General features: G+C 65.9%; 63 protein-coding genes (2 of these 63 cut by a window edge). 28 read left to right on the forward strand and 35 right to left on the reverse strand.

Annotated features, from left to right (window positions below):
- From pheT to ACQY80_RS07750, 10 genes are all read right to left on the reverse strand, one after another.
- A protein-coding gene (gene pheT, locus ACQY80_RS07705; protein WP_428685236.1) for a phenylalanine--tRNA ligase subunit beta crosses the window boundary here: on the reverse strand, positions 1-2,310 show its 5' portion. 72 nt of this gene lie to the left of the window's left edge; the window shows 2,310 of its 2,382 coding nt (coding positions 1-2,310); its start codon is at positions 2,308-2,310; its stop codon lies beyond the left edge, outside the window.
- Positions 2,307-3,401, reverse strand: a complete 1,095-nt coding sequence (gene pheS, locus ACQY80_RS07710; RefSeq protein ID WP_428685238.1) for a phenylalanine--tRNA ligase subunit alpha — start codon at positions 3,399-3,401, stop codon at positions 2,307-2,309. The genes pheT and pheS overlap by 4 nt, the downstream gene beginning before the upstream one ends.
- Positions 3,402-3,543: 142 nt before the next feature.
- The gene (locus tag ACQY80_RS07715) at positions 3,544-4,446 is read right to left on the reverse strand and encodes a helix-turn-helix domain-containing protein (protein ID WP_428685240.1); all 903 of its coding nucleotides are present in this window, start codon (positions 4,444-4,446) and stop codon (positions 3,544-3,546) included.
- A 301-nt stretch (positions 4,447-4,747) separates the two neighbouring features.
- Positions 4,748-5,113, reverse strand: coding sequence for a 50S ribosomal protein L20 (gene rplT / locus ACQY80_RS07720; protein ID WP_093509889.1), 366 nt, complete (start codon positions 5,111-5,113; stop codon positions 4,748-4,750).
- A gap of 13 nt (positions 5,114-5,126) precedes the next feature.
- A complete protein-coding gene (gene rpmI / locus ACQY80_RS07725; protein WP_037555449.1) occupies positions 5,127-5,330 on the reverse strand; it encodes a 50S ribosomal protein L35 in 204 nt (67 codons plus the stop codon).
- Positions 5,331-5,409: 79 nt separating this feature from the next.
- Positions 5,410-5,832 (reverse strand): DUF2809 domain-containing protein, encoded by a 423-nt coding sequence (locus ACQY80_RS07730; protein ID WP_428685242.1) that lies wholly within the window; start codon positions 5,830-5,832, stop codon positions 5,410-5,412.
- An 11-nt stretch (positions 5,833-5,843) separates the two neighbouring features.
- Positions 5,844-6,626 carry a histidinol-phosphatase gene (hisN, locus tag ACQY80_RS07735; RefSeq protein ID WP_428685244.1) on the reverse strand — a complete coding sequence of 261 codons (783 nt, stop codon included), beginning with the start codon at positions 6,624-6,626 and terminating at the stop codon, positions 5,844-5,846.
- 1 nt (position 6,627) lies between these two features.
- Entirely contained in the window at positions 6,628-7,563 is a 936-nt protein-coding gene (locus ACQY80_RS07740) for a ribose-phosphate pyrophosphokinase (protein ID WP_428685246.1), read from the reverse strand.
- Between the two features lie 112 nt (positions 7,564-7,675).
- Positions 7,676-7,984: a hypothetical protein gene (locus ACQY80_RS07745; protein ID WP_428685248.1), complete on the reverse strand. Its 309-nt coding sequence runs from the start codon at positions 7,982-7,984 to the stop codon at positions 7,676-7,678.
- A 45-nt stretch (positions 7,985-8,029) separates the two neighbouring features.
- Entirely contained in the window at positions 8,030-8,809 is a 780-nt protein-coding gene (locus ACQY80_RS07750; protein ID WP_428685250.1) for a LytTR family DNA-binding domain-containing protein, read from the reverse strand.
- A 160-nt stretch (positions 8,810-8,969) separates the two neighbouring features.
- Here ACQY80_RS07750 and ACQY80_RS07755 point away from each other — a divergent pair, with 160 nt between their 5' ends.
- The 6 genes from ACQY80_RS07755 (at position 8,970) to rpmG (ending at position 14,215) form a co-directional block, all read left to right on the forward strand.
- The gene (locus ACQY80_RS07755) at positions 8,970-9,482 is read left to right on the forward strand and encodes a DUF2306 domain-containing protein (RefSeq protein WP_428685252.1); all 513 of its coding nucleotides are present in this window, start codon (positions 8,970-8,972) and stop codon (positions 9,480-9,482) included.
- A gap of 32 nt (positions 9,483-9,514) precedes the next feature.
- Positions 9,515-11,173, forward strand: a complete 1,659-nt coding sequence (locus ACQY80_RS07760) for an NAD+ synthase (RefSeq protein ID WP_428685254.1) — start codon at positions 9,515-9,517, stop codon at positions 11,171-11,173.
- A 12-nt stretch (positions 11,174-11,185) separates the two neighbouring features.
- Complete coding sequence (locus tag ACQY80_RS07765; RefSeq protein ID WP_428685256.1) at positions 11,186-11,602, forward strand: DoxX family protein; 417 nt, start codon at positions 11,186-11,188, stop codon at positions 11,600-11,602.
- Between the two features lie 39 nt (positions 11,603-11,641).
- Complete coding sequence (gene gltX, locus ACQY80_RS07770; RefSeq protein WP_428685258.1) at positions 11,642-12,952, forward strand: glutamate--tRNA ligase; 1,311 nt, start codon at positions 11,642-11,644, stop codon at positions 12,950-12,952.
- 142 nt (positions 12,953-13,094) lie between these two features.
- Positions 13,095-13,829: a TonB family protein gene (locus ACQY80_RS07775; RefSeq protein ID WP_428685260.1), complete on the forward strand. Its 735-nt coding sequence runs from the start codon at positions 13,095-13,097 to the stop codon at positions 13,827-13,829.
- Between the two features lie 218 nt (positions 13,830-14,047).
- Positions 14,048-14,215, forward strand: a complete 168-nt coding sequence (rpmG, locus tag ACQY80_RS07780; protein WP_058818055.1) for a 50S ribosomal protein L33 — start codon at positions 14,048-14,050, stop codon at positions 14,213-14,215.
- A 172-nt stretch (positions 14,216-14,387) separates the two neighbouring features.
- On the opposite strand, the gene ACQY80_RS07785 is transcribed toward rpmG, so the two are convergent.
- On the reverse strand, positions 14,388-14,864 hold the full coding sequence (locus ACQY80_RS07785; protein WP_428685262.1) for an Lrp/AsnC family transcriptional regulator: 477 nt from the start codon (positions 14,862-14,864) through the stop codon (positions 14,388-14,390).
- Between the two features lie 150 nt (positions 14,865-15,014).
- On the opposite strand from ACQY80_RS07785, the gene ACQY80_RS07790 reads away from it, so the two are divergent.
- Entirely contained in the window at positions 15,015-15,137 is a 123-nt protein-coding gene (locus tag ACQY80_RS07790; RefSeq protein ID WP_428685264.1) for a hypothetical protein, read from the forward strand.
- Between the two features lie 26 nt (positions 15,138-15,163).
- Here the strand turns inward: ACQY80_RS07790 and ACQY80_RS07795 are convergent, their stop codons facing one another.
- On the reverse strand, positions 15,164-15,526 hold the full coding sequence (locus ACQY80_RS07795) for a response regulator (RefSeq protein ID WP_428685266.1): 363 nt from the start codon (positions 15,524-15,526) through the stop codon (positions 15,164-15,166).
- A gap of 88 nt (positions 15,527-15,614) precedes the next feature.
- Here ACQY80_RS07795 and ACQY80_RS07800 point away from each other — a divergent pair, with 88 nt between their 5' ends.
- Genes ACQY80_RS07800 through ACQY80_RS07815 form a run of 4 tightly spaced genes read left to right on the forward strand, consistent with a single transcriptional unit; the run spans position 15,615 to position 18,171 of the window.
- Positions 15,615-15,887 (forward strand): DUF3572 domain-containing protein, encoded by a 273-nt coding sequence (locus ACQY80_RS07800; RefSeq protein ID WP_428685268.1) that lies wholly within the window; start codon positions 15,615-15,617, stop codon positions 15,885-15,887.
- Positions 15,884-16,537, forward strand: a complete 654-nt coding sequence (locus tag ACQY80_RS07805) for an HAD family hydrolase (protein ID WP_428685270.1) — start codon at positions 15,884-15,886, stop codon at positions 16,535-16,537. Before ACQY80_RS07800 ends, ACQY80_RS07805 begins: the two co-directional genes overlap by 4 nt.
- A gap of 10 nt (positions 16,538-16,547) precedes the next feature.
- Entirely contained in the window at positions 16,548-17,015 is a 468-nt protein-coding gene (locus ACQY80_RS07810) for a RidA family protein (RefSeq protein WP_428685272.1), read from the forward strand.
- 7 nt (positions 17,016-17,022) lie between these two features.
- Positions 17,023-18,171: a GNAT family N-acetyltransferase gene (locus ACQY80_RS07815; RefSeq protein ID WP_428685274.1), complete on the forward strand. Its 1,149-nt coding sequence runs from the start codon at positions 17,023-17,025 to the stop codon at positions 18,169-18,171.
- Here the strand turns inward: ACQY80_RS07815 and ACQY80_RS07820 are convergent.
- A complete protein-coding gene (locus ACQY80_RS07820; RefSeq protein WP_054589726.1) occupies positions 18,168-18,482 on the reverse strand; it encodes a sel1 repeat family protein in 315 nt (104 codons plus the stop codon). The genes ACQY80_RS07815 and ACQY80_RS07820 overlap by 4 nt on opposite strands.
- 141 nt (positions 18,483-18,623) lie before the next feature.
- A complete protein-coding gene (panC, locus tag ACQY80_RS07825; protein WP_428685277.1) occupies positions 18,624-19,463 on the reverse strand; it encodes a pantoate--beta-alanine ligase in 840 nt (279 codons plus the stop codon).
- 84 nt (positions 19,464-19,547) lie between these two features.
- On the opposite strand from panC, the gene ACQY80_RS07830 reads away from it, so the two are divergent.
- The 6 genes from ACQY80_RS07830 to ACQY80_RS07855 all read left to right on the forward strand — a co-directional run bounded on the left by ACQY80_RS07830 (position 19,548) and on the right by ACQY80_RS07855 (position 25,121).
- Complete coding sequence (locus ACQY80_RS07830; protein ID WP_428685279.1) at positions 19,548-20,357, forward strand: division plane positioning ATPase MipZ; 810 nt, start codon at positions 19,548-19,550, stop codon at positions 20,355-20,357.
- Between the two features lie 34 nt (positions 20,358-20,391).
- Positions 20,392-21,774, forward strand: coding sequence for a phosphoglucomutase/phosphomannomutase PgmG (gene pgmG / locus ACQY80_RS07835; protein WP_428685280.1), 1,383 nt, complete (start codon positions 20,392-20,394; stop codon positions 21,772-21,774).
- A 108-nt stretch (positions 21,775-21,882) separates the two neighbouring features.
- Positions 21,883-22,695 carry an LPS export ABC transporter ATP-binding protein gene (lptB, locus tag ACQY80_RS07840; protein ID WP_428685282.1) on the forward strand — a complete coding sequence of 271 codons (813 nt, stop codon included), beginning with the start codon at positions 21,883-21,885 and terminating at the stop codon, positions 22,693-22,695.
- A gap of 14 nt (positions 22,696-22,709) precedes the next feature.
- Positions 22,710-24,182: an RNA polymerase factor sigma-54 gene (gene rpoN, locus ACQY80_RS07845; RefSeq protein WP_428685284.1), complete on the forward strand. Its 1,473-nt coding sequence runs from the start codon at positions 22,710-22,712 to the stop codon at positions 24,180-24,182.
- 89 nt (positions 24,183-24,271) lie between these two features.
- A complete protein-coding gene (ykgO, locus tag ACQY80_RS07850) occupies positions 24,272-24,397 on the forward strand; it encodes a type B 50S ribosomal protein L36 (RefSeq protein WP_003046794.1) in 126 nt (41 codons plus the stop codon).
- A 94-nt stretch (positions 24,398-24,491) separates the two neighbouring features.
- The gene (locus tag ACQY80_RS07855) at positions 24,492-25,121 is read left to right on the forward strand and encodes an HAD family hydrolase (protein WP_428685286.1); all 630 of its coding nucleotides are present in this window, start codon (positions 24,492-24,494) and stop codon (positions 25,119-25,121) included.
- On the opposite strand, the gene ACQY80_RS07860 is transcribed toward ACQY80_RS07855, so the two are convergent.
- Together ACQY80_RS07860 and ACQY80_RS07865 are read right to left on the reverse strand one after the other, a co-directional pair.
- Positions 25,118-25,525, reverse strand: a complete 408-nt coding sequence (locus ACQY80_RS07860) for a hypothetical protein (protein WP_428685288.1) — start codon at positions 25,523-25,525, stop codon at positions 25,118-25,120. The genes ACQY80_RS07855 and ACQY80_RS07860 overlap by 4 nt on opposite strands.
- A gap of 4 nt (positions 25,526-25,529) precedes the next feature.
- On the reverse strand, positions 25,530-27,692 hold the full coding sequence (locus ACQY80_RS07865) for a S9 family peptidase (protein ID WP_428685290.1): 2,163 nt from the start codon (positions 27,690-27,692) through the stop codon (positions 25,530-25,532).
- A gap of 67 nt (positions 27,693-27,759) precedes the next feature.
- Here ACQY80_RS07865 and ACQY80_RS07870 point away from each other — a divergent pair, with 67 nt between their 5' ends.
- From ACQY80_RS07870 to ACQY80_RS07890, 5 genes are all read left to right on the forward strand, one after another.
- Positions 27,760-29,586, forward strand: coding sequence for an aminopeptidase P family protein (locus tag ACQY80_RS07870; protein ID WP_428685292.1), 1,827 nt, complete (start codon positions 27,760-27,762; stop codon positions 29,584-29,586).
- A gap of 67 nt (positions 29,587-29,653) precedes the next feature.
- On the forward strand, positions 29,654-30,055 hold the full coding sequence (locus tag ACQY80_RS07875; RefSeq protein WP_428685294.1) for an acyl-CoA thioesterase: 402 nt from the start codon (positions 29,654-29,656) through the stop codon (positions 30,053-30,055).
- A 297-nt stretch (positions 30,056-30,352) separates the two neighbouring features.
- Positions 30,353-30,826 carry a hypothetical protein gene (locus tag ACQY80_RS07880; RefSeq protein ID WP_428685296.1) on the forward strand — a complete coding sequence of 158 codons (474 nt, stop codon included), beginning with the start codon at positions 30,353-30,355 and terminating at the stop codon, positions 30,824-30,826.
- Positions 30,827-30,855: 29 nt separating this feature from the next.
- Positions 30,856-31,800: a bifunctional diaminohydroxyphosphoribosylaminopyrimidine deaminase/5-amino-6-(5-phosphoribosylamino)uracil reductase RibD gene (ribD, locus tag ACQY80_RS07885; RefSeq protein WP_428685788.1), complete on the forward strand. Its 945-nt coding sequence runs from the start codon at positions 30,856-30,858 to the stop codon at positions 31,798-31,800.
- Between the two features lie 8 nt (positions 31,801-31,808).
- Positions 31,809-32,426 carry a riboflavin synthase gene (locus tag ACQY80_RS07890; protein WP_428685298.1) on the forward strand — a complete coding sequence of 206 codons (618 nt, stop codon included), beginning with the start codon at positions 31,809-31,811 and terminating at the stop codon, positions 32,424-32,426.
- 25 nt (positions 32,427-32,451) lie between these two features.
- Here ACQY80_RS07890 and ACQY80_RS07895 read toward each other — a convergent pair whose 3' ends face one another.
- The 6 genes from ACQY80_RS07895 to ACQY80_RS07920 form a co-directional block, all read right to left on the reverse strand.
- Positions 32,452-32,922, reverse strand: a complete 471-nt coding sequence (locus ACQY80_RS07895; protein WP_428685300.1) for an MmcB family DNA repair protein — start codon at positions 32,920-32,922, stop codon at positions 32,452-32,454.
- A gap of 29 nt (positions 32,923-32,951) precedes the next feature.
- Positions 32,952-33,512 (reverse strand): single-stranded DNA-binding protein, encoded by a 561-nt coding sequence (gene ssb / locus ACQY80_RS07900; protein WP_428685302.1) that lies wholly within the window; start codon positions 33,510-33,512, stop codon positions 32,952-32,954.
- Positions 33,513-33,544: 32 nt separating this feature from the next.
- The gene (gene feoB / locus ACQY80_RS07905) at positions 33,545-35,404 is read right to left on the reverse strand and encodes a ferrous iron transporter B (RefSeq protein ID WP_428685304.1); all 1,860 of its coding nucleotides are present in this window, start codon (positions 35,402-35,404) and stop codon (positions 33,545-33,547) included.
- Positions 35,401-35,652, reverse strand: coding sequence for a FeoA family protein (locus ACQY80_RS07910; protein WP_428685306.1), 252 nt, complete (start codon positions 35,650-35,652; stop codon positions 35,401-35,403). Before ACQY80_RS07910 ends, feoB begins: the two co-directional genes overlap by 4 nt.
- 66 nt (positions 35,653-35,718) lie before the next feature.
- Entirely contained in the window at positions 35,719-36,390 is a 672-nt protein-coding gene (locus ACQY80_RS07915) for a COQ9 family protein (protein WP_428685308.1), read from the reverse strand.
- Positions 36,390-37,301 carry a DMT family transporter gene (locus ACQY80_RS07920; RefSeq protein WP_428685310.1) on the reverse strand — a complete coding sequence of 304 codons (912 nt, stop codon included), beginning with the start codon at positions 37,299-37,301 and terminating at the stop codon, positions 36,390-36,392. The genes ACQY80_RS07915 and ACQY80_RS07920 overlap by 1 nt, the downstream gene beginning before the upstream one ends.
- Before the next feature lie 113 nt (positions 37,302-37,414).
- Between ACQY80_RS07920 and ACQY80_RS07925 the strand changes: the two genes are divergently transcribed.
- Positions 37,415-38,500 (forward strand): alkene reductase, encoded by a 1,086-nt coding sequence (locus ACQY80_RS07925; protein ID WP_428685312.1) that lies wholly within the window; start codon positions 37,415-37,417, stop codon positions 38,498-38,500.
- Between the two features lie 32 nt (positions 38,501-38,532).
- Here ACQY80_RS07925 and ACQY80_RS07930 read toward each other — a convergent pair whose 3' ends face one another.
- Genes ACQY80_RS07930 through ACQY80_RS07945 form a run of 4 tightly spaced genes read right to left on the reverse strand, consistent with a single transcriptional unit; the run spans position 38,533 to position 41,536 of the window.
- The gene (locus ACQY80_RS07930) at positions 38,533-39,162 is read right to left on the reverse strand and encodes a hypothetical protein (RefSeq protein WP_428685314.1); all 630 of its coding nucleotides are present in this window, start codon (positions 39,160-39,162) and stop codon (positions 38,533-38,535) included.
- A complete protein-coding gene (ribH, locus tag ACQY80_RS07935; RefSeq protein ID WP_428685316.1) occupies positions 39,155-39,580 on the reverse strand; it encodes a 6,7-dimethyl-8-ribityllumazine synthase in 426 nt (141 codons plus the stop codon). The genes ACQY80_RS07930 and ribH overlap by 8 nt, the downstream gene beginning before the upstream one ends.
- Positions 39,580-40,857 (reverse strand): 3,4-dihydroxy-2-butanone-4-phosphate synthase, encoded by a 1,278-nt coding sequence (gene ribB, locus ACQY80_RS07940; protein WP_428685318.1) that lies wholly within the window; start codon positions 40,855-40,857, stop codon positions 39,580-39,582. The genes ribH and ribB overlap by 1 nt, the downstream gene beginning before the upstream one ends.
- 55 nt (positions 40,858-40,912) lie before the next feature.
- A complete protein-coding gene (locus ACQY80_RS07945; RefSeq protein ID WP_428685320.1) occupies positions 40,913-41,536 on the reverse strand; it encodes an ankyrin repeat domain-containing protein in 624 nt (207 codons plus the stop codon).
- Positions 41,537-41,615: 79 nt separating this feature from the next.
- Here ACQY80_RS07945 and ACQY80_RS07950 point away from each other — a divergent pair, with 79 nt between their 5' ends.
- Genes ACQY80_RS07950 through ACQY80_RS07960 form a run of 3 tightly spaced genes read left to right on the forward strand, consistent with a single transcriptional unit; the run spans position 41,616 to position 43,421 of the window.
- Positions 41,616-42,275 carry an SCO family protein gene (locus ACQY80_RS07950; RefSeq protein ID WP_428685322.1) on the forward strand — a complete coding sequence of 220 codons (660 nt, stop codon included), beginning with the start codon at positions 41,616-41,618 and terminating at the stop codon, positions 42,273-42,275.
- Complete coding sequence (locus ACQY80_RS07955) at positions 42,263-42,715, forward strand: YcgN family cysteine cluster protein (RefSeq protein WP_428685324.1); 453 nt, start codon at positions 42,263-42,265, stop codon at positions 42,713-42,715. Before ACQY80_RS07950 ends, ACQY80_RS07955 begins: the two co-directional genes overlap by 13 nt.
- A complete protein-coding gene (locus ACQY80_RS07960; RefSeq protein ID WP_428685325.1) occupies positions 42,696-43,421 on the forward strand; it encodes a M48 family metallopeptidase in 726 nt (241 codons plus the stop codon). Before ACQY80_RS07955 ends, ACQY80_RS07960 begins: the two co-directional genes overlap by 20 nt.
- Here the strand turns inward: ACQY80_RS07960 and ACQY80_RS07965 are convergent.
- From ACQY80_RS07965 to ACQY80_RS07985, 5 genes are all read right to left on the reverse strand, one after another.
- Entirely contained in the window at positions 43,418-45,523 is a 2,106-nt protein-coding gene (locus tag ACQY80_RS07965) for a transglycosylase domain-containing protein (protein WP_428685790.1), read from the reverse strand. The two genes, ACQY80_RS07960 and ACQY80_RS07965, sit on opposite strands and share 4 nt — an antisense overlap.
- Positions 45,524-45,691: 168 nt before the next feature.
- The gene (gene msrB, locus ACQY80_RS07970) at positions 45,692-46,099 is read right to left on the reverse strand and encodes a peptide-methionine (R)-S-oxide reductase MsrB (RefSeq protein ID WP_428685327.1); all 408 of its coding nucleotides are present in this window, start codon (positions 46,097-46,099) and stop codon (positions 45,692-45,694) included.
- An 87-nt stretch (positions 46,100-46,186) separates the two neighbouring features.
- On the reverse strand, positions 46,187-47,290 hold the full coding sequence (locus ACQY80_RS07975; protein WP_428685329.1) for an NAD(P)/FAD-dependent oxidoreductase: 1,104 nt from the start codon (positions 47,288-47,290) through the stop codon (positions 46,187-46,189).
- 7 nt (positions 47,291-47,297) lie between these two features.
- Positions 47,298-48,011, reverse strand: a complete 714-nt coding sequence (locus ACQY80_RS07980; protein WP_428685331.1) for a methyltransferase domain-containing protein — start codon at positions 48,009-48,011, stop codon at positions 47,298-47,300.
- On the reverse strand, positions 48,008-49,075 hold the full coding sequence (locus tag ACQY80_RS07985) for a type III polyketide synthase (RefSeq protein ID WP_428685333.1): 1,068 nt from the start codon (positions 49,073-49,075) through the stop codon (positions 48,008-48,010). Before ACQY80_RS07985 ends, ACQY80_RS07980 begins: the two co-directional genes overlap by 4 nt.
- A gap of 102 nt (positions 49,076-49,177) precedes the next feature.
- Between ACQY80_RS07985 and ACQY80_RS07990 the strand changes: the two genes are divergently transcribed.
- Positions 49,178-49,687, forward strand: coding sequence for a DUF4402 domain-containing protein (locus ACQY80_RS07990; RefSeq protein WP_428685792.1), 510 nt, complete (start codon positions 49,178-49,180; stop codon positions 49,685-49,687).
- Between the two features lie 171 nt (positions 49,688-49,858).
- Here the strand turns inward: ACQY80_RS07990 and ACQY80_RS07995 are convergent, their stop codons facing one another.
- From ACQY80_RS07995 to glpX, 3 genes are all read right to left on the reverse strand, one after another.
- Positions 49,859-50,428 carry a Slp family lipoprotein gene (locus ACQY80_RS07995; RefSeq protein ID WP_428685335.1) on the reverse strand — a complete coding sequence of 190 codons (570 nt, stop codon included), beginning with the start codon at positions 50,426-50,428 and terminating at the stop codon, positions 49,859-49,861.
- Between the two features lie 4 nt (positions 50,429-50,432).
- Positions 50,433-51,548 carry a TIR domain-containing protein gene (locus tag ACQY80_RS08000; protein ID WP_428685337.1) on the reverse strand — a complete coding sequence of 372 codons (1,116 nt, stop codon included), beginning with the start codon at positions 51,546-51,548 and terminating at the stop codon, positions 50,433-50,435.
- A gap of 63 nt (positions 51,549-51,611) precedes the next feature.
- On the reverse strand, positions 51,612-52,586 hold the full coding sequence (glpX, locus tag ACQY80_RS08005) for a class II fructose-bisphosphatase (protein WP_428685339.1): 975 nt from the start codon (positions 52,584-52,586) through the stop codon (positions 51,612-51,614).
- 129 nt (positions 52,587-52,715) lie between these two features.
- On the opposite strand from glpX, the gene ACQY80_RS08010 reads away from it, so the two are divergent.
- Positions 52,716-53,123 carry a hypothetical protein gene (locus ACQY80_RS08010; RefSeq protein ID WP_428685341.1) on the forward strand — a complete coding sequence of 136 codons (408 nt, stop codon included), beginning with the start codon at positions 52,716-52,718 and terminating at the stop codon, positions 53,121-53,123.
- On the opposite strand, the gene ACQY80_RS08015 is transcribed toward ACQY80_RS08010, so the two are convergent.
- Positions 53,120-53,662, reverse strand: partial view of a hypothetical protein gene (locus tag ACQY80_RS08015; RefSeq protein ID WP_428685343.1) — the 3' portion only. 294 nt of this gene lie beyond the right edge of the window; 543 of the gene's 837 nt are visible here — the last part of the coding sequence; its start codon lies beyond the right edge, outside the window; the stop codon is at positions 53,120-53,122. The two genes, ACQY80_RS08010 and ACQY80_RS08015, sit on opposite strands and share 4 nt — an antisense overlap.

Genomic DNA, 53,662 nt, shown 5'->3' on the forward strand with positions numbered 1-53,662 from the left:
TTCGGCAAAACTCTTCTCCAGCGGCTGCAGCTCGACCTCGACCGCCAGGCTCACCTGACCTTCGGGGACGCCCTGTCCGGCAAAGCGGTCGAACAGCCGGGCGTCGACGATCGCCGCCTTGTCGGCACCGCGGATCGCGCGAACGAGATCGCCTGCCGCCAGACCCTCGGGCGCGAGGAAGGCGAAGTCGCGGCGCACCGACTGCAGCGCGGGTGGCGTAAAGGCCGCTCGCGCCGGGCCGCTCGCGCGCTTCGCCGGGATCGCGTCGAGGAAGATCTGCACCGCCATTACCGGGCCGTCGACGTCGAAATGCTTCGTCAGCGCCGGATGTAGCGCGCCGAACTCGGCAAGGACGGCCTTGGGGCCGAGGCGCAGTGTGGCCGACTGGCCGGGGTGCCAGATGCCCGCATCGGCGACCGCTTCCATGACCTGTAGCCGGTCGGCGGGCGCGCCCGCGGCGTCCAGCAGCGCGAGCGCCGCCGCCTTGGCGTCGAACGCATCGAAGGGCGCGGCCTTGCCCGCCTGCCAGCCGCGCGCGGTCTTTGCCCCGGCCATCAGCACGCCCAGCGTCGGGTGCTCGGCCGCGCCGATATAGCGGCGGCCGATCTCGAACAGGCGGATGCTGTCGGCGCCGCGATTCTGGTTGCGTGCGGCGGCCGCGAGCAGACCGGGTAGCAGCGACGGGCGCATGACCTTCAGATCTTCGCTGATCGGGTTCGCAAGGCTCCATGTGCCGCCGCCAAAGGGCGCCGCCTCGCGCTCGCTGATGAATGACCAGGTCACCGCCTCGTGGAAGCCCGCCGCCGCCGCAGCGCGGCGCGCGCGGCGTTCGATAAGCTGCTCGGCGGTTGCGGTCGGCTTTGCGACGCCATCGGTGCGCGGCAAGGGCGTCGATCCGATCGCGTCGAAACCGGTGATGCGTGTGACTTCCTCGACGATGTCGGGCGCCGCATCGACGTCGCGGCGCCAGCTCGGTACCGCGATGCGCCACGGATTGTCCTCGGTCACACCGAAGCCCAGCGCCTCCAGGATCGCGCGCTGCTTCGCGGGTTCGATCGCGATGCCGCCGAGCGTTGCCGACAGCGACGGGTCGTAATCGATGATCTTGTCCGCCACGGGCGGCGAGCCTGCACGTGTTACTGCAGACGGGGTGCCGCCGCAGATATCGAGCACATAGTGCGTCACGATCGCGGTGCCTTCGTCGAGGAAGGCCGGATCGACCCCGCGCTCGAACCGGCTCCGCGCGTCGCTGGTCAGCGCCAGTGCCTGTCCGGTGAGCGCGATGCGTTCGGGAGTGAAATAGGCGATTTCGATCAGGACGTCGGTCGTCGTCTCGCTGCAGCCTGAATGCTCGCCGCCCATGATACCGGCGATGTCGTGAACCTCGCGTTCGTCGGCAATCACGGTCATCGTGTCGGTGAGGCTATATTCCTTGCCGTTGAGCGCGACCGCGGTCTCGCCCTCTTTCGCACGCCGCGCGACGAGCGTACCGTGAATTGTGGAGCGATCATAGATATGGCTCGGGCGGCCGAGGTCGAACATTACATAATTGCTGATGTCGACGAGCGCCGAGATCGAGCGCTGGCCAATCGCTTCGAGGCGGCGGCGCATCCATTCGGGGGTCGGAACCCGGTTGTCGACGCCGGCGATAGTCCGGCCGTAGAAGGCGGGGCAGGCATCGGGGGCTTCGGTGCGGATCTCGGTCGCGGGGGCGCCTTCGCCGTCGATCGCCGGGATGGCCAGCGGCTTCAGCGTGCCGAGCCCGGCGGCGGCGAGGTCGCGCGCAATGCCGCGCACGCCCATGCAATCCTGCCGGTTCGGGGTGATCGAAATGTCGATCACCGGATCGCCCGCGCCCGAATAATCGGCGAAGCTGGCGCCGATCGGGGCGTCGGCGGGCAATTCGATGATGCCGTCATGGTCGTCGCCCAGCTCGAGTTCGCGCGTCGAGCACATCATGCCGTTCGATTCGACCCCGCGCACCGCGGCGACCTTCAGCTCCATGCCGTTCACCGGCACCACCGCGCCGGGCAGGCCGAGTACGCCGACCAGCCCCCCGCGCGCGTTCGGGGCGCCGCACACGACCTGCAGCACGGCCTCGCCGGTATCGACGGTCAGCACCTGCAGCTTGTCGGCCTGCGGGTGCTTTTCGGCGGTCAGCACCTTTGCGACGCGAAAACCTGCGAGCTTTTCGGCCGGATTTTCGACGCCTTCGACCTCATGGCCGATGCGGTTGAGCGTCGCGACGACGTCATCGACGCCATAGGCGCCGTCCAGATGCTCTTTCAGCCAGTCGAGGGTGATCTTCATGCCGAAATCCCCCCGCTCAGCGTCGGCACAGTCAGCGCGCCGAACCCGTAATGCGACAACCAGCGCAGATCGCCGTCAAAGAAGGCGCGGAGGTCATCCATGCCATATTTGAGCATCGCGATGCGATCGATCCCGATGCCGAAGGCAAAGCCTTGCCACTCGTCAGGATCAAGCCCGCAATTGGCGATCACGCGGCGATTCACCATGCCGCTGCCGAGCAGTTCCATCCACGCATGGCCTTCGTCGTCGCCGTTGCCACCGACGATTCGGCGACCCTTTTCCTGCTTGTAGCCGACATCGACCTCAGCCGAGGGCTCGGTGAAGGGGAAATAGCTGGGGCGCAGACGGAGCACGATGTCATCCCGCTCGAAAAAGGCCTTGAGGAAGGTTTCGAGCGTCCATTTGAGATGGCCCATGTGGATGCCGCGGTCGATGACGAGGCCTTCGACCTGATGGAACATCGGCGTGTGCGTCGCGTCGCTGTCGCTGCGATAGACGCGGCCCGGCGCGATGATGCGGATCGGCGGTTCCTGCGACATCATCGTGCGGATCTGCACCGGCGAGGTGTGCGTGCGCAGCAGCATCGCGCGGCCTTCCTCGTTCTTGTCCGGGAAATAGAAGGTGTCGTGCATCGCGCGCGCGGGGTGCGTCTCGGGAATATTGAGCGCGGTGAAATTGCGCCAGTCGTCCTCGATCTCGGGACCGGTAGCGACTGCGAAGCCCATGTCGGCGAAGATCTCGGCCAGTTCGTCCATCACCTGGCTCACCGGATGGACGCTGCCCGTGGGCGCTGCGGCGGCGGGAAGTGTCATGTCGAGCCGCTCGCCCGCCAGCCTGGCATCGAGCGCTGCGCCTTCGAGCGCAGCCTTGCGTGTGGCAATCGCCGCAGTGACCGCTTCACGCAGCGTGTGGATTTTCGGACCCTCGACCTGCCGCTCTTCGGGGGTCATGCCGCCCAGCGTTTTCAGAAGGCCGGTGATACTGCCCGCCTTGCCGAGCGACGCGACGCGCAGCGCCTCGACCGCGTCCAGATCGGCAGCCGCTTCGATTTCGCCCACCAGCTTTGCCTGCAGGGCCTGTGTCTCGCTCATCGTCGTTCGTCCTGTTCCGGCGGCTTCGCGCTGCCGGCCTGCGTTTCTTTGTCTTTATGGATACGGCGGCGGACCGCACGTCTTCGCCGCCGCTTGCACCGAACGCGCCGCGCGGGTCAAGTCTGTTGGCGGAAAAGCGCGGCTATCCAGCGGGTTTGTGGAGGCCTTGGACCGCTTCGCCGATCGCTGCGGCGCGGCCGCGGGCCGCGGCGGCGAGGATCGGCTTCGGCCGCGCGGCATAGGCGCGCGGGCTCATCCCCATGAAGCGTTTGAAATCGCGCGTGAACTGCGCTTGGTCATAATAATGATAATCGAGCGTCTCGATCCAGCTCATCGACGGGTCGAGCATGAACCGCGCAAGGCTGCGCAGGAAGCGCTGGCGACGCAGCAGCAATTTCGGCGGGAAACCAAAGGCACGCCGCGACAATCGCTCGACCGACCGTTCGGATATTCCGAGCGTTCCCGAGAGGTCGGATACGCTGGTCAGATCATCGTCGACAAGCGCGGCATGTGCCGCGAAGATTGCCGGATCGTCGCGCGGCGCGTCGGCGATCAGGCCGGCGAAATGCTCGTCGAGCAGCCGCGCTGCGGCTTCGACGTCATTCGCTTCGCGCAACCGGCGCGCTAGCGGGGCATGCGCAGCGAACGCCGGATGCGCGGCGCCATCGACGAAGCGGTCGGCGAAATCCTCGGCCGGGACCGCGAAGAATTTGGCCCAGCCGGCAGGCAGGAAGCCGATGCCCCAGGCGCGCATCGGGCCGACTTCGAAATAGGTCGCCTTGCTCGTCGGGCCGACGACGATGAAAGACGGCGTCGCTTCGGGGGCTTCCCCGCCCACCCCGGCGCGCGACGGCTCGCCGTCGATAAAGCGCAGATTCGCCCATTCGGGATGCAGATAATCGTCGATCCATGTGCCCGGCGGTGCATCGACTTCGGTCAGGTAGATGATGCTGCAATAGGGGGCGAGTGCGGCGGACACGGGAAAGAAGCGCGTTGCCACACGCACGCCGTTCGCCGGCCCGCTTGCAGATTCTCCCACGGTCATGACGTCATTCCATGCGGAGGTGCGCGTAAAAAAACAACAGCCTAGGGGTGTCCCGTGTCGGGTTTTTACAATTTTTGCCGCTCCGGCGACGGCATATGTCGCGTCATAGGGACACTTCCGCCGGCCGTAAGCTTTCTGCGACCCACGGCTATCCGGTTCGGAGGGAGGGGGGCGATGGTTTTCCAATGAACCATTGTCGGAACGGCGCGAAGGGAGACCTTCGCGCCGTTCCTGTTTTGCGGACACGAAAAAGGGCGGCCCCGTCGGGACCGCCCTTTTGCTTTAGCGATAGCCGTAAGGCTCAGGCTGCCTTGGGCAGCGCTGCCTTCGCCTGCGCGATGATCGCGGTGAAGACACCGCCTTCGTTCATCGCGAGGTCGGCCATGACCTTCCGGTCGAGTTCGATCCCGGCGAGCTTCACCCCGTGCATGAACTGCGAATAGGTGAGGCCTTCGGCGCGAACTGCGGCGTTGATGCGCTGGATCCACAGGCCGCGGAAGCTCCGCTTCTTAACCTTGCGATCGCGATAGGCATATTGGCCGGCCTTTTCGACGGCCTGCTTGGCGACACGGATGGTATTCTTGCGACGGCCATAATAGCCCTTCGCCTGCTCCAAAACCCGCTTGTGCTTGGCGCGCGTGGTTACGCCGCGTTTGATGCGTGACATGGTCTAGCGCTCCTTACTTCAGGCCGTAGGGCGCCCAGAGGCGCACATGGGCCGCGTCCGAATCGCTGAGCACGCTGGTGCCGCGGTTGGTGCGGATATATTTCGAGTTATGCGAAATCAGGCGGTGGCGCTTGCCGGCGACGCCGTGCTTCACCTTGCCCGAGGCGGTGAATTTGAAGCGTTTCTTCACACCGCTCTTGGTCTTCATTTTGGGCATTTTGGTCTCCTCTTGAAGTCCGTTTGCGTATCGGCCTGGCAGCCCTTTCAGCCAGCCGGTACAATCGGAAGCGGCGCGCTTAGGGGGATTCGCGCGGAAATGCAAGCGATTCGGGCGCGGGAACTTGCCCTTTGTGTGGGCGATCGACCAGCACCGCAATCGCGGCGCCCGCTGCGTAGCAGACGATATCCCCGATGCTGAAGACGGTTCCGAACAGGATGCGCGCGGCGTCATGGTCGCCAAGGCCGAGCAGATGCAGTAAATTCGCCGCTTGGCCAAACTCGACAAGGACGCCTGCGAAAAAGGCGATGATCGCGGCCGGTACGACACGCAAGGCCGTCACCGCGCGCAATGCCAGATAGACGAGGATTACCGCGAGTATGTCGCCCACATAAGGGCGGACGATGCGATCGCGAACCCATAGCGCGATCGCAATTTCGATCAGCAGCACGAGGAGGGCGGCGAGTGCGTAGCGGGGCCGCCAGGTCAGGGCAGGCATCATCCGCTCCTCTTTCAGTGGTGGCAGGCGAGGCCTTCGATTACATCCTCGAGCCGTGCGGGGTCGCCGAGCGCGATGACATGGCCGCTGCTGTCGGCGTTGAGCGGGTCGCCGTTCCAGTCGCACATCGTCCCGCCCGCACCCTCGACAACGGGGACCAGCGCGGCGAAATCGTGGAGTTTCAGCCCGGCTTCGACCACCATATCGATATGCCCGCTCGCGAGCAGGCCGTAGTTGTAGCAGTCGCCGCCGAAGACCATCCGCTTGTGCGAGGTCTGTGCCGCGAGCGCCATGAAATGCTCGCCGTCATGATCGCTGAAATATTGCGGGCCGGTGGTCGCCAGCACGGCATCGGACAGGTTGCGGCAGGTGCGGGTCGCGGCGGGCTTGCCGTTAAACAGCGTCGGCTGCCCCATTGCGCCGACCCAGCGCTCGCCCGCGATCGGCTGGTCGATGATCCCGATCAGCGGCCAACCGTCCTGCAGCAGCGCGATCAGCGTGCCGAAGATCGGACGCCCGGCCATAAAGCTGACGGTACCGTCGATCGGGTCGAGCACCCATTGCCGCGACGCCTCGCTGCGTTCGGCGCCATATTCCTCGCCGATGATGCCGTCGCGCGGCGCCTCGGCATCGAGCAGGCGGCGCATCGCCGCCTCGGCGGCGCGATCAGCCTCGGTCACTGGCGATGCGTCGGCCTTGGCCTCATGCGCATAGGCCGATCGGAACAGCGGGCGAATGGTTGCGCCCGCCGCGTCGGCAAGGCGATGGGCGAGGGCGATATCGGATTCGAGAGACATGTCAGTCGAACAGGCTCGAAACGCTCGATTCGTCGGCGATGCGCTTGATCGCCTCGCCAAGCAACGGCGCGACGGTGAGGGCGCGGACCTTGCTGCTGTCGTTCACGGCGTCGGTCGGCTGGATCGAATCGGTGATGACGAGTTCGGTGAGCTCGCTCGCGTCGACACGCGCCACGGCGCCTCCCGACAGCACACCATGCGTACAATAAGCGACGACCCCTTCGGCACCGGCGGCCTTCAGCGCGGCGGCAGCGTTGCAGAGCGTGCCCGCCGAATCGACGATGTCGTCGATCAGGATGCAAAAGCGGCCCTTCACGTCGCCGATGATGTTCATCACTTCCGATTCGCCGGCGCGTTCGCGGCGCTTGTCGACGATCGCCAGCGGCGCGTTGTCGAGGCGCTTCGCCAGCGCGCGGGCGCGGACCACGCCGCCGACGTCGGGCGAGACGACCATCAGATTCTTGTCGCCGAAGCGGGCCTGAATGTCGGCGCTCATCACCGGCGCGGCATAGAGATTGTCGGTCGGAATGTCGAAGAAGCCCTGGATCTGGCCCGCGTGCAGGTCGATCGCGAGGACACGGTCGGCGCCCGAGGTGGTGATCAGGTTCGCGACGAGCTTGGCCGAGATCGGCGTGCGCGGGCCGGGCTTCCGGTCCTGGCGGGCATAGCCGAAATAGGGGACGACCGCGGTGATGCGCTTGGCCGAGGCGCGGCGGAGCGCGTCGGTGATGATCAGCAGCTCCATCAGATTGTCGTTCGCCGGAAAGTTCGTGGGCTGAACGATAAACACATCCTGGCCGCGGACATTCTCGTGGATCTCGACGAAAACCTCTTCGTCGGCGAAACGGCGCACACTGGTGTCGGTCAGCGGCAGCTCGAGATAGTCGGCGATTGCGCGGGCCAGCGGCAGATTGCTGTTGCCGGAGATGAGTTTCATGGCGTGCAAGGCCCTTTCGCGGCGGATGGGATTGCGCGCCCCCTTAGCCAGCGTGACGCAATAGGGGAAGGGTCAACTTGGCTTGTCGTTGCATGAAATGCATCGCCGAAGGTTACTTGCCGGGTTCGATGATCCGCCAGCGGCCCTCTTTCCATTGCAACTGGACCACTATCGCTTCCCACGCTCCGAACTCATTGTCGAAAAACGCCTTCGTGCGCGTCTCGTACCGGCAATCATAGGCATCGTCGCCAGTTGCTTCGCAAACGGTCCCGCGCGTTTCGACGGATGGTGCAAATTCGGCGTGAAATCGACCATCGCGTGTCGTTTCGACATAAGGCCCAATGACGCGGGTCACTTCCAGAGCCTGAATATCGGCGGCGCTCGGCGCGATGATGGCAAGCAGGATAAGCAGGCCGGGCATCAGGGGTGTATAGCATGGACAGCACGCCGTCGGAATGGGGCTACGTCACAGCCACCCTGCCGCGCGTAGCTGCGGTATCATATCGCGCGCGACCGCGGCTTCGTGACCCGATGTGAGGATTATGATTGCGCTGCGCCCCTCGCGGCGGATCGAGGCGACGGCATCCTTGGCGATCCACCAGCTGCGGTGAATGCGCAAACCTTCGGCCGGCCCCAGCCGATCGATCGCATCGCGCATCCGCATCAGAATCAGCTCCTCGCACCCATCACCGATGACGCGAACATAATGATCTTCGCCCTTCAGTGCCCGGACCGGACCGAATCCGGGCGGAAGTGGCAGGGACGCCGCAGGTTCCTGGGCGGCGGGTGCCGGTTCGGGCGCATCGGTGGCGACTTCGGCGGCAAGCGGCGCGACGCCGGGGCTTGCCGGAAGCGGAGCACGCCCGAACAGCGCGGCCATCGAGATCGACGCCACTGCCGAGATGACGCAGATATAGAGGTACATCGTCCAGAAGCCGGGTGAGCGCAGCGCCTCGGCAAAGCTCATGCGTCCGACCATCATGAGGACGATCAGCGTCACCGGAACGCTCGCGACCACGAGCGAGATCAGCCGTCCCGCAAAGCGCGGAAGCCCAGTGGCCTCGCACAGCCAGTCGGCGACGATCCCGGTCGGGCGAAAGAACAGATAGCCTGCGACCAGCCAGATCACCCAGCTCAGCATCCGGATCGCGGGCGGATTGTCGAAGGTGCCGAACGGCCCCAGCAGCCCGATGAGCAGGCCGAGCAGGACCATCGCCAGCAATTCTATCGTCAGCCGTTTCGCCATCGCCGCGTCTTGTGCGTGCCATTTCACGAAGCGTCAACGGGCAAGAACAAGGATTTCCGGCGGATTTGCGAAACTGTCGGACGCTTGGCGAAGGCGCGCTTGCCCGTGAACGGCGGCGGGGCAGGGGAAGGGCAACGAACCACCGCAACAGGATTTCGACATGACTGCATCTGCTCCTTCGCCTGCTCCGGGCACTGGCCGTTCCGCCAATCTGCGTCGCATCGGCTTCTTCATGCTGCTGATCGTCGGCGCGCTCGTTGCAGGGGCCATTCTCCGTTCGACCGGAGGCGGCGCGACCTACAAGACGCCGCCGCTCGCGATCTGGGTCCATCTCGCGACGGTCGTGCCCGCGGTGCCGCTCGGCGCCTGGCTGCTCTGGCGCAAGCGCAAGGGCGACATGGCGCACCGCATCGGCGGCCGGATATGGGCGCTGATGATGGTCGCGACGGCCATCGACAGCTTCTGGATCCGCACGATCACCGGCGGTATCGGGCCGATCCATCTCTTTTCGGTGCTGGTAATGGTTCAGGTGCCGCGCGCGATCTGGTTTGCGCGCAGCGGGCAGATCGACCGTCATATGAGGACGATGCGCGGGACATACTTCGGCCTGATCGCCGCCGGCCTGATCGCGATGGCGCCCGGACGGATGCTGTGGACGCTTCTCTTCGGTTGAACGGGACGGGTGGTTGGTCCTAAAGCCGGGGCATGACCGAGCAGCTGACCATCGTCCTTTCGCAGATGACCCAGGCGGTCGGCGATCTCGCCGCCAACACCGCCGCGATGCGCGAAGTGCGCGCGCGGCATGGCGATGCCGACCTGATCCTCTATCCCGAGCTGCAGCTGATCGGCTACCCGCCCGAGGATCTGGTGCGCAAGCCCGCGCTTGCCGCGCGCGCCGCGACGCTGCTCGCAGAGCTGGCGGCCGACACCGCCGACGGCGGCCCTGCGATGCTGGTCGGGTCGGTCGAGTGGGAGGGCGATTCGCTCTACAACATCGTCGCGCTGCTCGACGGCGGGCGCATCGTCGCGACGCGGCGCAAGCACGAGCTGCCCAATTACGGCACCTTCGACGAGAAGCGCGTCTTCGTCCCCGGCCCGCTTCCCGATATCGTCGAATGGCGCGGGATCAGGCTGGGCTTGCCGATCTGCGAGGACGGCTGGCTCCCGACCGTTTGTAAGCACCTCGCCGCACAGGGCGTCGAACTGCTGATCTCGGTCAACGGCAGCCCCTATGAGATCGACAAGGACGACCGACGCCTCAGCCAGGTGTTCGCGAGCCGCGTCGCCGAAACCGGGCTGCCGCTGATCTTCCTCAATCGGATCGGCGGGCAGGATGAGCTGGTGTTTGACGGCTGCTCCTTCGTGCTGAACGGCGACGGATCGACCGCGCACCGGCTGACCGACTGGGAGCCCGAGGAGCGCGTGACGCGCTGGAGCAAGGGCGCGGGCGGCTGGAGCTGCGACGTGGGCACGATCGCCGAATGGGAAGCGCACCCTGCCGATATCTACAGCGCGATGATCCTGAGCCTGCGCGACTATGTCGAGCGCAACCGCTTTCCCGGCGTCGTGCTCGGCCTGTCGGGCGGAATCGATTCGGCGATCTGCGCCGCGATCGCGGCCGACGCGCTCGGCCCTGACAGGGTTTGGTGCGTCATGCTGCCGAGCCGCTTCACCAGTCAGGAAAGCCTCGACGATGCGGCGGGCTGCGCGGGGATGATCGGGTGCCGACTCGACACGATCCCGATCGTGCCGGCGGTCGAGGCGTTCGACCAGATGCTCAGCGGAACCTTTGCCGACAAGGACGTCGATATCACCGAGGAGAATGTCCAGTCGCGGATCCGCGGCGTGACCCTGATGGCGCTCAGCAACAAATTCGGCCCGATGCTGCTGACGACGGGCAACAAGAGCGAGATGAGCGTCGGTTATGCGACCATCTATGGCGACATGGCGGGCGGCTATAATCCGCTGAAGGATGCGTACAAGATGACGGTGTTCGCGCTTGCCGAGTGGCGCAATGCGAACGTTCCGCGCCTGTCGCGCAACCGGGTGACGCCGGTGATGCCGGCCAATATCGTCACCAAGCCGCCGAGCGCCGAGCTGCGTCCCGACCAGAAGGACGAGGACAGCCTGCCGCCTTACGCAGATCTCGACCGGATGCTCCATATGCTCGTCGAGGAAGAAGCGAGCGTCGACGATGTTGTGGCGCGATACAGCTTCGATCGCGATGCGGTGGTGCGGATCGAACGGCTGCTGATGCTCGCCGAATATAAGCGCCGGCAAGCACCGCCGGGGGTCAAGCTGTCGACACGCAATTTCGGCCGCGACCGACGCTATCCGATCACGCACGGGTTTCGCACGGGGTAGAGGGAGAGGGTGATGGGCCTGCTGGGACCGAAGGCGCCGCCGGAGAAGGCCGGGCATGTCTTTGAGCTGCTGCGGGTCACCATTGCACTGCTGATTCTGATCCATGGCGCCTATCGGCTGGCGATGGGGCTGGTCGAACCCTTCGGGATCTGGCTCGACAGCCTTGGCTTTCCTTTCGGTTACGGTTGGGCGATGGCGGTGACGCTCTGCGAACTCGTCGGCCCTGCGCTGATACTGGCGCGGCGCTGGACCAGCTTCGCCGCGCTCGGCCATGCAGCGATCCTGACGCTCGGCATGGTCCTCGTCCATTGGCCCGCCGGCTGGTTCGTGGTCGGGGGCGGCCGCAACGGGATGGAGTATAGCGTGCTCCTGATCATATCACTGCTCGGCATCGCCTGGGTTTACTGGCCGGAGCGGCGTAGCGCCTGACTATCGCCTAGGCGGCAAATGCGGCTATAGGCGCCGCCCATGACCGTCGTTACCCGCTTCGCCCCTTCCCCGACCGGATCGCTCCATGTCGGCAATGTCCGCACTGCGCTCCATAACTGGTTGTGGGCGCGGAAGCATGGCGGCCGTTTCCTCCTCCGGATCGACGACACGGACCTCGAACGCTCCAGAGAAGAATATGTCGATGGCATTCGCGCCGATCTGTCATGGCTCGGGCTCGATGTCGACGGAGAGGAGCGCCAGTCGGCGCGCTTTGATCTCTACGAGCGTGAATTCGACAGGCTGAAGGCGGCGGGGCGTGTCTATGCCTGTTACGAGACGCCCGAGGAACTCGATATCCGCCGCAAGGTGTTGCTCTCGCGCGGGCTGCCCCCGGTGTATGAGCGCAAGCCGGCCGATGCCGCGGTTCCTGAGGGTGTTGCGCCGCACTGGCGATTCAAACTCGACCATGATTCGCCGATCGCATGGACCGATATGGTTCGCGGAGACCAGAATTTTGAACCGAAAACCATGTCCGACCCTGTCATTCGCCGTGCCGACGGCAGCTGGCTCTATCTGTTGCCGAGCGTGATCGACGATATCGACATGGGCATCACCCATGTCGTGCGCGGCGAAGACCATGTCTCGAACACCGCGGCGCAGATCCAGATGTTCGATGCTCTGGGAGCAAAGCCGCCGCAATTTGCCCACGAGGCGCTGCTCGTCGGCACCGAGGGCAAATTGTCGAAGCGTCTGGGTTCGCTCGGCATGGCAAATCTGCGCGACGAAGGTATCGAGCCGATCGCGCTGGTTGCTCTGCTCGCGCGCCTCGGGACGAGCGACCCGGTAGAGCCTGTGACAAGCGTCGCACCACTGATCGCCAGCATCGACTTCGCGCGCTTCGGGCGCGCCCCGGCGCGATTCGACGAGGCCGAACTCGCGCTTCTCAACCAGAAGATCCTGCATCACACCTATTATGCCGCGGTGGCGCCGCGCCTGCCTGCGGCGATCACCGAGGCGCGCTGGAATGCGATTCGCCCGAATTTGATGACGGTGGCCGAGGCCGCCGAGTGGAGCGCCGTGTTCGACGGTCCCTTTACACCGCCTGCGCCCGAAGAGGCTGACCGGCCGGTGATCGAAGCCGCTGCGGCCGCCGTGTCCGGCCTCGAATGGGATGCCGGGGCCTGGCCTGCGCTGACCGGCGCGGTGAAAGATGCGACGGGCGCGAAAGGCCGTGCGCTGTTCCTGCCGCTTCGCCGTGCGCTCACCGGCCGCGATCATGGCCCCGATATGGCCGAACTGCTGCCGTTGATCGTCAAGGATCAGGCGATCGCAAGGCTTTCGGCGACCTGACCCCCCCTTTATCGATGCAGCAGCCTTTTCGACTATCCCGCTTGACAAAATGAGTGATGTTATAATATCACCTTGTCAGGTCGGCCGGACAGCCAGCGGGTGATGCGGCGGCGGCGGACCTTGCCAGGCAAGGAGAGGTGCCATGACCCTGATACCCATGATGTCCGCCATCGTTGCGACGCCCAAGGGCGCGGCGGCGCCCGCCGGAGGCGCGCTGTTCGCGCGGGATAGCTATAACCCCGGAGCGGGACATCGCCCCGTCGCGGCGGCGCTCGCGTTCGGGCTTCCTGCTGCGCTTGTCATCGCGGTCGCGCTGTCGCCGATGATTATCGAGGACACGCCGCATACCAAGTCCGCACCATGGACCAGCATTCTCGTCGATCCGCCGAAGCCGCAAGAGCAGCCCGATCCGAAACCGCAGACGGATCCCGTCCAGACCCGGTTTACCGCCCCGCCGACCCCGCTCCCACCGCTGTCGGACGATTCGGCCAAGGTGCTGACCCAGCCGACGCCTTATGTTCCGCCTGCCGGCACGGGGACCGGACCCGATATCGTCGTCGACCCTCCCGCTCCGCCGCCCAAGCCGGCGCTGGTGCTCGCGCAGCTCGATCCGCGCTATGCCGGCGGCTTCCAGCCCGACTATCCGGCGCGCGAACAGCGCGAGGGGACCGAAGGTGTGGCCAAGGTGCGCGTGCTGATCGGCGCCGACGGGCGCGTCAAGGCGGTCGAGCTTGTCAGTACCGACAGCCCGGGCTTCTTCGAGGAGACGAAGCGGCGCGCCCTCGCAAAATGGCGCTTCAAGCCGGCGACGCGCGGCGGCGTGGCGGAGGAAAGCTGGCAGACGATGACCGTCCGCTTCCAGATCCGCAACGGCTGAGACCCCTCCTTTGGGGCGGGCGCGTCCCTTGCGCCCGCCCCGCTTTTGCGCGACACGCAGCTTGACATTGGCGCCGAATCCCGCCAATGGCGCCCGGATAAATGGGGGCGGCGCCCGACGCGCGGCCCTCTTTGTTTTTGCAACAACCGCCGGGGCCCCAGTCCCGCCACATGCTCCGGACGTCCGGCGCATGTGCCAAGATTTCGAGGAACAGGGCCATGGCCAAGCCGACAACCGTCAAGATCAAGCTGGTGAGCACCGCCGACACGGGCTTTTTCTACGTCACCAAAAAGAACCCGCGCACGATGACCGAAAAGATGTCGGTGCGTAAATATGACCCGCGTGTCCGCAAGCACGTCGAGTTCAAGGAATCGAAGATCAAGTGATGCGAATCCCCGCGCGGTGACCGCGCGGGTCGAATGCGTCATCCCGGACTCGATCCGGGTCCAGAAGGGCGGCCGCGTGCCGCCCTTTTTCGTGTTCGGAGCTGTAACGGCTACCGACCTTGGGGGGGATCACAGGGGGCGGACGTCCGCTTCCCACCCCTGACCCGCCACCTCAAAAATCGCGCAACGGGCGGCGGGCAGCTTCATTCTCGACGATATGCCGGATCGTGATCATCGTCTTGAACGAATGGACACCCTTGTCCTCGCCGAGCGCGCGGCGGGTGAAGACGTCATATTCCTCCATCGAGCCGACCTGGACCTTCAGCAGGAAATCATCGTCGCCGGTCACGTCCCACGCGGCGGTGATTTCGGGATGCCTGGCGATCTCGCGCGCGAAATTGTCCATCGTCTGCGGTCCCGCCTGTTGCATCTGGACGAGGACGTGCATCGTCAACGCCGAGCCGGTGAGCGCGGGATCGACGATCGCGATATCGGCGACGATTACCTTCTCTTCGCGGAGGCGGCGGAGGCGGCGCAGCACCGCCGACACCGACAGCCCGACCTTGTCGGCGAGCTCGCGCGCCGGTTGCTGATTGTCCTCCCGCACGAGGCTCAGCAGGCGGCGGTCGAAACCATCCAGATCGATCATTTTTCGCATAAAATGGACTATAACGCTAAAAATGGTCGCCGTATCGGTCAATTTCGGCGCCAATAGCCATGCCGGCGGACGTAAAATCTGGTCGTCCGCCCCGATGAGCGTCCCTGCTCCCCTTTCCCCCGGTGCGGCAGGAGACAAGACATGACCCGGATCACCCCCGAATCGAGCTGGCTGCAGCGCTTCTGGTCGACGGTCGTCGCGACGTCGGCGGCTGCGGTTGCGGTGCATTACCGCGCGCCGTGGGACCGTTCGTCCGCGCGCTGATCTGTTATCGAGTGTTGCCGGGTGCGTCAGGCGAAAGCGCCGACGCTCTCGATGAACTTGATCACCGAAATCGGCTTCGACACATAGGCTTCGGCCCCCGCGGCGCGGATCTGTTCCTCGTCGCCCTTTCCGGCATAGGCGGTCACCGCCATGATCGGCACCGCGCGCAGGGTCAGGTCGGCCTTCATCTGGCCGATTAGCTCGAGCCCGCTGACGTGCGGCAGCTGGATATCCATGATGATCAGATCAGGCGCCACTTCGCGCGCCTTTGCCAGCGCGTCGCGCCCGTCGCGTACGGGGTGGGCGCTGTAGCCGTGCGCGTTGAGCAGGTCGCAGAACAGGCGGAGGTTCAGCTCATTGTCCTCGACGACGAGGATGGTCTTGCCCATGTTATCTATGTTCCCCACCTTGCATGCGCGGCCCGTTTAGGCGAATCGGCCGCGCGACTCAATTGCCTCGCGCCGAAGGGAAATTCGCTTGCACGAAGACGATGCCGCACTGGCGCTTCAGGCGCTCGGTTGGATCCTCAGCGACGAACCGCGTGCCGAGCGACTGCTCGGCATGACGGGTCTCGACCCCGATTCGCTCCGCGCCGCGCTCGGCGAGCGCGCCACGCTCGCCGCGATATTGTCCTTTCTGACGGCCTATGAGGCCGATCTGATCGCCTGCGCCGACGCGCTCGATATCAAACCCGAAGCGATCGCCGCGGCAGCCACGCGCCTCGACGGAAACCAAAGGATGGACGCATGACCCGCCCCCCCTCCCGCCCCTTGGTCATCACCGATTGCGACGAGGTGCTGATGCACATGGTCGTCCCCTTCGCGCAGTGGGTCGATGAGGAGCATGGCGTGCTCTTTCGCATGGAAGATGCGAGCTTTGCCGGCGCGCTGAAGCGCAAGGAATGCGGTACGCCGCTGGAAGCCGCCGAGGTCTGGCCGCTGCTCGACGGCTTTTTCCGCACCGAAATGGGCCGGCAGACCGAGATCCCCGGCGCAATCGCGGCGATGGTCGCGATCGGCGACGTCGCCGACATCATCGTTCTCACCAACGTCGGCCCCGACCATCAGGCAGCGCGCAGCGAGCAGCTTGCGGCGCTGGGCTTTCACGCCCCTGTGATCGGCAGCCGCGGTGGCAAGGGCGAGCCGGTGCGCGCGCTGATCGAGGAGCATCGGCCGTCGGTCGCGGTCTTCATCGACGATTTGCCGAACCATCATCATTCGGTGGCGCTGGAAGCCCCCGACGTGTGGCGCCTCCATTTCGTCGGCGAGCCCGCGATCGCCGACAAGGTTCGCCCGGCGAAATATGCCCATGCGCGAATCGACGATTGGAACGAAGCGCGCGACTGGATATTGGCGCGGCTCACCGAAAACATCCCGGCGCCTGCTGCCGAACTCGCGTAAAGGAATTCCCATGTCCGACGTTGCTGCCAAGCTTGCCGAACTCGGCCTCGACCTTCCGAAGCCCGCCGCGCCCGTCGCGGCCTATGTGCCCGTCGTCGAGCATGGCGGGATGCTCTATATCTCGGGCCAGTTGCCGTTCCGCGACGGGCAGGTCGTTACCGGCCGGCTTGGCGATGATACCGACGTCGCGAGCGGCTATGACGCCGCGCGCCGCTGCGCGCTGATGCTCGTCGCCCAGATCGGTCAGGCGCTGGACGGCGACTGGTCGCGCGTCGAGCGCGTTGTGAAGCTGGGCGTCTTCGTCAACAGCGCGCCGTCGTTCACCGATCAGGCAAAGGTCGCCAATGGCGCATCGGAGCTGTTCGAATCGCTGTTCGGCGAAGCGGGCCGCCATGCGCGCGCAGCTGTCGGCGTCGCGGTGCTGCCACTCGGTGCGTCGGTCGAGGCCGATGCAATCGTCGCGGTGCGGCCGGCCTAAGGCGCGCGTGGCCGAAGCCGACCCGCCCCAGCGCACGATCTCGCTCGGCACCGGCGTCGCCGCGGTCGACGCGGCGGCCTGGGATGCGCTGGCGGGGAACGGCAACCCGTTCGTCAGCCATGATTTTCTGGCGCTGCTCGAGGATTCGGGCAGTGTCGGGCCGGGCACCGGCTGGCAGGCGGCGCCGATCCTGATCGAGGATGAGGGCGGCGCGCTGATCGGTGCGGCGCCCGCCTATCTGAAATCGCACAGCCAGGGCGAATATGTCTTCGACCATGCCTGGGCCGATGCTTGGGCGCGCGCGGGCGGCGATTATTATCCCAAGCTGCAGATCGCCGCGCCCTTCACCCCGGTGCCTGGGCCGCGCCTGCTCGCGCACGATGACGAAACAGCAATGCTGTTGATCCGGGGCGCTGAGGCAGTGGTGCGGCAGAATGAACTGTCTTCGGCGCATGCGACCTTCGTCGCGCCCGAGCAGATGCCGATCTTCGAACAGGCGGGCTGGCTCGTCCGCCGCGACATCCAGTTCCATTTCGCCAATGCCGGTTACGCCAGCTTCGACGATTTCCTTGCCACCCTGACCTCGGCAAAGCGCAAGCAACTCCGCAAGGAGCGCGCCCGTGCGGTCGAGGTATTGCGCGTCGAGGAATTGACCGGCGAGGACATCAAGCCTGCGCATTGGGACGCGATGTGGGCCTTTTATCAGGACACCGGCGCACGCAAATGGGGGCATCCCTATCTGACGCGCGAGGCGTTCGACCTGATGGGGCGGCGGATGGCCGACCGGATCCTGTTGCTGATCGCCTATGATGGCGATGCGCCGGTCGCGGGCGCGATGCACTTCATCGGCGCCGACACGCTATACGGTCGTTATTGGGGCTGCCTGCGCGACATCCCCTATCTGCACTTCGAGCTATGCTATTACCGCGCGATCGACATCGCGATCGCGCGCGGCCTCCGCCGGGTCGAGGCGGGCGCGCAGGGCGGGCACAAGCTCGCCCGCGGCTACGGCCCCGTTGCCACCTGGTCGGCGCATTTCATCGCCGATCCGGGCTTTCGCCGTGCGGTCGCGGATTACCTCGAACAGGAACGCCGCGCCGAAGAGACCGAAATGGAATGGCTTGAAGGGCACACGCCCTTCAGGCGGAAGGATTAGGCCGCGAAGCGACGTGCGGCCGGACGGCGCGCGGTTTCGTCGAGCCAGGCGCGCGCCTGACGCTGCGCTTCGGCGATTTCGTCGCGGCTCATCTCGTCGGACAGGTCGGCGCGGCATTGCTGGCCTTCCTTGTTGCCGCCGAGCGCCGCAAGATTGAACCATTTATGCGCCTGGATCAGATCGACGTCGACACCGCCGGTCCCGGTTGAAAAGGCGATGCCCAGATCGAAATAGGCGTTGGCGTCGCCGCGTGCTGCGTCGAGCAGACGGCTTTCGATCAGATACTGGGCAGACTTCAGACTGTTAGCCATGATAACCCCCTTTGCCTCCACCCCACATGGAGACCTCGGGGTCCAAATTTGCGACTTATGGTCAACAAACCGTTAACGATGATCCGGGTTTTTTGGGGGGGGCGCCGGAAAGTCCCGGAAATCCGTCGTTCCCTGCGTTAATCAACCGACCGCAAGATTGTCGATCAGGCGCGTTTTTCCCATCCGCGCTGCCGCCAGAAGCCGGGCGGGCTTGCGATATTCGCTCAGTCGCTCGAGGTTGTCGGCATCGGCAAGCGCGACATAATCGACGCTGTCGAACCCGCCCGCGACGACGTCGGCCTCGGCCCTTGCGAGCGTTTCGGCAACGTCCGCACCGCCCGCGATTGCCTTTGCCGCAGCCTTCAAGGCATCGGGAAAGGCAACCGCCGCCGCCCGTTGCTCCGCCGAAAGATAGGCGTTGCGCGATGACAGCGCGAGGCCGTCGGTATCGCGCGCGATCGGCGCGCCCAGAATGTCGAGGGCGAAGTCGAGGTCGCGCGCCATCCGCCGGATGATCGCGAGCTGCTGCCAGTCCTTTTCGCCGAAGATCGCGACATCGGGCCGGACCTGATTGAACAGCTTCGACACCACGGTCGCGACGCCGTCGAAATGGCCGGGACGCGCGGCACCGCAATAATCGGCGCCGAGCTCGGCAACCTCGATATGCGTCGAATGGCCGCCGGGGTACATGGTGGTGACATCGGGTGCCCAGAGCAGCGCTACGCCGTCCTGCGCCAGCAGCGCGGCGTCGCGCGCTTCATCGCGCGGATAGGCGGCGAAATCTTCGTTCGGGCCGAACTGGGTCGGGTTGACGAAGATCGAGACGATCACATGATCGGCGACGCGCTTGCCCATGCGGACGAGCGACAGATGCCCGTCGTGAAGCGCGCCCATGGTGGGAACCAGCGCGACGCTCTTGCCGCCTTGCTGAAGTGCCGAAACGGCACGGCGCAGCATGGCGATGTCACGGATGATTTGCACGCTTGCCCAGCCTCCGATATTGGCGGCGCAAAGGCACCACCCATGCGGCCCCCATGCGCCGCCAACAGGAAAATCGCAACGCTCATGACGACGCCCGACCCGCACCGTATCATCTTTGCCAATGAAAAGGGCGGGACCGGCAAATCGACCTGCGCAGTGCATTTCGCGGTCGCGCTCGCGAGCCAGGGATGGCGCGTCGCAGGGCTTGACCTCGACCCGCGCCAGCGCACCTTTCATCGCTACCTCGAGAATCGCACCGGCACCGCGAAGCGCCGCGAGATCGACCTGCCGACGCCGGTGTTCGAGGTGTTCGAAGGCTCGACCATCGAGGAGCTCGACGCGCAGGTCGCGCGGCTTTCGGAAGGCGTCGACTATTTCATCGCCGACACGCCGGGCCGCGACGACGTCTTCGCGCGCCATCTTGCGACCAGCGCCGACACGCTGGTGACGCCGATCAACGACAGCTTCATCGACTTCGACCTGATCGGTCAGGTCGATCCCGAGACGTTTCAGGTCACCCGCCCCAGCTTCTATTCGGAACTGATCTGGGACACGCGCAAAGCGCGCGCCAAGACCGACGGACGGACGATCGACTGGATCATCCTGCGCAACCGCCTCCAGCACGTCGACGCGCATAATATGCGCCGCGTCGGCGAGGCACTGACCCAGCTGTCGCGCCGGGTCGGCTTCCGGGTTATCCCCGGGCTCGGCGAGCGCGTCATTTATCGCGAGCTGTTTCCGGCCGGCCTCACCCTGCTCGACAAGGCGCATCTCGGCGGCATGGGCATCGGCCATGTCGTTGCGCGGCAGGAACTGCGCGAGGCGATGGGCGGACTGAACCTGCCGGCACGCGAGCGGCTGCATCCCGACGGCGACTTGTTCGCCGCCGCCTGACGACGATCCTTCTTTCCCCCCAAGAGGACCAACCATGACCCACATTTTCCATCCGACGATGCTGCGCGAATATGACATCCGCGGCGTGGTCGGCGATACGCTGTCCGACAAGGATGCCTATGCCATCGGCCGCGGCTTCGCGACGCTGGTCGCGCGCGCGGGCGGGCGGCGGATCGCGGTCGGCTATGACGGCCGACTCTCGTCGCCGATGCTGGCCGACGCACTCATTGCCGGGATCAATGCGGCGGGTGTCGATGCGCTGAATGTCGGGCTGGGGCCGACGCCGATGCTCTATTATGCGGCGTCAACCGAGGATGTGGACGGCGGCATACAGATAACCGGCAGCCACAACCCCCCCGACTATAATGGTTTCAAGATGGTGTTTCAGGGGCGCCCCTTCTTCGGTGCCGACATTTTGGCGATCGGCGAACTGGCGGCCGCAGGGGACTGGGAGACGGGCGAAGGCACGGCGGAGAGCATCGACATCATCGACGCCTATGTCGACCGGCTGGTCGAGGGCTTCGCGGGCGGCGCCTTCCGCATCGGCTGGGACGCCGGCAACGGTGCTGCGGGCACGGTGATCGAGAAACTCACCGCGCGGCTTCCGGGCGAGCACCACCTGCTTTTCACCGATATCGACGGCCATTTCCCGAACCATCATCCTGATCCCACCGAGGAAAAGAATCTGGCTGACCTGCGCAAGCTCGTCGCCGAGAAGAGCCTCGATTTCGGCGTCGCTTTCGACGGAGACGGCGACCGTATTGGCGCGATCGACGGGCAGGGCCGGGTCATCTGGGGCGACCAGCTGCTGCAAATCTATGCCGAAGCGGTGCTGCGCGATCGGCCCGGCGCGATGGTCATTGCCGACGTCAAGGCCAGTCAGGCGCTGTTCGACCGGGTCGCAGACCTCGGCGGCAAGCCGCTGATGTGGAAGACCGGACACAGCCTGATCAAGGCGAAGATGAAGGAAACCGGCTCGCCGCTCGCGGGCGAGATGAGCGGGCATATCTTCTTCGCCGATACCTATTATGGCTATGACGACGCGCCCTATGCCGCCGTGCGGCTGATCGAGGCGGCGACGAAGCTCGGCAAGAGCGTGACCGAACTCCGCGGCGACATGCCCGCGATGGTCAACACGCCCGAGCTGCGCTTCCAGGTCGACGAAGCCCGCAAATTCGCCGTTGTGGACGAAGTTCTGGCGCGGCTTGCGGCCTCGGGCGCGACGGTGGACCGGACCGATGGCGCGCGCGTGCTGACCGATGACGGCTGGTGGTTGCTCCGCGCCTCGAACACACAGGACGTGCTAGTTGCCCGCGCCGAGGCGCAGGACGAAGCGGCGCTGGCACGGCTGATGGCAGCGATCGACGAGCAGTTGGCGCTCTCGGGCGTCGCGCGCGGACCGCAAGCGGGGCATTAGGTTCGCCGAAAGCCGTTCCGGGCCACCCTGCAAGTATCTTGCCAGATTGACGTTCGCCGCGTCGCTGGGGTAACGCGCGCAAGGGGCTAGAACGGAACCGACCAGTTTATGACCGACGACGCGAGCGCTACTACGATGGCCGACGGTGACCACGGGGTCAGCGAACACAGGGCGCATGTCCGCGAGGAAGCGGCGGCGGGCAATGGTCTCGCGGTCATTTCGATCGCCAAAAGCTATGACAAGCGTGTCGTCCTGTCGGACGTGTCGCTATCGGTGGGCAAGGGCGAAGTCGTCGGCCTGCTCGGCCCCAACGGCGCGGGCAAGACGACCTGCTTCTATTCGATCATGGGGCTGGTGAAGCCCGACGCCGGACGCATCATGCTCGATGGCGCCGATATCACCGCGCTGCCGATGTATCGCCGCGCGATCCTTGGCCTGGGCTATCTGCCGCAGGAAACCTCGATCTTTCGCGGGATGACGGTCGAGCAGAATATCGCCGCCGTGCTCGAACTCGCCGAACCCGACAAGGTCGCGCGCGAGAGCCGGCTTGAGGAATTGCTCGACGAATTCGGCCTTGCCCGGTTGCGCGACGCGTCGGCGATGGCGCTTTCGGGGGGCGAGCGTCGCCGCGCTGAAATCGCGCGCGCGCTTGCGGCGAATCCGTCGATCATCCTGCTCGATGAACCGTTCGCGGGCATCGATCCGCTCTCGATCAGCGATATTCGCGATCTCGTCGTCGATCTCAAGACGCGCGGCATCGGCGTGCTGATCACCGATCATAATGTGCGCGAGACGCTGGACCTCGTCGACCGCGCCTGCATCATCTACGACGGCAAAGTGCTGCTCGCCGGTTCGCCCGAAGAGCTTGTCGCCGACCCCGAGGTCCGCCGCCTTTACCTTGGCGAGGGCTTCTCCCTGTGAGCAGCTAGTCGCCGATGGCGTTGGGTCCGCGCCTCGATTTACGCCAGTCGCAATCGCTGGTGATGACGCCGCAGCTGCAGCAGGCGATCAAGCTGCTTGCGCTGTCGAACCTCGAACTCGAAGCCTATCTGGCCGAGGCGCTGGAGGGCAATCCGCTGCTCGACGCTTCACCCGCCGATCGCGACGGCGATTCGGATGGCGGTGGGCCCGACGACGGCGGCGGCGAGGCACCGGTAGCGGCGCTATCGGGCGAGACCGGCACCGACCAGATGCTGTCATCCGACGCGGGGACCGCCGACGACCTCGATGTCGATTTCGGCGAGGAGCGTTTCCACCACGACAGCGCCAGCGATTCGGTCGGTCTGTCGGGATCGGGCGAAGACATCGATTTCGACAGCTTCGCCGAGCATGACGGGACGCTCCATGACCATCTGATGGCGCAGGTCGGCGAGCGCTTCGACGGGATCGAGGCGATCGTCGCGGGTCAGCTCGTCGCGCTGATCGACGAGACGGGATATCTGCGCGCCGACCTTGCCGAACTCGCCGCCCAGCTGGGCGTGCCGCTCGCGCTGCTCGAAGAGGTGCTTGGCGGCATCCAGCTTTTCGATCCTTCGGGCGTCGGCGCGCGCGACCTCGCCGAATGCATCGCGATTCAGGCGCGCGAGGCCGATCGCTTTGACCCCGCGATGGCCACGATGATTGCGCATCTCGAACTGGTTGCGAAGGGCGCCTTCCCCCAGCTGAAGCGCATCTGCGGCGTCGATGACGAGGATCTCGCCGACATGATCCGCGAGCTGCGCGGCTATGACCCGAAGCCCGGGCTCAAATTCGGGGGCGAGGGCACGCAGGCGGTCGTTCCCGACCTCTATGTCCGCCAGACCGCGAAAGGCTGGGCGGTCGAGGTCAACAGCGGCACCTTGCCGCGCCTGCTCGTCAACCGCCGCTACTACACCGAACTCGCGCAGGGTGCCGCGGCGAAGAGCAAGGCGTGGCTGTCCGAACAGCTTGCCGGCGCCAATTGGCTCGTCCGCGCGCTCGACCAGCGCCAGCGCACGATCGTCAAGGTCGCCAGCGCGATCGTGAAGCAGCAGGAGGGGTTTTTCCTGCACGGCGTCGCGCATATGCGCCCGCTGACGCTGCGCCAGGTCGCCGAAGAGATCGGCATGCACGAATCGACCGTCAGCCGCGTCACGAGCAATAAATATCTCAGCTGCGCGCGCGGGCTGTTCGAGCTCAAATATTTCTTCTCCTCGGGGATTTCGGCGACCGAAGGCGACGGCGCGGTATCGGCCGAGGCGGTGAAGAGCAGGATCAAGGCGATGATCGAGGCCGAGGATGCCAAGGCGATCCTGTCCGACGAGACGATCGCCCAGAAACTGTCGGGCGAGGGTCATGACATCGCGCGGCGCACCGTCGTCAAATATCGCGAGGCGATGGGCTATGGCTCGTCGGTGCAGCGGCGACGGCAAAAGGCGCTCGCGGGCTGAATTTGGCCGGAAAGGCGGTTGACTTTCGGCGCCCTTCCCCATAGTTGCGCCGCTTCGCGTCAATACGCCAAGATTTACGGACAGAGATCATGAAGATTCGCAACAGCCTGAAGTCGCTGAAGGACCGCCACCGGGATAACCGCGTTATCCGCCGCCGTGGCCGCACCTATGTGATCAACAAGACCAACCGCCGCTTCAAGGCGCGCCAGGGCTAAACGCCCTGCCGGGACGTGTGTCCCGCGCGCATAGCGAAGTTAGCGTAACGCCGTCGGATGCTTCCGGCGGCGCTTTCGCGTGTCCGGAGCAGCCATGATTCGCCCCAAGATTCCCCGATGCGTGATCTTCGACGTCGGCCGCGTCCTCTTTCAATGGGATTTGCGTCATCTGTTCGCGAAGCTGATCGACGATGCAGGCGAACTCGACTGGTTCGTCACCCATGTCGTGACGCCCGAATGGCATTTCCAGCACGACGCCGGCCGCCCGCTCGCCGACATGCTGCCCGAGCTGAAAGCCGAATTTCCGGATCATGCGCCATTGATCGACGCCTATGCGGCGCGCTTCAACGAGACGATCCCCGGCCCGATGCCCGGCAGCCTCGAGCTGGTCGAACGGCTCGACGAAGCCGGCGTTCCGCTCTTCGCTATCACCAATTTCGGCCATGAATTCTGGGAAGGCTTTCGCCCGACCCAGCCGGTGTTCGACCGCTTCCGCGATATCGTCGTGTCGGGCACCGAAAAGCTGATCAAGCCCGATCCCGCCATTTACGATCTCGCGATCGAGCGATTCGGCATCGACTCGGCCGGCGCCTTCTTCATCGACGATGTGGCGGCGAATGTCGCGGGTGCCGAATCGGTCGGTATCGCGGGACACCAGTTCGTCGATGCGGCCATGCTGGAGCGCGAGTTGGTGGCGCGGGGCTATCTGGCGAGCTCGGCCTAGCGTATCAGCTTTCGCAGCGATTCGATCCATTCACGCGAAAACTCTTCCTGCATCGCGACCGATGCTGGAATGATGTCAGGTCCTTCTTCGAAAATTCCCACGAGTTCGGTAGCCTGTGCGCCGGTTTCGATCTTATAGGCTTTCAAACCTTTACCCATATCTCGCGACATGGCCGACGGCCAGACTTTGAGGCTTGCGCCATAGCAGAAGGGAATGAGGCCCTTCGGTTCTAGAGCCCGCTTGCGGATTCTCTGGAGCGCGGAAAAATAGTCGGGTGCTTCGACATGATGGATTTCGCCCCGTACCGTGCAAGTAAGTCGACAATTTTCGCCAACAAGGTCTTGAACAATCATGATCTGCTCGTCGTCTGCGCCGCCGATCACATAAAGGGAATGCTGTTCCACAGCCCTATTTCTCTACCCCAAGCTGCGTCAGCACGAAGGCGAACTCCTCGGCATCCTCGTGGAGCGCGCCCCAGCGGCCCGATTTGCCGCCGTGGCCCGCGCCCATGTTGGTACGTAGCAGCAAGGTCGCATCATTCGTGCGCGTCGCGCGGAGCTTGGCGACCCATTTCGCAGGCTCCCAATAGGTCACGCGCGGATCGTTGAGCCCCGCCGAAACCAGCATCGGCGGATAGGCCTTTGCGGTGATGTTGTCGTAGGGGCTGTAGCTCAGCATATAGTCGAACGCCGCCTTGTCGGTGACCGGGTTGCCCCATTCGGGCCATTCGCCCGGGGTCAGCGGCAGCGTTTCGTCGACCATCGTGTTGATGACGTCGACGAAAGGCACGCCCGCAAGCACCGCGCCCCACAGTTCGGGCGCCTCGTTATAGATCACGCCCATCACCTGTCCGCCCGCCGAGCGGCCCTCGACCGAGATCTTGCCTGCGGCAGTATAGTTTTTGGCGATCAACCCCTTGGCGACGTCGACGAAGTCGTTGAACGTATTCTTGCGCTCGGTCGTCTTGCCCGCGAGATACCAGGCGCGGCCCATATCGTCGCCGCCGCGGACATGCGCGATCGCATAGATCATCCCGCGATCGACGAGGCTGAGCCGCGTCGTCGAAAAGCCCGGCGGCACGCGATAACCGTACGAGCCATAGGCGTAGAGATGCATCGGCGCGCTGCCGTCGAGCTTCGTGCCCTTCTTGTAGACGAGCGAAGCGGGGATCATCGTCTTGCCGTCGCGGCTCGGCAGGTTAACCCGTTCGGTTACATATTGCGTCGGGTCGTAACCTGACGGGATTTCCTGCACCTTCAGCGTCTCGAGCTTTCCGGTCGCGAGATCATAGTCATAGACCGTATCGGGGGTGACCATCGATTCATAGTCGAGCCTGAGCTTGTCCTGATGATATTCGGGATTGTCGCCGAGGCCCGCAACGTAAGTGGCCTCGGGAAATTTGATCCGGCCGGGGGTCAGCGGCGCGTCATATTTGCGGACATCGACCTGATCGAGCCCGTCCTCGCGCGCCTCGATCACGAAATAGTCCCGGAAGACCGAGAATCCGGTGATGTAGCTATGGTCCGATCCCGGGATCAACGTCGCCCATTGGCCCGAATCCTTCACGCTTGCGGTCGCGATGCGGAAGTTCGGATGCTCGTCATTGGTGTGGATGTAGAGCGTGCCGTCGCGCTCATCGACGCTATACTCGCGGCCCTTCTTGCGCGGCGAAACGAGCTGCATCTTCGCTTCGGGATTGTCGGCGGGGAGCAGATAGACCTCGCTCGTCTCGTTATCGCCCGTCGCGATCACGATATAATTGTCCGCCGCGGTCTTTCCGATGCCGACCCCGAAGCCGATGTCGGCCTCCTTGTAGAGCAGCTTGTCGTCGGCGATCGCGGTGCCGAGCTTGTGCAGCCGGACATTGTCGGTGCGCCAGTTCTCGTTCGCCAAGCCATAGAGAATCGCATCATTGCCCGAGGTCCAGACGAGCGACGACAAGGTGCCGGGAATGACGTCGGGCAGTTGCTCGCCGGTCTCCAGATTTCGGATGCGCGCTTCGAAACGCTCGGAGCCATTGTCGTCGAACGAATAGGCCATCAGCTTGCCGTTCGGGCTGATCGACAGTTCGGCGAGGCGGAAATATTCCTTGCCCTCGGCCATCGCGACCTCGTCGAGGATCAGGACCGGCTCGCCGCCGGCGACGGGCTTGCGGTACCATTTCTTGTACTCGGCGCCCTCCTCATATTCGACCCAGTAAACCCAATCGCCGTCCTTTTGCGGGACGCTCGAATCGGCTTCCTTGATCCGGCCCTTCATTTCCTGAAACAGCGTTTCGACCAGCTTCGCATGCGGCTTCATTGCGGCGTCGAAATAGCTGTTCTCGGCCTTCACATAGTCGAGGACATCCTTGTCATCGACGACCGGATAGCTCTGGTCGCGGAGCCAGAAGTACGGGTCGGACAGCGTTTCGCCATGCATCGTCATCTCGTGCGGCCGCTTCTCGGCAACCGGGGCGGCAGGCAGGGCGGGGCTGTTGGTCAATATCGTCTCTTTCTCTTCGGCGAAGGCGCTTTGGGGCACGACAAGCGGGGTGGTAATTGCGGCCAGAAACATCCAAATAGCGCGCATAAGAAAACCCCCGCAGCGTCGCCCGATCGGGCTGTTATGGCTGCGATGTAGGAACAAGGAATAGCGCATGTCCACCCCCGACCATGCAGAACGTCTCGCCCGTGTCCGCGCCGAACTCGCCGCGCGCGGCCTCGATGGTTTCGTCGTGCCGATCAGCGACGAACATATGAGCGAATATGTCGGCGCCTATGCGCAGCGCATGGCATGGCTGACGGGCTTCGGCGGATCGGCTGGCACTGCGGCGGTGCTGCCGACGAAGGCCGCGGTGTTCGTCGACGGGCGCTATACGGTGCAGGTGCGCGATCAGGTCGATGGTTCGCTGTTCGACTATGTCGGCGTGCCGCAGTCGAGCGTCGCCGAATGGCTCGGCGCCAACGTCACCGCGGGGCAGAAGGTGGGGTATGATCCTTGGCTTCACAGCATCGACTGGGCGCGGAGCCTGGAGAAGGCGCTCGCCGCCAAGGGTGCGAGCCTTGTCGCGGTGACCCCTAACCCGCTCGATGCTGCGTGGGACGATCAACCCGCGCCGAGCGAAGCGGTCGTCACCGTCCATGACGCCGCGCTGGCGGGGCAGAGCGCGGTTGAAAAGCGCGAGATCATCGCCGACTGGCTGAAGGCGAAGGGCCTCGACACGACGGTGATGACCGCGCTCGATTCGATCGCCTGGACCTTCAACATCCGCGGTACCGACGTCAGCCATACACCAGTCGGGCTGGCCTTTGCATTGCTCCATGCCGACGCGACCGCCGACCTGTTCATCGCGCCCGAAAAGATCACCGACGCGGTGCGCGCGCATCTCGGCAACAGTGTGCGGATCCACGACCGCACCGCGTTCGAGGCGGCGCTCGCCGACCTGTCGGGCAAAAGCGTCGCGGTCGATCCTGATCGCGCCGTCGCGGCGATCTTCACGGCACTCGAAGCCGCAGGCGCGAAGATCGAGCGTCACCGCGACCCCGCAGTGCTGCCCAAGGCGATCAAGAACGGCACCGAGCTGAATGGCACGCGCGCCGCGCATGTCCGCGACGGCGTCGCGGTCGCGCGCTTCCTGAAATGGATGGAAGAGGTTGCGCCGCAGGGCGGACTCGACGAGCTCGGCGCGGCGGCCAGGCTTCGCGCCTTCCGCGACGACAGCGGCGTGCTGAAGGATCTGTCGTTCGACACCATCTCGGCGGCGGGCCCCAACGGCGCGCTGCCGCATTACAAGGTCGACGAAACCACCAACCGTGCGATCGAGACTGGCACGCTCTACCTCGTCGATTCGGGCGGGCAATATGCCGACGGCACGACCGACATCACCCGCACGATCGCGATCGGCACGCCGACCGCCGAAATGCGCCGCCGCTTCACGCAAGTGCTCAAAGGCCATATCGCACTCGCGGTCGCGCGCTTCCCCAAGGGGACGCGCGGCAGCCAGCTCGACATTCTCGCGCGCCAGTATTTGTGGGCCGACGGCGTCGATTATGCCCATGGCACCGGCCATGGCGTCGGCACCTATCTGGCGGTCCACGAAGGGCCGCAGCGCATTGCCAAGCCCGCAGGCGGGCAGGCGGGGACCGAGGAACCGCTGCATGCGGGCATGATCCTCTCGAACGAGCCCGGCTATTACAAGGCGGGCCATTTCGGCATCCGCATCGAGAATCTCGTCGTCGTCACGGCGCAGATCATCGCGGGCGCCGAAGAGGATATGCTGGGGTTCGAGACGATCACCTTCGCGCCGATCGCGCAGAACCTCGTCGATGTGGCGCTGCTGTCGCCCGCCGAAGCCGACTGGCTTGACGCTTATCACGCCGAAGTGTTCGAAAAGCTCGGCGCGGGCATGGCGGGCGAGGAGCTTGGCTGGCTCGAGGCCGCCTGCGCGCCGCTCGATCGCACCCCCGCCGCGCTCGCGGCCTGAGGCGCGCATGACCGAACATCGCAGCGCCGTCCCGCTCACCGATTTCCGCGTTCAGGAGCATATTCGCGTGCGCTTCAACGAGATCGACAACCAGAGCATCGTCTTCAATGCCAATTATCTGATTTATGCCGATGTCGGGGTGACCGAATATTTCCGGGCCTTGGGTGAAGGGCAGCCTGGGGTGTATTTTAACCAATATGGTACAGACATTCGCGAGACGCATTGCGAAATCGACTATCATGCGCCCGCGCTGCTCGACGAGTTGATCACGATTGCTGCGCGAATCAGTCGGTTCGAACGCACCAGCTTCACGCTGCATTGCGGAATTTTCCGGGGAAATGAGCGGTTGACCGATATCGAGATCAGCTATGCACATATCGATGGCGACAGCGGGCAGCCGACCCCGTTGCCTGGCAGTTTTATCGCCGAAGTGCGGCGATTCGAATCGCGAATGCCGGTTCAGGACTGATTCGTGACGCTCCGGATTTGAACCGGATCGCATTTCTCGACCAAAAAACTAGGCTTTTCCCGCAAAAGGCCAAAAAAAAGGCCGCCCGGAGGCGGCCTTTGAAAGTTTTTGGGAGAGGATGCCTAAAAGGCAAGTGTGTTATTGCACTGCACAATGAATGCTGCAACTGCGAAATAAGCATCCGCTATTGCATTTTTTGCAATCGAGAACGTTTCCAGCGTGCATCGCGCGCAATCGACGATCGCGTATCGGGTGCTCGCAATATCGGGCGAGATCGCCTAAATTGGCGGCATGGGAATGTTCAATAAAGTGGATGTCACCGGCGGCGTCGGTGATTTCTGGGATTATATCCGCGCACCGCGCCCGCATCGCTGGGCGATCTGGGGCGTCGCGATCGCACTGACTTGGGTGATCTTTCACGGGGTGTCGGAATATCTGATCCCCTATGACAAGCCGAAACCGTCGATCGTCTATTTCGAAAACTGGAAGGCGACGCGGAGCGAGGCGGAGATTCGCGCCGACTGGGTCGCGCGCGCGAAGGAGACGACGCGCCAGCATGCGCAGACTCGCGCCGAATATCAGCGGCTCGCCGACAGTCTGGGGGTCGAATATGATTCGGCCGAGGCCGACAAGCTGACGCGCGAGGCGCTGGGCGAGGAGGGCGCTGCGGCGGCGATGAGGAAGCCCGAACCGGTCAGGACGCGATCGACGCTCGCCGAGCGTGCCGCGCGCGGGCCGCAGGCGACGCCAGCGGCCGATCCCAAACCCTGATGCAGCGACCGCCCGCCGACGCCGACTGGATGGCGGTTGCCATCGCGCTGGCGCGGCGCGGCCGTCCGGCCTCGGCTCCCAATCCCAACGTCGGCTGCCTGCTGGTCAAGGATGACCGGGTCGTCGCGCGCGGCTGGACCCAGCCCGGGGGCCGGCCGCATGCCGAGGCGATGGCGCTCGCCGCCGCAGGCGATGCGTCGCGCGGCGCGACCGCCTATGTCAGCCTCGAGCCCTGTGCCCACGCCAGCCCGCGCGGGCCCGCATGCACCGATTCGCTGATCGAGGCGGGCGTCGCGCGTGTGGTGATCGCCGCGCAGGATCCCGATCCCCGCACCGACGGCGCCGGAATATTGCGGTTGCAGGCGGCCGGGATCGAGGTTGTCGTCCATGTCCTGCCCGCCGAGGCGCGCGCGGCAATGGTGCCGTGGTGGACGCGGCAGACCCTTGGGCGCCCGTTCGTAACGCTGAAGCTCGCGACCTCGCTCGACGGCTGCATCGCGATGGCCGACGGATCGAGCCGCTGGATCACAGGTGACCGCGCGCGGGCGCACGGCCATCTCGAAAGGGCCATGCATCAGGCGATCCTCGTCGGCCGCGGAACGCTCGACGCCGATGCTCCGAAACTCGACGTGCGCCTCCTAGGCCTTGAGGATCGCAGCCCGAAGAAATTGTTGCTGACGTCGGGCGCGGCGCCTGATGGCTGGACCGCCGTTGCCTCTCCGCAAGCCATCGATGATGTCGATTCGGTGCTGGTCGAGGGCGGCGCCGGTGCGGCGTCGGCTTTCCTCGCCGCCGACCGCGTCGACAGGCTTCTGCTCTACCGCGCGCCGGTCTTGATCGGCGGCGGTCGTCCGGCGCTCGGCGACATCGGGCTCACCGATCTGGCGGCCGCACATGGCCGCTGGCGTCTCGCCGACACCCGCCGGCTTGGCAGCGACCGGCTCGACGTCTACGAGCGCGTCAGAGAAGGATAAAGCGACCCATGTTCACCGGCATTATCACCGATATCGGCACCATCCGCAGCCGCGAGGATCGCGGCGATACGCGGCTCGTCATCGGTACCGTCTATGACACCGGGACGATCGACCTCGGCGCCTCGATCGCCTGCTCGGGCGCGTGCCTGACCGTCGTCGATAAGGGTGCCGATGCTGACGGCCACTGGTTTGCGATCGATGCGAGCGGCGAGACGCTCGCGCGCACCGCGGCGGGGATGTGGGATGCCGGACGCCGCCTCAACCTCGAACGCGCGCTCAAGATCGGCGACGAGCTGGGCGGGCACATCGTCACTGGTCATGTCGACGCGGTGGGCCGCATCGTCGCGGTCGAGCCCGTCGGCGACAGCATCAAGGTGACGGTCGAGGCGCCCGCCGAGCTGGCGCCGCATATCGCCGCGAAGGGCTCGATCACCGTCGACGGCATCTCGCTCACCGTCAACGAAGTGACCGACCAGCCCGGCGGCAGCGCGCATTTCACGCTCAACATCATCCCGCACACGCAGGAGATGACGACGCTGAACGAGGCGGCTGCCGGGCGCCCGGTCAATCTCGAGATCGATATTCTCGCGCGCTATTTGGCGCGGATGCAGGCGCGCGGGGCATAACTTCCGTCGCTGCCTGCAGCGGTCGCTACCCTTCGATCCAGCTCGCCGCCAGTTCAGGGTCGGCGGCCAACATCGACCGCCGCATCGCCAGCCGGCCGACGCGCAGCAGTTCGGCCTTGCGCCGGGCGGGCGCCAGGTTGCAGCTTGCGGCTTCGCGCACTACCGCCGCGCCATAGCGGTCGGCAATGATCAGTCCCGAGGTTTCGGGGCGATAGTCCTCGGTTTCGAGGATAGAGGGGTCGAGCCCGGCCGCGAGCGCCCAATAGAAGCGGTCGCACCAGTCGCAATAGTCGGGCCATTTGCCGTCGCCGTGCAGGTCGGCGCGGCTGACCTTGATCTCGACGATCGTGATATTGCCCTTCGCGTCGATCGCGGTGAGGTCGGTGCGCCGCCCGTTGGGCAGCGTCACCTCGGGGATCGCGACCAGCCCCTGTTGCGCGAACAGCCGGCATACGCCGCGCGCGACGTCCGCGGCGGTCAGCAGGTCAGTCGCCATTGCTCAAAGACCTCAGAACGGCCAGACCTTCAGAACGGAACGTCGTCGTCCAGATCGTCGTCGAACGGCGGGCGTCCGCCACCGCTGCCGCCCGAGCTGCCGCCGCCACCCTGGTTCCAGCCGCCGCCCGAGCCGCCGCCACCCGAGGAGCCACCGCCGCCCTGATCCCAGCCGCCGCTCGATCCGCCGCCCTGCGACCAGCTGTCGCCGCCGCCGCGCGAACCGCCACCACCGCCGGGCGCGCCGTCGAGCATGGTGAGCGTGCCACCCATGCCGGCGATCACGATCTCGGTCGTATATTTGTCGTTGCCGTCGCGGTCCTGCCATTTGCGGGTGCGCAGGCTGCCCTCGATGTAAACCTTCGAGCCCTTTTTCAGGTAGCGCTCGACGACGCCGACCAGCCCGTCGCCATTGATGACGACATTGTGCCATTCGGTGCGCTCCTTGCGCTCGCCCGACATCCGGTCCTTCCACTGTTCGGAGGTTGCGATGCGGATATTGGCGATCTTGCCGCCGTTCTGGAACGACTTGATTTCAGGATCGGCGCCGAGGTTGCCGATGAGAATTACCTTGTTGACGCTGCCAGCCATCGCCGCTCCGCTCCGCTCAAAAGTTGGGAGGATCAGCCTAGGCCAAAGGCGACGGCTGTCCAGTAAGTGATACCAGCAGCGGCATAGGCGAGCAGGAACAAATAGCCAACCATGAACATTGGCCATTTCCACCCATTGGTCTCGCGGCGGGTGATTGCGATCGTCGAAATGCACTGCGGTGCGAAGACGAACCAGGCGAGGAAAGCGAGCGCGGTGGCGAGGCTCCATTTGCCCTGCAGCCTCTGCCCAAGCGACTGTGCCATCGCATCCTCGTCGCCGTTGGCGTCGATCGCATTGGCGGTCGCCATCGCCGACACCGCGACCTCGCGCGCCGCCATCGCGGGGATCAGCGCGAGCGCGATGTCGTGATTGAAGCCGATCGGCTTGACGATGACTTCAAGGCCGCTCGCGATGCGGCCGGCGACGCTATATTCGACCTGGCTCTGTCCCTCGGGCGCCTTGGGGAAGCTTAGCAGCAGCCACAGGACGACCGTCGTCATCGCGATGATCGTGCCGGCGCGGCGCAGGAATATCCACGCGCGCTGCCACAGGCCGAGCGCAAGGTCGCGCCACTGCGGCATCTGGTAACGCGGCATTTCCATCATGAAGCCCGCCGCATTGCCCTTGGCGATGGTCCGCCGCAGGACGAAGGCGACAACGAGCGCGCCGACGATCCCCGACAGATAGAGGCCAAACAGCACCAGTCCCTGCAACCCCACGGGCAGGCCCGCAACGGTGCGATCGGGGATGAACGCGGCGATGATCAGCGCATAGACGGGCAGGCGCGCCGAACAGGTCATCAGCGGTGCGATCAGGATCGTCGTCAGCCGGTCCTTTTCGTCGGGAATCGCGCGCGTTGCCATGATTCCGGGCACCGCACAGGCAAAGCTCGACAGCAGGGGAATGAAGCCGCGGCCCGACAGGCCGACCTTCGCCATCAGCCCGTCCATCAGGAAGGCGGCGCGGGTCATATAACCCGACGCCTCGAGCAGCAGGATGAAGAGGAACAGGATCAGGATCTGCGGCAGGAAGACGACGACCGCGCCGACACCCGCGAGCAGGCCCTCGACGATCAGGTCGCGAACGAAATTCTCGGGCAGCGTGTCGATGACCCAGCCCTGCAATACGCCGACCCCGGCTTCGAGTGCATCGGCAGGCGGTCCGGCCCAGGCGTAGACCGCCTGAAACATGATGAACATCAGCGCGAGCAGGATCAGCAGGCCGGCAACGGGATGCAGGACAACGCGATCAACGCGCTGCGTCCAGCGGCGCACGGGCGTTTCGGTCAGGATCGCGGCCTTGGCGAGCGCGCGGGCGCGCTGGTGGAGCGCGGCATCGCTTTGCGGCGCGGGGGCCGCCTCGCGCGGCTGGTGCGACCGGATCGCGCCGTCGACCGCGGTGAGCAGTTCGGCCAGCCCGCGCTTGCGGACCGCGACGGTCGGGACCACCGGCACGCCGAGTTCGCGTGACAGCCGCTCGGCATCGAGAGTCAGCCCGTCGCGTTCGGCGAGGTCGAGCATGTTGAGCGCGACGACCGTCGGCAGGCCGAGCGCCAGCAGTTCGAGTGCGAAGCAGAGATGATTGTCGAGATTGGCGGCGTCGAGCACGACGATCAGCGCGTCGGGGCGCTTCTCGCCTTCCTGGCGGCCGAGCACGACATCGCGCGTCACCGCCTCGTCGAGGCTCGCGGGGATCAGGCTGTAGGTGCCGGGCAGATCGATCAGCGAGATCGGGCGGCCGTCGGCGAAGCTTGCCTGCCCCGCCTTCCGCTCGACGGTCACGCCGGGATAATTGGCGATCTTCTGCCGCGCGCCGGTCAGCGCGTTGAACAGGCTCGACTTGCCGGCATTGGGATTGCCGACGAGCGCGATCGAAGGAATGGCGGCGGTCATGCCACGGCCTCCACTTCGATCGCCGCGGCGTGCTTGGCACGAATGATCACCTGCATGCGCCCGATGGTGAGCGCGAGCGGGTCGCGCGAGAAGATGCTGCCGCGATGGCGCGGGGTAATTTCGCACCCTTCCATCAGCCCGAATTCGCGCAGGCGGCGGCCTTCATCCTCCGACATTGCGGCCCAGTCGATCCGCGCGATCCGCACGGTTACGCCGAGCGGCGCCCCGTCGAGTATAGTTTTCGCCACAGCATTCATTTGCGAGCGATTATCAATATCGCTCGCGCCGCGCCAGCCCTGCTTTGTAATTAATGATTACCTGCCCGGATAGCGCAGCCGCCCGACGAAGCGCGCCAGGCTGGGTCGTTCGATGCCGCGCGCCGCGCGGCGGTGCTTCCAGCTTTCGAACCGCATCACCTGATCGATCCGGCGGGCGAGAAAAGCCCGGGTTTCGGCGAAATCCTCGCTCTCGTCATTCAGGAAGACCGCCATCGTCGAGCCATAGACTGCGCCGAGGATCGTACGCTTGCTATAATGGTTGAAGTCGGTCGCGGTATCGCCCGCAAGATTCCACATCAGGTCGGCGGCACGCCAGCCGAGCTTCGCAGCGTGCGGCGCGTTGGTCGGCAGCGCGAGCAAAGCCAGCGCGCGGCGGAGCGATTCGCGGTTCGGTGCGAGCAGGTCGATCCGCGTTTCGACGAGCGTCGTGATCCGCTCGCGAATCTTGAGCGTCGCCAGCTTTTCGGCGGGCCAGCGCGCGGCCATTTCGGCATCGACGCTCGCGAACCATGCATCGACCATCTCGCGTGCGCCGCCAGGAAAGGCCAGCCTCGCGACATCGTCATCGACGCCGAGCTGCGCGGCGGCGCCGGCGAGCGCTTCGTTGCTGAAACCGTCAAATGCGGCCGTCGCCGCGATCAGCGGGGCAAGCGCGGCGCGAATCTCGTCGAGCGTCGGATCGGCGGGCAGGGTCTGGGCCATGGCCATCAGATAGGCCGCGCCGCGCGACTCGGCAACCGAATCAGCACGAGCGCCGCCGCGACCAGCGCACCGCCGAATATCTCGAGCGGGCTCAGCGTCTCATGGAAGATCAGCCATCCCGCGACCGCCGCGACAACCGGCTGGACGAGCAGCGTCAGCCCGATGACGAGCGGCGAAAAGCGGGGCAGCGCCCAGATAAGCAACCCCTGCCCGACGATCTGGCTCATGACGGCCAGAACGATCAGCGGGGTCCAATTTTGCGGCATGATCGTCTCGCCGAGCGCGATTGCGATGCCGAGGAGGATCGGAATGCCCGCAGCCGACGAAAGGGCGAGCGCCGACCAGGGGCCGATCTCGCCGCGCACGCGCTGCATCATCAGCACATAGCCGGTGTAAAGCGCGCCGGCGAGCAGGCTGAGGAGATCGCCGACCAGATAGGCCGACGACGCCTCATAGCTTTGCCCCATCAGCAGCGCCGACCCCGCAAAGGCGAGCAGAATGGCGACAGCTTGCCAGTCGCGTGGCAGCGTGCGCGACAGCATGATGCCCCAAATGACGAGCAACAGGCTGGCGCTGTTGCCGAACAATGTCGCATTGGCGACCTTGGTCTGGAGGATGCCGATATGCCAGGCGGCAAGGTCGAGCGCGAAAAAAGCGCCCGCGCCGAGCGCGATCCACAGCGCGCGCCGCGACGGCAGGCGTCCGCCGGTCTCGCGCCGCATCAGGACCAGCAGCACCGGCAGCGCCAGCGTCAGTCGCCATACCCCGACCGCCATCGGCCCGGTGTCGGCGAAGCGTACGACCATCGCGGTCAGCGACAGCGAGAGATTGCCGCCGAGCAGCGCCGCGAACGCCCAGCGGCCGGTCTGCAAGCCGGTGCCGGTCGCGTCGTCGAGGCTTTCGATCTTGGCTGTCATTTAGATTTTCTTTTGCTACCCACCATTGTGTCGGCGCCGCGGCATCCATAGCTTCGCGGGCCATAGCGACGACCGGCCAAGGCGTCGCGGATAAAAGTGAAAGGTGGAAATTCATGGCCGCATCACTCTTCGACCCGATCAAGCTGGGTGCCATCGAGGCGCCGAACCGTATCATCATGGCGCCGCTGACGCGCGGCCGGGCGGGGCCGGGTTTCGTCCCCAACGAACTCGCGCGCGACTATTATCGCCAGCGTGCGTCGGCGGGCCTGATCATCTCCGAGGCCACCGGCATCTCGCAGGAAGGCCTCGGCTGGCCGAGCGCTCCGGGCCTGTGGACCGACGCGCAGGTCGAGGGCTGGAAGCCCGTGACCGAAGCCGTCCACGCAGCAGGCGGACGCATCGTCGCGCAGCTCTGGCACATGGGCCGCCTCGTCCATTCGGTGTTCAACGATGGCAAGCAGCCGGTCTCGGCTTCGGCGACGCAGGGCGAGGGCCGGGCGCATACACCGGTCGGCCGCCGCGATCTCGAGGTCGCCCGCCCGCTCGAACTGAACGAGATCCCGCGCCTGATCGGCGATTACGTCAAGGCGGCCGAAAATGCGAAGAAGGCCGGCTTTGACGGCATTCAGCTGCACGGCGCCAATGGCTATCTGATCGACCAGTTCCTGCGCGACAATTCGAACCTGCGCGACGATGATTATGGCGGCCCGGTCGAAAACCGTATCCGGCTGCTTCGCGAAGTGACCGAGGCGCTGATCGGCGTCTGGGGTGCGGGCCGCGTGTCGGTGCGTCTGTCGCCCAACGGCAATTCGCAGGGTGTCGACGACAGCAATCCCCAGCCGCTGTTCACGGCTGCCGCCGCTGCGCTCGACACGCTGGGCATCGGTTTCCTCGAACTGCGCGAACCCGGCCCCGACGGCACGTTCGGCAAGACCGATGTTCCCAAGCAGTCGCCGGCGATCCGTCAGGCGTTCAAGGGGCCGCTGATCCTCAACAGCGATTACACCGTCGCGCTCGCCGAAGAGGCGCTGGCCAGCGGCCTTGCCGACGCGGTTGCCTTCGGTCGGCCGTTCATCGGCAATCCCGACCTTGTCGAGCGGATCCGGAACGGTGCCGAATGGTCGGCCGACAATCCGCAGACCTGGTATTCGCCGGGCGCCGAGGGTTACACCGACTATCCGGCGCTGGTGCCCGCATAAGCAGATCGGCCGGGCGGTTTCATGCCGCCCGGTCAGTTTCGTTCGGCGATCGCCTTGTCGATGATGCCGGCGCCGATCGGTCCCAGTATCTTGCCGCCGAAGCGGAAGATCAGGAAGGCGGCCGCAAAAAGCAGGATCGGCGCGATGAACAGGGTCACGGTCGCCGCAATCAGCGCGACGAAGACCATAGTCATGAACCCGCCGCTCAATGTCTGCTGGCCCTTGGGACCGAGTTCGATCGTTCGCGGTCCCTTGGCATCCCACCATTTGGCGGTGACGATCGTCTTGCGTCCGCCGGCCTGACGCTGCGGCTGCGATTGCGGGGCGAGCCGCGCGGGCGAGTCGGTCGCCCCGGGCCTCCGCGCCGCTTCTTTCCACGGCTGCTTGCGATTCATCGCCGCGACCGCCGCCGCCATGCGATCGTTCGCGGGGCGGGCAGGGGCTACCACGGCAAGTTCGAGGGGCTCGGCGACCGGCGCCGATATGTCCTGCGGAAGGCTGCGGGCCGCGGGCTGGACGGGCTCATGCCCCATTCGGCGGTCATAGGCGGCCATGCGCTCGGCCGCGCTCGGCGGCGTCTGCCCGGTGTCCTTGTCGATCACCACCAGCCGCCCGCCGCGTTCGACGACGGAGTAGCGGCTGGGAGGTGGTCGATCAACCAATGCCGAATTGTTCCTTCAGGGCCAGCATCGCGAGCGCGGCCTTTGCCGCTTCGCCGCCCTTATCCTTGCGCGTCTTGTCGGCGCGCGCAAGCGCCTGTTCTTCATTTTCGACCGTGAGGATGCCGTTGCCGATCGCCAGCCCGTCGAGCGTCAGCGCCATGATGCCGCGCGCGCTCTCGTTCGAGACGACTTCGAAATGATAGGTTTCGCCGCGGATCACCACGCCGAGCGCGACATAGGCGTCATAGCGGCCGCTGTCGGCGGCGAGCGAGATCGCCGCCGGCACTTCGAGCGCGCCGGGGACGGTCACGACCTCGTGGCTATGCCCTTCGGCCTCCAGCGCGCTCTGCACGCCGTCGATCAGCATGTCGTTGAGGTGGCTGTAGAAACGGGCTTCGACGATCAGGACGTGCGCCATTATTCGGTCTCTCCGGGGATGGGGCGTTCGCCGACGACCGAGAGGCCATAGCCTTCAAGGCCGACGATATTGCTGTGGGTGGGGGTAAGCAGTTCCATCGCATGGACGCCAAGGTCGGCGAGAATCTGCGCACCGATCCCGTATGTGCGAAGGTCCATGCCGCCGCTCGGTGCCGGAGCCGCTTCGGCATCGGCCGAGCCGGGAAGCGGGCGCATCAGCATGACGATGACGCCGCTGCCGGCCTCGCCGATCGCGTCCATCGACCGCTGCAGGCGGCGCTTCTTCGGGCCGGGGCGGCCCATGATATCGTCGAAGATCGACACGGCGTGCATGCGGACCAGCGTGACGCCTTCGGGATCGACCGGCCCCTTCTGCAGCACCAGATTGACGCTGCCGTCGATCTTGTTGCGATAGGATTTGAGGCGCCAGTCGCCGCCATAGTCCGATTCGAACGGTTCGTCGGCGACGCATTCGACCAGCCGGTCGCTGCGGTTGCGATAGGCGATCAGGTCGGCGATCGTGCCGATCTTCAGCCCGTGGCGCCGCGCGAAGGGGATGAGGTCGTCGAGCCGCGCCATCGTGCCGTCGTCGTTCATGATCTCGCAGATCACGCCCGAGGGGTTGAGCCCCGCGAGGCGCGCGATGTCGACCGACGCTTCGGTATGGCCGGCACGCACGAGCACGCCACCATCGCGGGCGATCAGCGGGAAAATGTGACCGGGGGTGACGATGTCGTCGCGGCTCTTGCCCGCATCGATCGCGACCGCGACGGTGCGGGCGCGGTCGCCCGCCGAAATGCCGGTGGTGACGCCCTCGCGCGCCTCGATCGAGGTGGTGAAGGCGGTTTCGTGCCGGGTGCCGTTGTTGCGGCTCATCAGCTCGAGCCCGAGCGTGTCGACGCGCGATTTGGTGAGCGTCAGGCAGACGAGGCCGCGGCCGTGCGTCGCCATGAAATTGATCGCATCGGGGGTGGCCATCTGCGCGGGGATGACCAGATCGCCTTCATTTTCGCGGTCCTCGTCATCGACGAGGATGAACATGCGGCCGTTGCGGGCCTCGGCGATGATCTCTTCGGGGGTGGCCATCGGCGACAGGTCGCTGCCGTGCGCGAGCCAGTTTTCCAGCTTGCGCAGCGTGTCGGCGGTGGGGTTCCAGCCCTCGGAATCGAGGTCACGAAGGCTGTTGGCGTGAAGGCCCGCGGCGCGCGCCAGTCCCGAACGGGACATGGTCCCGTCTTCGACGATGGCGCGGATACGGTCGAGGAGCTGTGTGGACATGGCAATCACGTCTCACACTGAAATGTGATTGTCAATCGGGATATCACATTGAGTGTTACTTGGGTCCGAAAATCGTGCCCGCGTCGCGTACCGTACCATCAGCTTTCGCGTCGAGTAGCGCGGTGAACTGGCCGGTGCGGTCGTCACGCTTGGCATAGTCGCGTGCCGACATGCCCGCGACATGGTCGGCCTTGTCCGGGTTTGCACCATTTTTCACAAGCAGGCGCACCATCGCGGCATTCTTGGCCTGCACCGCGAGGATCAGCGCCGTCTCGCCGCGCCGGTTCGTCTGGTCGACCGGCGCCTTGGCCGCGATCAGTTCTTCTGCGCCTTCGGGGAAATTGATGAGCGCGCAGTGCATCAACGGGGTCACCCCCTGTCGGTCGGCGATCGAAGGATCGGCGTCCTTGCCGATCAGGAAACGCAGCCAGGTCGTGTCGCGCCGTTTGGCGACGATGATCAGCGCGGTCTCGCCGGTGTCGGGGTTGCGGGCGTTAACGTAGGACGGATCGTCCTTCAGCGCGTCGGTCGCCTTGGTCCCGTCGCGACTCTGCACCGCCGAAATGAAGGAATAGGAACCGCGGAACTGGGCAAGGGCCGGCGAGGGAATGAGTGACCCCGCCGCGACAGCGGTCAACAGGGTCAGGGCGGCAAAGCGGATTTCCGCACGTCGGAACATGGTGGGCGACCCCTCGCAAATTACGTCGTCGTCACGACAAAGGTTGATTTTCGGCGGCTAGCCGATCAAGGCTGGCCCTATGATGAATATCGCAAACATGGGGCGAAAGCTGGCCCGTTCAAGTCTTGTCCTGCTGATGACGGGGATGCTTGCGGCGTGCAATGCGTCTTCGGACACAGCTACCGCGACCCCGCCGCTTGCCGGCGCGAAGATCGGCGGACCGTTCACGCTGACCGACCAGGATGGCAAGACGGTGCGCGATACCGACTTCGCGGGCAAATATCGCCTCGTCTATTTCGGCTACAGCTATTGCCCCGACATCTGCCCGGTCGACCTGCAAAAGCTGATGCGCGGCCTTGCGGCGTTCGAGAAAAGCGATCCGGCGCGCGGGGCGAAGATCGCGCCGATGTTCATTACCGTCGATCCAGAGCGCGACACGCCAGCCGCGCTCAAACCCTTCGTCAGCCGCTACCATCCGCGGCTGATCGGCCTGACCGGCACACCCGAACAGATTGCGGCGGTCGCCAAGGCCTATGTCGTTATCTACAACAAGGTGCCGGGCTCGGCGCCCGACCGCTATCTGATGGCGCACAGCCAGCTTGCCTTCCTGATGGACCCCGCCGGCAAGCCGCTCGCGCTGCTGCCGCTCGACGATCCGTCGACGGACGCCGACGAGGGCGCGCCCGACGAGGGCGCGCCCGACAAGGTCGCGGCCGATCTGGCGAAATGGGTGAAATGACCGTGACGAAGGCGCAGCCCTTCTGGGAAGCGCCGCTTGCCACCCTCGACGCTGGGCAATGGGAAGCGCTGTGCGACGGCTGCGGCAAATGCTGCCTCCACAAGCTGGAGGATGAGGATACGGGCCGCATCTATCCGACCAACGTCGCGTGCCGCCTGCTCGACCTGTCGACCGCGCGCTGCGGCGATTACAAGCATCGCCGCCGCCACGTTCCCGATTGCCTGACGCTGACCAAGGCGAAGGTCGCCGACATCGAATGGCTGCCGCAGACCTGCGCCTATCGCCTCCGCGCGGAGGATGAGCCGCTGCCGCGCTGGCATTATCTCGTCTGCGGCGACCGCGATGCGGTCCATCGCGTCGGCGAGTCGATCGTCGGCTGGACGGTGGCCGAGGATATGGCCGGGCCGCTGGAGAATCATCTTGTCGAACGCGTCGTATAGTCCCGACGACCGGCCGCAGATCCGGGTCGGCGACACGAGCTGGCCGGTGCGGCTGGTTCATCACGCCCAGTCGCGACGTTACAAGCTGATCTTCGACGGTGCGCGCGGCGAGCTGCGCCTTACCCTGCCGCGCCGGGCGAGCGCCGCGCGGGCGCTCAAATGGGCGAGCGAGCAGCAGGACTGGCTCGCCGCGCAGGTCGGCAAGGCCGACGCGCCTGTGCTCGTCGCGCCGGGCGCGACGGTGCCGCTGTTCGGGGTACCCCGCCGGATCGAATGGAGCCCCGCCGCGCCGCGCGCGGTGCGGCTGGCGGACGACGCGCTGGTCGTGGGCGGTCCGGCCGAAACCGTCGGACGCCGGATCGAGCGCTGGCTGAAGGCCGAGGCGCTGGCGATCATGGAGCGCGAAAGCCGTGAGATCGCGGACCGCGCCGGGCTTCGCGTGGGCCGCGTCGGCGTCGGCGACCCGCGCAGCCGCTGGGGCAGCTGCACTCACGACGGCGATCTGCGTTACAGCTGGCGGTTGGTGATGGCGCCTAACCATGTCCGCCGTGCGACCGTCGCGCACGAGGTCGCGCATCTGCAGCATATGGACCATAGCCCCGCCTTCCACGCGCTCGTCGATACGCTTCACGACAGCGACGTCGGCATGGCGCGCGCCTGGCTGCGCCGCGAAGGGCGCGGGCTGCACCGCTATCGCTTCACCTAATTGCCGTCGCCATTCGGCGCGCGGGGTGGCTGTCCCTTTTGCGCGGGCTGTGGAGCCTTGGGCGCGGGCACCGGGATGATCTTCGCCTGCGGTGCGGATTTCGGCGCTGCGCCATTGTCCGGCGCCGGGCGCCGGCCCGTCTGCTCCTCGATCCACTGCTGGTTGAGCACCGGGCCGCCATCCTGTTGCGGCTGCACCTCTTCGGGCTGCTGGGGCGGCCGACTGTCATAGGGCAGCTCGATCGGCATGCCATTGTCGTCGGTCAGCCCTTCCTGTCCGGGCTCACCCAGATAGGCGTCATTCTCGTCCTCCAGCTGCCATTCGGGCAGCTTGACGTCGGTGTCGAAGGCTTCGACCGGGCGTCCGGCAACGGCGACGCGCATATAGTCGGCAAAGGCCTTGGCCGGCGCATGTCCGCCCTGCAGCCCGCCGACGGGCTTCGCATCGTCGCGGCCCATCCACACGCCGGTGGTCAGCCCGCTGGAAAAGCCCAGGAACCAGCCGTCCTTGTTGCTCGACGTCGTACCGGTCTTGCCCGCGACCGGGCGGCCGATCTGCGCGGCGCGGCCGGTGCCGGTCGCGACCGCGGTCTGTAGCAGGTCGGTAATGCCCGCCGCGACCCAATTGTCGACCAGCACCTGCCCGCGCTCGGCGGGACGCTGATAGAGCAGGCGGCCGTCGGCGGTCGTCACCTTGGTGATGCCATAGGGCTGCGCCGACACGCCCTTGCGCGCGACCGCGGCAAAGGCGGCGGTCATGTCGATCACGCGGACTTCGGCGCTGCCGAGCACCATCGACGGGTGCGTGTTGATCGGGGTCGTAATGCCGAAACGGCGCGCCATGTTTGCCACCGACGAGAAGCCGACTTCGTCGCCCAGCTTCGCCGCGACGGTGTTGATCGAATAGGCAAAGGCGGTGCGCAAGCTGATCGGGCCCGAGAAACGCCCCGACGAGTTGCGCGGCGACCAGCCGTTGATCGTCACGGGCTCGTCGACCACCTGTTCGTCGACCTTATGCCCGGCTTCGAGCGCGGCCATATAGACGAACAGCTTCCACGCCGATCCCGGCTGGCGCAGCGCCTGCGTCGCGCGGTTGTAGTTCGAGGTCACATAATCGGTGCCGCCGACCATCGCGCGCACTGCGCCGTCGCGGTCGATCGACACAAGCGCCGCCTGCACGCCCTTCGGCGTGTCGGCCTGAATCGCCGCCGTCGCCGCACGCTGCATATTGAGATCGATCGTCGTGTAGACATCGAGCGCTTCGCTGCCTTCGTCGATCAGCATGTCGAGCTGCGGCAGCGCCCAGTCGCTGAAATAGCGCGCGCTATTCTGTCCGGTTTCCTGCGCGAGCTGGACGTTCGCGGGTTCGGCGCTGTCGGCCTGACTGCGGGTGATGAAGCCGCCGTCGACCATCGTGTCGAGCACGACGCCCGCGCGGCCGAGCGCGGCCTGGGCGTCGGCGGTGGGCGAATAGCGCGACGGCGCCTTGACGAGACCGGCGACGACGGCCGCCTCGGACAGCGACATCTGCGTCGCGCTATGGCCGAAAAAGCGCCGCGAGGCGGCGTCGATGCCATAGCTGCCGCCGCCGAAATAGACCTTGTTGAGATAAAGCTCGAGCAGCTCGTCCTTCGAGAATTTCCACTCGAGCGCGACCGCGAGCACCATTTCGCGCGCCTTGCGCGTCCAGGTGTAGCTGTTCGACAGGAAGATGTTGCGCGCAAGCTGCTGCGTGATCGTCGAGGCGCCCTGCATGCGGCGCCCGGTGCCATAATGCTGGACCGCGAACACCGCGGCGCGGCTCATGCCTACCGGGTCGACGCCGGGGTGATAGCGGAAGCGGCGGTCCTCGACCGCGACCATCGCGTCCTGCATCACCTGCGGGGTTTCGTTCAGCGTCAGCCAACGGCCGTAATTGGGGCCTAATGACAGGAACACCGTGCCGTCGGCGGCGTGGACGCGGATCGTCTGGCCGGCGGGCGATTTCTTCAGTTCCTCGAAGCTCGGAATGCGCTGCACCGCGATGCCGACTGCGACGGCGATCGCGACCAGCCCGACGAAGGACAGGCCGAGGCCCCAGCGGAACAGCCGCCGGAGCCAGATACGGAACCGCGACGGCGGAGCGGAAGAGCCGCTGCCTTTGCCGCTGCCCTTACTGCCGCCGTTTCCGGACGATGTCGATTTACCTGCCGATGCCTGCTGTCGTTCGCGGCGCAAAGCCCGTATTCCTTCCCTCGCTTCGCCCCTGATGCTCAGCGCCGGCCGGGTTGGTTAACCCTCGCCGGGTTTCGCCTCATCCTGCCCGCGCTCGGCGAAGTCAAGCGCCGCGCTGTTGATGCAGTAACGCAGCCCCGTCGGTCCGGGGCCGTCGGGGAAAACATGGCCGAGATGGCCTTCGCACTTCGCGCAGCGCACTTCGGTACGGATCATGCCATGGCTCATGTCATGATGCTCGCTCACCGACGCGTCGCCGGCTGGCGCGGTGTAGCTCGGCCAGCCCGACCCGCTGTCATATTTGGTGCGGCTGTCGAACAAAGGCTCGCCGCAGCCGGCGCAGCGATAGGTGCCGTCACCCTTATGGTCGGTATATTTGCCCGTGAAAGCCCGCTCGGTGCCGCCTTCGCGCAGCACATGGTGGGCCATCGGGTCGAGGGTCTTTTCGGTTTTCGGATCGGTCATGGAGGATCTCCTGCAGATGGCCCATCGGGCGCATCGATGTTGCCCATAATATCGGTCGGAACCGGCCGGCCCGCAAGGGGCATGCGGTCAGCGGGCGTCGATGCGCGTCGCGCCAGAGGCCATTTGCACCAAGGACGGGAAAAGTGACGCCATGATTGTCATCGGCCCGGCTGCGCGGGGGTCTTCGCCCATCCGCCAGATCAGATTGGCAAAGGCGAAGGGCCTGCCCATCCGGTCCGCAAGGGCTTGCTGAAAGGCCGGCGCCGCGCCCGCACCGCCGTGACGCCATGCCCGCACCGCGCCGTCGGCGCTCGCCAGTGCCAGCCCCATGCCTTCACCCGCCAGCGAGGGGATGACGCCGGCCTGATCGCCGAGCTTGAAAAGGCCCGGCGCGGTATCGCTCGCTCGCCAGCCATAGGGCACATGACCGATCGCATCGATCGTGCGGCTCCAGTCGGCGCAGGCGAGCCGCTCGCCAAGATGCGGCATCCGGTCGCCGAGCGTCCGGAGCAGCGCAGCCGGATCGCCATCGGCTTCGTCGAGCCGCGACTTGTGAACCGCAAGGCAGAGATTGCCGTCACCATCTTCCTGCCGCACCAGCCCGGCATAGCCGCGATCGAACAGGTGCAGTTCGACGGCTTCGCCGACGAGCCGGTCCAGCGATGGATGCGCGGGAAGGCGCAGCCGCAGGCCCATGACGGGATCGCCGCGCTGCCATTCGGCGGGGTCGCGTGCAAAACCGCGAAAGCCGTGTTTGCCCGCAGCCAGGAAGGTCGATGCCGCCGCCAACGCTACGCCGTCACGTGTCTGCACCGAGCCGCCTTCCAGCGCTGTCGCGTGAACGCCGCGCTCCAGCGCTGCGCCCGCTGCCACCGCTTCCGCTTGCAGCAGGCCGTCGAGGCGGCGGCGCGATACGCCCATCGCTTCGCCGGGTAACGCCGTCTCGCTTCGCCGGGTGCCTGCGAACAGCCGGACGTGCGTCACGCGCTGCCCGCCGAGCGCAGCGCGGTCGATGCCCAGCGCGTCGAGCCGCGCGAGCGTCTGCCAGCTCAGAAATCCGCCGCACAGTGCATCGCCGGTCTCGCGTGCGCGTTCGAGCAGCAGCACCTTCGCGCCCGCCCGTGCCAGTCCGATCGCCGTCGCCGATCCGGCAGGTCCGGCGCCGACGACGATGGCGTCGGATCCGGTCATCCCGCGGTCACCGGATGCGCTCGACGCAGAGGCGGTAGGGAAAGCTGCGAAAAATCCGGCACTCGGAGGCGGTTTCGGGCAGCGCGTCGGCGAGCATCGCCTGCCACTCGGCGCGGCGGAAACTGCGCCCGACCGACAATTGCCCGTCGCGGCGGACGATCGGATCGACGAAGGCGAGGCTTGCGAGTAGCGGATAGCCCGCGAAAGGAAGTCGCTGGCGGTGGAGGTCGTTGACCAGCCAGCCGCGCGCGCATTCGCTCTCCATGAAACACAGAAACTCGCTGCGCTGCGTCGATGTCATATGGTGGGTGACGAGGCTCGAAAGGACGATGTCCCACCCCTGCCCCGCCAGATCGCGGTAATCGCCGGTGATCAGCCGCGCGCGGCCGCCCAGTTTGGCGTCGGCGACCGGCGCGCTCTTCGGATTGAGGTCGACCCCGACCAGATCGAGCGCGACGCCTCTCGCCTCGCCCCAGCGCGCGACGGCCAGCAGCATGTCGCCGGCGCCGAATCCGACGTCGAGGATACGCCAGGGCCTTGTACCGACACCGCGCGCACGGACGCGCTCCAGAAAGCCGATCGTCGGCCGCCGCGCGAGGGTCAGGCCGTTGATCCGCGACAGGTCGGCCAGAACCTTTGCATAACGCGCGGGCGCCAGCTCGGCGGCGTCCATCTCCTCCTCGCGCGCGATCGGCACGGCGAGGCTGGCGAAGGGATTCATGCCGTAAACCGGATCGCCTCGGCGGCGAGGCCAGGGCCGAAGGCGATGGCAACCCCCTGCCCCGTCGCACCGCGCGCCATCATCTCTGCGAGCACGAACAATATCGTCGCCGACGACATGTTGCCGAAGCGCGCGAGCACCGACCGGCTGTCGGCCAACGCCTCGGGCGGCGCCGCGAGCGCATGTTCGACCGCGTCGAGGACCGACCGCCCGCCGGCATGGACCGCGAGCAGTTCGGGCGGGGTGCCGTCCCCGAACAATGTCCTGCGAACCGCCGGCGCCGCCAGTGCTTCGCGCAGGCGCCCGGGCACTTCGCCGGACAGGATCATTTCGAACCCCTTGTCGCCGATCGTCCAGCGGATGAGCTCGCCGCTGTCCTCGAGCGCGAGGCTCCGCCCTTCGCCGAGCACAAGGCCGTGCCCGTCGGACGAGACGATCCCCGCCGCCGCGCCATCGCTGAACTGCAGCATCGCCAGCAGCGGTTCGGGTTCGTCGGCAAGGCTGAGATGCAGCGTCGACAGCTCGACGCTGACAACGAGCGCGACGGCATCGGGCTCGGATCGCACGATATGCCGCGCCGTGCGCAGCGCGGTGACTCCAGCGTAGCAACCCATGAAGCCGATCAGCACGCGCTCGACCGTGGGAGAGAGGCCCAGCCGCCGCGCGAGAATCTGATCGATCCCCGGCGCGACGAAGCCGGTGCAACTCGCGACGACGATGTGCGTGATCCGCGGCGCATCGAACGCATCGCCCAGCTTGGCGATCGCCTGCAGCGCCAGGTCGGGCGCATGATCGGCATAAGCGGTCATTCGTGCCGACGTCGGCGGCAGACCGGGCGTGTCGTAGAAGCCGCCGGGGGCAACCGGCGATCCGCCAGCGGACGTCGGGGGCAATACCGACCAGCGGTGGTCGATTCCCGAGCGCGTAGCCATGCGCGCAAAGAGCGCGCGGATACGCTCGTCGGTCAGTCGCGCCGCGGCCCAGTCGATGAAGGCCTGATGGATGTCGTGCCCGGGCACCGCTGTCGCGAGTGCGTTGAGCCGGGGGAGAACGGGGCTGATCATCGCGCTGGTTTGACCGAAAAGGGGCGGCACCGCCAGCCGATAAGCGCGCCAGCGGCTTTACTGCGGATTAACCACAAAGCGGCTATGGAGGCGTTCGTGAAGATGCGCCTTTTATCCCTGATTTTCCTGTGCCTTGTCGCCCCGTCGGCGGCATCGGCGCAGTGCATGCTCTGCGGCAAGCAGGACGGCGGAACGATCGGGACGAACCGCAAGGCCGAAACGCCGCTTCGCATCGATATCGAAACCCAGCTCGACATGGGCCGCGTCGCCACCGGTGCCGGCGGCGGCGAGGTCGAGATCGACCCCGTCACCGGCGCCCGCCGCGTGCGCGGCGACGTTCGCGATCTCGGCGGTTTTGCGGTGACCGGCACGGTTACCGTCAGCGGAGAGCCCGGCGCCGAAGTCCGCGTCTTCCTGCCCGTTTCGGTCGATCTGGAAAGCGGCAGCGGCGGCACCGCGCGCGTCACCGGCCTCGCCACCGACCTCGGCGCCGCGCCGCGCCTCGGCTCCGACGGCCGCCTCGTCTTCCGCTTCGGCGGCCGGCTGCAAGTGAATGGCACTTCGGGCGGCGACTATCGCGGCCGCATTCCGGTGACGGTGGAGTATCAATAGGGTGTGCGTTCGCTTTGGGGCGGGAAGCTGACGTGCCCTTTGTGATCCCCGGCGAAAGCCGGGGCCTGGGAAATTCCGGCGCAAAGCTGGCGTTGTGCTGCTGTGGGCCCCGGCTTTCGCCGGGGATCATATTAGCACCAATCGGTCGAAAGCCGCTATCGACAACGCGCGTCAATCGTCGCTTTTCGCGTCGGACTCATCGACGGTCGCCGCCGGTTCCAGAAACCCCGTTCGGCACGCCGGACTGTCGTCGCCGGCAAGGCAGTCCGACCAGCGATACAAGCGTTCGATCGTCACGACCGGGCCTTCGCTTCCGCCGCCGCCCATGCCGATATAACGCTTGCCGGTAACGGTGCCGATGATCGTCACGTTCGTATGCGCCTGCACCAGCTGGGGATCATAGGCGCCGTCGGTGCAGGCGACGAAGGTCTGATAGGTCGGATCGGGCGTCCACTGCGGCTCGCCATATTCGCCGCTGCGCGCGTAGAGGATCGTCAGGCACACGCCGCGCTCCGACGGGCTGATGCTATGGACGCCGCCGGCCCAGCGGATGCGCTGACCGATCTGCTTCGCATCGGTCGCGTCGTCGGGGGTCAGCGCCGCGCCCGGCGGCGTCATCAATATCCCAAGCTCGCTCGCGACCCGGGCGTCCTCTTCGGGCGATGCCGCGACGGCCGGGGACGACGCCATCAGCGCCGCCGACAGCAACAGGCCGCCCTTGTGCCGCCGGAGCAGTATCAACGCCTCACTCGGCCGCGGCGCCCGCCGCCCGGTTCTGCAGGGTCTCGGTACGCCGCTCGTCGAGTATCATGATGCGCTGGCGCATCACGCGGGACATGCACGCCTCGTCGGGACAACCGTCGCGCACCGACAACCGCCAGCGGCTCTGCTCGGTCTGCAGCAATTCGCGCCGCTTCACCGCGACTCCGGAGAGCTGGCGATAGGCGCGCGCCATTTCGCGGTCGAGCGAGGCGAGCTCGTCGCTCGAGCAGATCAGCTTTTCGGCATGGGTGCCGGCCTTGTCGCAGTTGAAGGTCGGCGGGATTTTCGCGCGCGGCGGGGCGGCAGGAGCGCCCTCGGCGACCGGGGGCGCCGTTTCGGTGGACGCAGCCGCAGCGGGCAAAGGGGTCGCCGTGGCCGGCGTCATGCTACTCGTCGGCGCTTCGCTTGCGACCGCCGGCGTCGTCGCGGCGTCGGGATTGGCCGACACGGCGGTCTGTGTGGGCGCCTCGGCCAGTGCAGCTTTTTCGTCGCCACCGCGCATGAACAGCATCGCGCCGAGCACCGCGACCGCGATCAGCAGCGCTCCGATCACCAGCGTTTTGACCATCCCGCCGCCGGGCGCCGGGGTTGCGGGTCCGGACGCCTGCGTCAAGATAGCGGCGTGCAAATTGTCGGCGGCAGCCGTTGCGTCGGGCGCGATTGCGACGGCCGCGGTGGTCGCGGCGGGCGTCAGCCCGGCGAGCTGGTGCGCTTTCGCGGCGATGCGCGCGATCGAATCGTCGCGCTTTTCCAGCCAGTCGATCCATTGCGCGCTGGCGAGATGATAGGCGAGATCGTCGGGGACGATCTCTTCGAGCCGCAAGGGTATGATCGCCTTGTGCGCGCTGTCGGCCAGGATCAGCTCGCGCTTCACATGCGGGCTCTTGTCCGACTGGCTGCAAAAGAGAAGGAGGACACCCGCGCTATCGCGGATCGCCTTCATGATCGCGGTATCGAACGCGTCGCCCGGGCCGACATCGCGCGGCGCGATCCAGCAATCGACGCCGTGCCGCGCCAACGCCTTCTCGACGTGCAGCGCGACCTCATATTTGCTCGAATGGTGGCTGACGAACAGTGTCGGACGCTTCGCTTCTTCCATCTGTCAGTCCCCCTTGCGGCCCGGACGATGGCACAGCCCGCGTCCGAATCAACCCGCGTCAAATCAAGCCGTGCGGTGTTCGCCCTTGACCCAGCGCACCGTACCCGACGAGGCACGCATCACGACCGTTTCGGTGGTCAGGATGCCGCCCCGGCGATGCTTTACCCCGGACAGCAGCGACCCGTCTGTGACGCCGGTCGCAGCAAAGATCACATCGCCCTTGGCCAGATCTTCGAGGTCATAGACGCGGTCGAGATCCTCGATTCCCCATTTTTTCGCGCGCAGCCGCTCGTCGTCGTTGCGGAACAGCAGGCGGCCCTTGAACTGGCCGCCGACACAGCGCAGCGCCGCCGATGCCAGCACGCCCTCGGGGGCGCCGCCCGATCCCATATAGATGTCGACATTGGTGTCGGGGTTCGTCGTCGCGATCACGCCGGCGACGTCGCCGTCGGGGATCAGCGCGACGCCGCAGCCGATGCTGCGCAGTTCGGCGATGATCGCTTCGTGGCGCGGGCGGTCGAGGACGCAGACGATGATGTCGGCCGCCGCGCAGCCCTTTTCGCGCGCGACCGCCTCGACATTCTCGCGCACGCTATTGTCGAAATTGACGATGTTCGGCGAATAGCCGGGGCCGACGGCCAGCTTGTCCATATAGACATCGGGCGCGTTGAGCAGGCAGCCTTCTTCGGCGATCGCAAGCACCGCGAGCGCGTTCGGGCCGGCCTTTGCAGTGATTGTGGTGCCTTCCAGCGGATCGACCGCGATGTCGATCTTCGGGCCCTTGCCCGGCGCATTGCCGACCTTTTCGCCGATGAACAGCATCGGAGCCTCGTCGCGTTCGCCCTCGCCGATGACGATGGTGCCGTCCATATACAGCGTGTTGAACGCGTTACGCATGGCCTCGACGGCGGCGGCATCGGCGGCCTTCTCGTCGCCGCGTCCGATCAGCTTTGCGGCGGCGATCGCCGCGGCCTCGGTAACGCGCACCATTTCGAGCACGAGCACCCGGTCGAGGTTGCTGCCGCTGCTGTTCGTCATTGCCTTGACTCTCCGTCTTTACTTGTTCTGCCATGTGGGCATGCTGCGCGCCATATGGTCGCCCGCGCCGCTTGTCGAGAAACCTTCGCCCGATTCGGTGCCGCTTTTGCGGCTTTGTGCGTCATCGGAATGACGGCGCCGGGCGCATCGGCGCAGATGATCGGCCCGCCCGCACCGAAGCCTGCGAAGTCCGCCGCAGACACCGCCATCGAAAACAGCCGCGAGCTGACCGACCCGGTCAGGCGCTGCAAGCCCGCCGACGACGGATCGATCACCGTGTGCGGCAGCGACACCGAACGCCATCGCCTGTCGCCCGAATTGCGCGCGATTGCCAACGAGGGTCGCGAGGCGCCGCCGAAGCTGCCGCGCGCCGAGGCAAAGGCGATGAGCCTCGACCGGCTGCCGTATAACTGGATGTCGATGGGCGGGCGCTACAAGCCCGGTCCCGAATATAACCCGCTCTATGAAATGGCGAAGCGCGCGACCGATCCCGATCGGCAGGATGCGCCGCCGCCGGCGGCTGATACTCCGCCCTAGGCGAAGACCTCCGCCGCTGCGGTTGCCGGGCGCGCGCTGCGCAGGAATCCCGCTGCGAACAATATCTGTCCCAGGAAATAGGCTGCGAACAACAGCACCCAGCCGAAACTCATCATCGTTTCGAGCCAGCTGCCGGGCGCCTGCGCATTGTTCCAGATCACCGCGCCGTGCAGCAGCACGAGCCCGCCAAACGCCGCGCCGATGATGGCGCCCCAGACGAAGTAAAAGGCGAACAGTCGTCCTTGCGCCTCGCGCGTCAGCCACCACGATTCGGCGAAGGCCGAAAAGGGATTGAGCCCGCCGCCCGCGCCCATGATCGCACCGGCGAGGCACAGTCGCGCGCCGATCCAGGTGCCGAGTATCGACAGGAACAGGCGATAGGCGATGGCGAGGGCTCCGCCGGCCACGCCGTTCCACTCGGTCATCCCGATCGTCGCCACGATCGGCGCTGAAACGAGTATGCCGATCCCGAAATAGAGGAGGATATTGGTCACGAGGAAGGCCGCGCCGGCGACCATGCCGTACATGATTTCGGAAAT

This window comes from Sphingopyxis sp., from assembly GCF_965279755.1.
Taxonomy (GTDB): Bacteria; Pseudomonadota; Alphaproteobacteria; order Sphingomonadales; family Sphingomonadaceae; genus Sphingopyxis.

What these genes read in the sequence shown, in the direction of transcription:
- ACQY80_RS07920 (WP_428685310.1), bottom strand. Translation starts at nt 37,301, where the DNA reads ATGACAGCCAAGATCGAAAGCCTCGACGACGCGACCGGCACCGGCTTG.
- ACQY80_RS07890 (WP_428685298.1), top strand. Translation starts at nt 31,809, where the DNA reads ATGTTCACCGGCATTATCACCGATATCGGCACCATCCGCAGCCGCGAG.
- ACQY80_RS07980 (WP_428685331.1), bottom strand. Translation starts at nt 48,011, where the DNA reads ATGAATCCCTTCGCCAGCCTCGCCGTGCCGATCGCGCGCGAGGAGGAG.
- ACQY80_RS07805 (WP_428685270.1), top strand. Translation starts at nt 15,884, where the DNA reads ATGACCCGCCCCCCCTCCCGCCCCTTGGTCATCACCGATTGCGACGAG.
- ACQY80_RS07985 (WP_428685333.1), bottom strand. Translation starts at nt 49,075, where the DNA reads ATGATCAGCCCCGTTCTCCCCCGGCTCAACGCACTCGCGACAGCGGTG.
- rpmG (WP_058818055.1), top strand. Translation starts at nt 14,048, where the DNA reads ATGGCCAAGCCGACAACCGTCAAGATCAAGCTGGTGAGCACCGCCGAC.
- ykgO (WP_003046794.1), top strand. Translation starts at nt 24,272, where the DNA reads ATGAAGATTCGCAACAGCCTGAAGTCGCTGAAGGACCGCCACCGGGAT.
- ACQY80_RS08000 (WP_428685337.1), bottom strand. Translation starts at nt 51,548, where the DNA reads ATGGAAGAAGCGAAGCGTCCGACACTGTTCGTCAGCCACCATTCGAGC.
- ACQY80_RS07950 (WP_428685322.1), top strand. Translation starts at nt 41,616, where the DNA reads ATGATGAATATCGCAAACATGGGGCGAAAGCTGGCCCGTTCAAGTCTT.
- ACQY80_RS07870 (WP_428685292.1), top strand. Translation starts at nt 27,760, where the DNA reads ATGTCCACCCCCGACCATGCAGAACGTCTCGCCCGTGTCCGCGCCGAA.
- feoB (WP_428685304.1), bottom strand. Translation starts at nt 35,404, where the DNA reads ATGACCGCCGCCATTCCTTCGATCGCGCTCGTCGGCAATCCCAATGCC.
- ACQY80_RS07775 (WP_428685260.1), top strand. Translation starts at nt 13,095, where the DNA reads ATGACCCTGATACCCATGATGTCCGCCATCGTTGCGACGCCCAAGGGC.
- rpmI (WP_037555449.1), bottom strand. Translation starts at nt 5,330, where the DNA reads ATGCCCAAAATGAAGACCAAGAGCGGTGTGAAGAAACGCTTCAAATTC.
- msrB (WP_428685327.1), bottom strand. Translation starts at nt 46,099, where the DNA reads ATGACCGATCCGAAAACCGAAAAGACCCTCGACCCGATGGCCCACCAT.
- ACQY80_RS07820 (WP_054589726.1), bottom strand. Translation starts at nt 18,482, where the DNA reads ATGGCTAACAGTCTGAAGTCTGCCCAGTATCTGATCGAAAGCCGTCTG.
- ssb (WP_428685302.1), bottom strand. Translation starts at nt 33,512, where the DNA reads ATGGCTGGCAGCGTCAACAAGGTAATTCTCATCGGCAACCTCGGCGCC.
- ACQY80_RS07745 (WP_428685248.1), bottom strand. Translation starts at nt 7,984, where the DNA reads ATGCCCGGCCTGCTTATCCTGCTTGCCATCATCGCGCCGAGCGCCGCC.
- ACQY80_RS07915 (WP_428685308.1), bottom strand. Translation starts at nt 36,390, where the DNA reads ATGGCCATGGCCCAGACCCTGCCCGCCGATCCGACGCTCGACGAGATT.
- rpoN (WP_428685284.1), top strand. Translation starts at nt 22,710, where the DNA reads ATGGCGTTGGGTCCGCGCCTCGATTTACGCCAGTCGCAATCGCTGGTG.
- ACQY80_RS07760 (WP_428685254.1), top strand. Translation starts at nt 9,515, where the DNA reads ATGACCGAGCAGCTGACCATCGTCCTTTCGCAGATGACCCAGGCGGTC.
- ACQY80_RS08010 (WP_428685341.1), top strand. Translation starts at nt 52,716, where the DNA reads ATGACGGCGCCGGGCGCATCGGCGCAGATGATCGGCCCGCCCGCACCG.
- ACQY80_RS07795 (WP_428685266.1), bottom strand. Translation starts at nt 15,526, where the DNA reads ATGGGCAAGACCATCCTCGTCGTCGAGGACAATGAGCTGAACCTCCGC.
- glpX (WP_428685339.1), bottom strand. Translation starts at nt 52,586, where the DNA reads ATGACGAACAGCAGCGGCAGCAACCTCGACCGGGTGCTCGTGCTCGAA.
- gltX (WP_428685258.1), top strand. Translation starts at nt 11,642, where the DNA reads ATGACCGTCGTTACCCGCTTCGCCCCTTCCCCGACCGGATCGCTCCAT.
- rplT (WP_093509889.1), bottom strand. Translation starts at nt 5,113, where the DNA reads ATGTCACGCATCAAACGCGGCGTAACCACGCGCGCCAAGCACAAGCGG.
- ACQY80_RS07740 (WP_428685246.1), bottom strand. Translation starts at nt 7,563, where the DNA reads ATGAAACTCATCTCCGGCAACAGCAATCTGCCGCTGGCCCGCGCAATC.
- pgmG (WP_428685280.1), top strand. Translation starts at nt 20,392, where the DNA reads ATGACCCACATTTTCCATCCGACGATGCTGCGCGAATATGACATCCGC.
- ACQY80_RS07755 (WP_428685252.1), top strand. Translation starts at nt 8,970, where the DNA reads ATGACTGCATCTGCTCCTTCGCCTGCTCCGGGCACTGGCCGTTCCGCC.
- ACQY80_RS07955 (WP_428685324.1), top strand. Translation starts at nt 42,263, where the DNA reads ATGGGTGAAATGACCGTGACGAAGGCGCAGCCCTTCTGGGAAGCGCCG.
- ACQY80_RS07810 (WP_428685272.1), top strand. Translation starts at nt 16,548, where the DNA reads ATGTCCGACGTTGCTGCCAAGCTTGCCGAACTCGGCCTCGACCTTCCG.
- ACQY80_RS07765 (WP_428685256.1), top strand. Translation starts at nt 11,186, where the DNA reads ATGGGCCTGCTGGGACCGAAGGCGCCGCCGGAGAAGGCCGGGCATGTC.
- pheS (WP_428685238.1), bottom strand. Translation starts at nt 3,401, where the DNA reads ATGAGCGAGACACAGGCCCTGCAGGCAAAGCTGGTGGGCGAAATCGAA.
- hisN (WP_428685244.1), bottom strand. Translation starts at nt 6,626, where the DNA reads ATGTCTCTCGAATCCGATATCGCCCTCGCCCATCGCCTTGCCGACGCG.
- ACQY80_RS07830 (WP_428685279.1), top strand. Translation starts at nt 19,548, where the DNA reads ATGACGACGCCCGACCCGCACCGTATCATCTTTGCCAATGAAAAGGGC.
- ACQY80_RS07790 (WP_428685264.1), top strand. Translation starts at nt 15,015, where the DNA reads ATGACCCGGATCACCCCCGAATCGAGCTGGCTGCAGCGCTTCTGGTCG.
- lptB (WP_428685282.1), top strand. Translation starts at nt 21,883, where the DNA reads ATGACCGACGACGCGAGCGCTACTACGATGGCCGACGGTGACCACGGG.
- ACQY80_RS07715 (WP_428685240.1), bottom strand. Translation starts at nt 4,446, where the DNA reads ATGACCGTGGGAGAATCTGCAAGCGGGCCGGCGAACGGCGTGCGTGTG.
- ACQY80_RS07925 (WP_428685312.1), top strand. Translation starts at nt 37,415, where the DNA reads ATGGCCGCATCACTCTTCGACCCGATCAAGCTGGGTGCCATCGAGGCG.
- ACQY80_RS07785 (WP_428685262.1), bottom strand. Translation starts at nt 14,864, where the DNA reads ATGATCGATCTGGATGGTTTCGACCGCCGCCTGCTGAGCCTCGTGCGG.
- ACQY80_RS07865 (WP_428685290.1), bottom strand. Translation starts at nt 27,692, where the DNA reads ATGCGCGCTATTTGGATGTTTCTGGCCGCAATTACCACCCCGCTTGTC.
- ribH (WP_428685316.1), bottom strand. Translation starts at nt 39,580, where the DNA reads ATGGCGCACGTCCTGATCGTCGAAGCCCGTTTCTACAGCCACCTCAAC.
- ACQY80_RS07945 (WP_428685320.1), bottom strand. Translation starts at nt 41,536, where the DNA reads ATGTTCCGACGTGCGGAAATCCGCTTTGCCGCCCTGACCCTGTTGACC.
- ACQY80_RS07855 (WP_428685286.1), top strand. Translation starts at nt 24,492, where the DNA reads ATGATTCGCCCCAAGATTCCCCGATGCGTGATCTTCGACGTCGGCCGC.
- ACQY80_RS07730 (WP_428685242.1), bottom strand. Translation starts at nt 5,832, where the DNA reads ATGATGCCTGCCCTGACCTGGCGGCCCCGCTACGCACTCGCCGCCCTC.
- ACQY80_RS07750 (WP_428685250.1), bottom strand. Translation starts at nt 8,809, where the DNA reads ATGGCGAAACGGCTGACGATAGAATTGCTGGCGATGGTCCTGCTCGGC.
- ACQY80_RS07990 (WP_428685792.1), top strand. Translation starts at nt 49,178, where the DNA reads ATGCGCCTTTTATCCCTGATTTTCCTGTGCCTTGTCGCCCCGTCGGCG.
- ACQY80_RS07975 (WP_428685329.1), bottom strand. Translation starts at nt 47,290, where the DNA reads ATGACCGGATCCGACGCCATCGTCGTCGGCGCCGGACCTGCCGGATCG.
- ACQY80_RS07895 (WP_428685300.1), bottom strand. Translation starts at nt 32,922, where the DNA reads ATGGCGACTGACCTGCTGACCGCCGCGGACGTCGCGCGCGGCGTATGC.
- ribD (WP_428685788.1), top strand. Translation starts at nt 30,856, where the DNA reads ATGGCGGTTGCCATCGCGCTGGCGCGGCGCGGCCGTCCGGCCTCGGCT.
- ACQY80_RS07880 (WP_428685296.1), top strand. Translation starts at nt 30,353, where the DNA reads ATGTTCAATAAAGTGGATGTCACCGGCGGCGTCGGTGATTTCTGGGAT.
- ribB (WP_428685318.1), bottom strand. Translation starts at nt 40,857, where the DNA reads ATGTCCACACAGCTCCTCGACCGTATCCGCGCCATCGTCGAAGACGGG.